Consider the following 56,004-nt stretch of genomic DNA (forward strand, 5'->3'; position numbering starts at 1 on the left):
GATCGAGACGCGGGGGCGGGCGGGCTCGTTCGTGTCGGCCGCCGGCGAGGAGGGCCTGGAGCGGGCACGCAGGGCCGCCGCCGACTACGCGGCGGTGATCGCCAGTCTGGGCATCGACGCGGACGAGGCGATCCGCATCGTGCGAGCGGCTCTGACGCGCGGCATGACAGCCCCGGCCCCCTCCTGACCACGACCCGGGCGCGGCGAACCCGGGACCAGCCGGGGTTGTGAGGAATTTCCGCTCCGAGGGACAGCGGTGGCTGTTTCTTCGTGATCGCGAGACCGCGTCGGGTCGAGCCACCTGCTGTTCTTCCAGATCCAGTCAAAGGGGCATCAGTGCGATTAAATCTGCGATCAGTTCTGGCATTGCCCATCGCGGCGGCGACAATGGCCACCGTCGCGACAGGCGTGCCCACCCCGGCCCAGGTCCGGCCCGGCACACCGCCGTCGGCGGTGGCCGAAGCCGTCGGCACCGCTCCGGCCTGGGGCGAGTGTCCGCCGGGCGAATCCGACCTCCCGCGCGACCCGCGCCAGCAGTGCGCGACCCTGCGGGTGCCGCTGGACCACCGCGCCCCGCGCGGCCGGAGCATCGAGATCGTGATCTCCCGGATCGGCACGGCGCGACCCGGGTCGCGCCGCGGAATCCTGCTGTCCAACCCGGGCGGCCCCGGCGGTCGCGGCCTGGACCTGCCCAGCCGGCTGGTGAAGGCACTCCCGCCCGAGGTCCTGGACCGGTACGACCTGATCGGCTTCGATCCGCGCGGGGTCGGCCACAGCACCCCGGTCACCTGCGGCCTCGATCCCATGAAGCAGCTCACGCTGCAGCTCCCCTACCCGGCGCCGGACGGTGACATCGAGCGCAACATCGCGTTCGCACGGGACACCGCCGCCGCGTGCGCCGAGCATTCCGGCGATCTGCTCCCGTTCATCACCACGGCCAACACGGCCAGGGACATGGACCACATCCGGGCCGTACTCGGAGAGCCGAAACTGTCCTACTTCGGTGTCTCCTACGGCACTTACCTGGGAGCCGTCTACATCTCGATGTTCCCGAAGCGCGCCGACCGGATCGTGCTGGACAGCGCGGTCGATCCGAATCTGGTGTGGCGGGACATGCTGCGCAACTGGAACAAGGCGGTCGCGGAACGTCTGCCCGACCTCCTCGCCTTCGCAGCCGAGCGGGACGCCGTCTACCGCCTCGGTGCGACCCCGGACGAGGTCAGAAGCACGTTCGACCGGCTGATCGCGGCCCTCGACCGGCAGCCCGTGCCGGTCCCGGACGGCCCTGTGCTCGACGGCAACTACCTGCGCGAGGTCACCCGGGCGGGGCTCTACTACGACGGCTTCTTCCCCGTCATCGCCCGGATATGGCAGGAGTTCGCGGAGACCACCCCGGGTGCCGCCGTGGACACCGCCGTCCTGGCGCGACTCGACCGGCTGGGCCTCGGCGGGAGCTCCGGGACGGCGGCGGTACCGAAGGACAACGAGATCGCCGCCCGCTACGCCGTGATCTGCGACGATGTCGCCTGGCCGCGCAGCGTGGCGTTGCACGCCCGGCAGGTCGCGGCCGACCGGCGGGCGTGGCCGGTGACGGCCGGCATGCCCGCCAACCTCTGGCCGTGCGCGGCGTGGCCCACCCGGCCGGTGGAGCCGCTGGTGCAGGTCACCGGCCATGGGCCGCGCAACGTACTGATCGTGCAGAACACCCGCGATCCCTCGACGCCCCTGGCGGGCTCGCGCGGCCTGCGCGCCACGCTCGGACGGCGGGCCGCCATGATCACGGTCGACCAGGGCGGCCACGGCGTCGTCGGACTGGGGAGCTGCGCCGACGAGGCGATGAACTCCTTCCTCGCCACCGGCGAACTGCCCGGCCAGGACCGCTTCTGCCCGCCCCCGTCACCGGCGGACGCGGCCCGCTCCACCGCCTCGCCGTACATACCTCCCGCCGGACCTCTGTAGGGCCGCCTGGCGGATGTGGTCAAGGCTCCGGTCGCGGACCGGTCCGCGACCGGAGCCCCCTATGTGCGGGAATCGGCGGCCGACGCGGCCGGCCGGCCGAGCTCCGGTACGGCGTGGGCCAGTACGGCGGGCGCCGGACCCGGGTGCAGAATGCCGAGCCGCTGCGTGGCCCGGGTCATCGCCACGTACAGGTCGCCCCGGCCCCGGGGCGAGGCGGCCAGGATCCCTGCGGGGTCGGCCACCAGCACCGAGTCGAATTCGAGGCCCTTGGCCTGGGTGACCCCGAGGACCACGACCGGGGCCGTCAGGTCGGGGTGCGGACCGGCGGCGGCGCCGGGGACCGCGGCGGCCAGCTCGGCGGCCCTGCCGTCGGACGTGATCACCGCGAGGCGGCCGCCCTCCAGGAGGGCCGCCTCGGCGGCTGCGTACCGAGCCAGCAGCGCGGGCAGCTCGCGGGCGGGGACGGACAGCCGCCACGGCCGCACCCCCGCCTCCCGCACCGGCCTCGGCGGCGCCTGCTCGGGCCGCAGCTCGGCCAGCAGACCGGCCGTGGCGTCCATGATCTCGGCCGGGGTTCGGTAGTTGACGGAGAGCCTGGCCAGGCGCCACCGGTCGCCGAGGCGTGGACGCAGGACGCGGTCCCAGGAGGCGGTGCCCGCCGGGTCCGATGTCTGGGCCACGTCGCCGACGAGAGTCATGGACCTGCCGGGACAGCGCCGCATCAGCAACCGCCAGGCCATCTCCGACAGCTCCTGCGCCTCGTCCACGATCACGTGCCCGAAGGCCCAGGTCCGGTCGGCGGCCGCCCGCTCGGCCACCGTCGCGCCGCCGGCCTCCTCATGGCGGTCGGCGAGGCTCCCGGCGTCCAGCAGGTCGGCCGCCGTCAGTACCTCGGCCGTCTCGTCGCCGCCGGTCCTGGCCCCGGCGTCGATGTCCAGGACCTCCTGGGCGTACGCGACGCGCCGGGCACGCTCGCGCGCCGCCCGTACCCCGGCCGCCCGGTCGTCCGCGCCGAGCAGTTCCGCGGCCTCGTCCAGCAGCGGCACGTCGGCCGCCGTCCAGCCGCCGGGTCGGCGGACGAGGGCCGCGCGCTCGGCCGCGCTCAGCCCGGGAGCCAGGCCGGCGAGCCGGTCCGGGTCGGCGAACAACTCGTCCAGCAGCCGCTGCGGTGTGAGCACGGGCCACAGCGCGTCGAGCGCCGCCCGCACACCGGGGTCTGCGGCCAGCGACCGCCGCAGCTCGCGGACGTCCTCCGCACCGACGATCTCTTCCGGCTCCCGCTGCCCCGCGCCGCCCAGTTCGGCCAGGTCCTCGCGTACCGCGCGGTCGATGTCGGCCTCGGCCAGGATGTCGGCCACCTCGGCTTCGAGACGGTCGGCGAGCCGATTCGTCTCCTCGGCGAGGCGGTGCGCGAGGTGGCCGATGATCGCGTCGGCGAAGAGCGCCCGCGCCCGGTTGTGCGGCAGGCTGGAGGCGCGTGCCAGGGCCGCGGCCCGCTCGCGGGCGTCGTCGTCAAGGCGCAGCACCTCGGTGCCGAACGCGATGGAGACGCCCTGCCCGGGCGGCGCCTGCCGCGCCCGTACGGCGGCGGCCAGCACCTCGGCCATCACCGCCCGGCCCTTGATCTCGGCCGCCGCGGCCGGCTCCACCCGGTCGGCGACGACACCGGGGAACAGGTCCGCGACGGTCGCCGACACCACGCCCGTCTCGCCCAGGCCGGGCAGCACCTGCCCGATGTAGGTGAGGAACGTGCTGTTCGGGCCGACGACCAGCACGCCCCGCGCCGCGAGCCGGGGGCGGGTGTAGAGCAGGTACGCGGCCCGGTGCAGCGCGACGACGGTCTTTCCGGTACCGGGCCCGCCCTGGACGACCAGCACCCCCTGGTGGTCCGACCTGATGATCGCGTCCTGCTCGGCTCGCAGAGTCGCCACGATGTCACGCATCCGTCCGGTCCGCCCGGCGGTCAGCGCGGCCAGCAGGACGGCCTCCCCGGCCAGGCCGTCCCCGGACGGGGCGGCCGCCGAGTCGAGGATCTCGTCGTCCACGCGGACCACACGCCGTCCACGGGTCACGATGTGCCGCCGCCTGCGCACACCCTGCGGGGCGGCGGCCGTGGCCACATAGAACGGCCGGGCCGCGGGTGCCCGCCAGTCCACCAGCAGCGGGTCGCCCTCGCCGTCCGGGGCCGGCAGGCCGATCCTGCCGACGTACAGCCGGGAGCCGCCGGCGAGGTCCATGCGGCCGAAGCAGAGCCCGTTCTCGGCCGCCTCCAGCCGCGCGAGCCGCGCCGAGTACCGGGCGAACGCCGCATCCCTTTCTGCCCGGGCCTGCGCGGTACCGCCGCGATCCCGTGCCGCCTCGGCCCGCCTGTCCGCCGCCTCCGCGCGGAGCACGTCGAGCCGCTGGTAGAGCACCGCCACGTACGCCTGCTCCTGCTCGGCTGGGCTCCCGGCCCGTGGTTCCCGCACTGTCACCCGCCACCCTCTCTTCCACCGACTGCGAGGCCAGTCAAGAGTGCGGCGAACATCATGGGAACAACAGTCTTGTTCTTGCGGCACGCGTCAGCCGCCCGGTATCCGCGCAGGTCGAACGGGTGCGGAAAACCCGCCACGAAGCCCGCCTGTCCCGGGACGAGCGCTCACGGTGGGGCTACCGGGGTGTGCCGGACATTCCGTGGAGGAGCAGGGTGGTGAGGGTGTCGATGGCCTGGTCGTCGGTCAGGCGGGTGCCGGGCGGGTCGCCGCCGGCCGCCTGCCAGATGTAGCAGAAGAACTCCACCGCGGACAGCGCCGCCGAGGCCATGACGCCCGGGTCGACATCGCCGGCGGAGTGGCGTTCGAGGATGGTGGTGAACTCGCGCAGCTCGTCGAACTCGACGTCGCGCAACTTCCGCCAGCGCGCGAAGAACGCCTGGTCGGCCATCGACGCCTGGAAGATCGCCACCATCTCGGGCAGGTGCTCGCGATAGGAGTGCCAGTACTGGGCCACGTGCGCGCGCAGATGGTCATAGGACAGCTCGGCGGCGCGCCCGGCGTTGCATTGCTGCCGGGCCTCCAGGTCTTCCAGGAAGTCTGCGGCCAGCGCCTCCAGCAGGGCTTCCTTGTTCGGGAAGTACGTGTAGAACGAGCCCGCTGAGCGGCCCGCCTCGGTCGTGATGTCGGTGATCTTCGTGTTGAAGTAGCCCTTGGCGGCGAAGACGCGGCGGGCGGCGGACTTGAGCGCGGCCTCGGTGGCGAGGGAGCGGGACCGCCGGTGAGGTCGATTGATCATCTCCATAGTAGGTGTTGACGAACACCAGGAACGGCAGGCACAGCAGGCAGACCAGCGCGAGCAGCGGATCCAGCCGCACGATGGCGGCGACCATCAGCACGAATCCGGCGACCCCGGTGACCAGGGACGGGAAACCCATCAGCCAGGTGCGCACCAGGTCCACGTCCCGGGTGCCGCGCATGCTGAGGTCGCCCTCCCCGAACCCGACGTCCTCAACGACTGCACGGTGGTGCGCTACGTCGGCCAGTTCGAGGGCACGGCCACGCCGCCCACCCAAGAACTGCTGAAGAACGAACTGTGGAAGGACGTACCCGCGGTGAAGGCGGGTCGCGCCTTCCCGGTGAAGCACTACATCATCGCCTCCTACACCTTCGCGCTCGGCGCGGTGGACGAGATCGAGGCCGCACTCAAGAAACTGTGAACGGCCCCCGCCATCCCCTCGGCGGCGAACCGCAGGCAGGCGTGGTCATGACGGCGACGATCAGCGTTCAGGTGCTGACGGCCGGCGAACTCCTGACCGCGGTGGCCGGGGGCTCCGGGCCCCTTGGTTAGGCTTGCGGGCATGCCGGACACGCAGTACGAAGATCTGCTCCGCCACGTGCTCGACACGGGCGCCCGTAAGGAGGACCGCACCGGTACGGGGACGCGGTCGATCTTCGGCCACCAGTTGCGCTACCGGCTGTCCGACGGCTTTCCGCTGATCACGACGAAGAGGGTCCACTTCCGCTCGATCGCCTATGAGCTGTTGTGGTTCCTACGCGGCGACGCGAACGTCACGTGGCTCCGGGACAATGGCGTCACGATCTGGGACGAGTGGGCGGCGCCGGACGGTGATCTCGGTCCGATCTATGGCGTGCAGTGGCGGTCGTGGCCGACCCCGGACGGCGGGCATGTCGACCAGATCAGCGAGGTGCTGCGCACGCTGCGCGAGAATCCCGACTCTCGGCGGATCATCGTGTCCGCGTGGAACGTCGCCGACATCCCGCGGATGGCGCTGCCGCCCTGCCACGCGTTCTTCCAGTTCTACGTCGCCGAGGGCAAGCTGTCCTGCCAGCTCTACCAGCGAAGCGCGGACCTGTTCCTCGGCGTGCCGTTCAATATCGCGAGCTACGCCCTGCTGACGCACATGATCGCCGAGCAGGTAGGTCTTGACGTCGGTGACTTCGTCTGGACCGGGGGCGACTGTCACATCTACGACAACCACGAGGAGCAGGTCCGCACGCAGCTCGCGCGCGAGGCGCGGCCGTTCCCCAGGCTGGGCCTGAAGCCGGCGGACAGCCTGTTCGACTACACCTACGAGCACATCGCCCTCGACGGCTATCACCCGCACCCTGCCATCAGGGCACAGGTGGCGGTGTGATCGGGCTGGTCTGGGCGCAGTCGGCGAACGGCGTCATCGGCCGCGACGGCATGCTGCCGTGGCACCTGCCGGAGGACATGAAGCACTTCCGCTCGCTGACCACGGGCACGACCGTGCTCATGGGCCGCCGCACGTGGGAGTCGCTGCCGCCGCGGTTCCGGCCGCTGCCGGGCAGGCGAAATCTTGTGCTGTCGCGCACGCCGCAGGAGGGCGTGGAGACGTTTTCCGACCTGAAGCAGGCGCTCGCCGCGGCGTCCGAGGACGTGTGGGTGATCGGTGGCGCGGCCGTGTATCGGGCGACACTGCCCATCGCGGACCGAATCGTCGTCACCGAGATCCGGGAGTCCTTCGAAGGTGACACGCACGCACCCGAGGTGAGACGCTCACCGGACTCCGTCGGGGCGTGGCAGGAATCTTCGACCGGGCTGCACTACCGGTTCCTGACCTGGGACTGAGGCCGGCCCGCCGCAGCGGTCGCGGCCGGCCCCGCCGAGCCGGGCCTGGCGGTGGACCTCGCGCCCTACGGGATCCAGGTGAACGCGGTGTCGCCGGGGTCGATCAACGTGGCGCCCCCGGCGCGGTCAGCGCGGAGGAGCTCGCCGAGCGCGGCAAGACGGTGCCGCTGGGCCGCGTGGGGATACCGGACGACCTCGCCTCCACCTACGCCTTCCTCGCCTCCGACGAGGCCGCCTACATCACCGGCGTGGTCGTGCCCGTCGATGGAGAAATGATCATCCAGCAGAGGTCGCCACAGGTGGACATCTGCGGCCTGGACCGGTACCCGGCTGTCCGGATCGCGCTGAAAGCCGCTCGTTCGAGGACGGGCCGGCCGGCTCATTCCGGCCGACCCGCCTGCACCCGGCCGAGGTCGCGCCCGTCTGCGGGGCGAGACCGGCCTGATCACATCGCCCGCCACACCCTGGACTGCTTTGAGGTGCTGCTGGCCGAAAGCGCGCACCGGCCGCGCATGATGTCCATCGGCCTGCATCCGCGCATCATCGGCAGGCCCGCCCGGATCGCCGGTCGCGACCGTATCGCGGGCTTCTGGCTGCGCACGTTCCCCGCCTGAGCGCGCCCTGTCAGTTTCCGCGCAGGTCGCGCCGCTGGAAGGCGAGGAGCCCGGCCAAGGCGAGCGCCGTGGTGACCGCACCGAGCCCCAGCAGCGGGGCCGGATCCACCGGTCCTGTCAGGGCCGGTGGCACATGGGCGAAGGGCGACAGGCCCTGAATCCAGTCCTCCAACCGCAGTAGTTCGCCGAGCTGGCCGAGCAGGGCGAAGGTGATCAGCGCCGCCCAGGCGAGCCCGGTCAGCCGGGGGAGCAGCCCGAACAGCAGCATGGCGATCCCGGCCAAGGCCCAGGTGGCGGGCACCTGGACGAGTGCGGCGCCCAGCAGTCGCAGAACCTGCCCCGCCGGGTCGCCGATCACGATGCCGTGGCCGAGCCCGGCGGCCAGGCCGGCGACGGCCAGCACGGCGGCGCTGCCGGCCAGCGCGATGCCCAGGTGACCGGCGGCCCAGCGCCGGCGGGGGACGGCGGTGGCCAGCACCGGGTCGGCGCGGATCGCGGACTCCTCGCCGTGCAGCCGCAGCGTGGCCTGGACGGCGTAGCCGCCTGCGACCAGGCCGAGTACGCCCAGCTCGGCGGCCAGGAACGTATCGGTCATCGCATCCGCCCCGCCGCCCATCCGGGACAGCAGGTCGGCCAGTTGCGGGTTGTCGCGTACGACGTCGCCGACACTGTGGGCCAGCACGCCGAACAGCGTGCCCACGACGGCGAATGCCACCGTCCAGCCCAGCAGGGTCCCGCGTTGCAGCCGCCAGGCCAGCGCGACCGGGCTCCTCAGCCAGGCGGCGGCCTCGCGCGGGCCCGGACGGGGAGCGACGAACCCCGCCCCGAGGTCGCGCCGCCTGGCCAGCAGGGCCGCCACCGCGACCAGGACCAGGCCGCTCGCCGCGAACAGGGCCACCACCCACCAGCGCTCGCCGGCGAAGGCGCGTACCCGCTGGGCCCAGCCGAGCGGGGACAGCCAGGACAGCGTTTCGATCCGCGCCGCGTCGCCGAGGGCGCGCAGCAGGAAGGCCGCGCCCAGGGTCGCGACCGCGATGGCGTTGGCCGTACGGGCGTGCGCCGTCAGTTGGCCCGCGACGATGGCGACCCCGGTGAAGGTCCACCCGGCCCCGCTCACCGCCGCGCCGAAGGCGAGCGCGCCCGCGCCGGGCAGCCCCTGCCCGGCGAGTCCGAGCGCGATGAGCACGCCGGTCAGCAGGTTGGCGCCCGCGGCCATGAGCACCGCCGCGGCGGGCATCGCGTGCCGGCCGACCGGGCAGGCTCCGACCAGTTCGGCCCTGCCCGCCTCCTCCTCGGCCCGGGTGTGCCGGGTCACGATGAGGATGCTCATCAGCGCGGCCAGCACCGAGGCCATCGTGGTCACCCGCCAGGCGGTCAACCCGCCCACCGAGGTGGGATCGAAGACGGGCCCGGTCAGCGCCTGTAACGCGGGCGTGGAACCGACGGTGACCCCGAGTGCGAGGCGCTGGGCCGCCTGCGGGTACAGCTCGGCGATCGCCGAGGCGCCGGCCACGACCAGCACGCTGATGACGGCGATCCAGGCGAGCACGGGTACGCGGTCCCGGCGCAGCGCCAGCCGCGTCAGCGTCATCGTGCCGGTCATCGCCCGGCCTCGTAGTGCCGCAGGAACAGCTCCTCCAGCGTGGGCGGCCGGCACGTCAGCCCGCGCACACCGGACTCCGTCAGCAGCTTCAGCGCCTTGTCCAGGTGCTCGGTGTCGATGTGGAACCGGACCCGCGAGCCGTCGGCCGTGAGGTCGTGCACGCCCTCCAGCCGTGCCAGATCGCCGGGGACCCGGTCGAGTTCGGCGCTGATCGAGGTGCGGGTGAGGTGGCGCAGCTCGGCGAGCGTGCCGGCCTCGACCGCACGGCCGTCGCGGATGATGGTGACCCGGTCGCAGAGGGCCTCCACCTCCGACAGGATGTGGCTGGACAGCAGGACCGTACGGCCGGCCGCGCGCTCTTCGCGGACGGTCTCGCGGAAGACCGCTTCCATGAGCGGATCGAGCCCGGAGGTGGGCTCGTCGAGCATGAGCAGTTCGACGTCGGAGGCCAGGGCGGCGATCAGGGCCACCTTCTGGCGGTTGCCCGTGGAGTAGGTGCGGCCCTTGCGGGTGGGGTCCAGGGCGAAGCGTTCCAGCAGGGCGGCCTTGCGACGCTGGTCGAGGCCGCCGCGCAGCCGTCCGAGCAGGTCGATGGCCTCGCCGCCGGACAGGGTGGGCCACAGCACGACATCGCCGGGCACGTACGCCAGCCGCCGGTGCAATTCCACCGCGTTCCGGTAGGGGTCACCGTCGAGCAGCACGGCTCGTCCCGCGTCGGCGCGCAGCAGGCCGAGCAGAACGCGTAAGGTGGTGGTCTTGCCCGAGCCGTTCGGGCCGAGGAATCCGTGTACCTCGCCGGTGCGCACGGTGAGGTCGAGCCCGTCCAGCGCGCGGACCTTGCCGTAGCGCTTGACCAGGCCACTGATGAGCACGGCAGGCATGGGCGCCCCCTGAAGTCAAGATCGGTATGACGTTGCCGACCAGACTTCCCGGCGCTCCTGGATCGACGGTAACAGCGGCGGAGCCGCCATGCCATACGTTTCCCTGCGCCTTCTTGCCGAGCCGTTGACCAGATGGCCGGCCTGAGGCGAGCTGTGCTGATGCGCCCGCGCTCCTTGGGCGGCGACGAGCGGCGGTGGCGATGAAGGCGCTGCCCCTCACCCACGATGCTGCCGGTGCCGCTGCCCAAGGCGCTCAACCGGGCCTCCTACCTGCCGATCAAGCTGATGCTGCGCTCCTTCGGCGGGTCATGCGAGGTAGCGGAGCCACAGATAGGGCACAACTGACATGCCCGCCCGTGTGGCTAAGCCCGGTTGGCGTGCAGAAGGCGGAGGCTGCCGATCTCGGCCGCGTTCTTGGTGAGTTCGACGTTCACCCACGCGAGTACGTGCCCGAGCGACAGGCCGCCGTCGCCGAACCAGGCGCTGCGCTCGGTCGAATCGAGGTCATCGCCGGTCAGCGACCGCAACGCGGCACTCCAGCGGTCATGGCAGCCGGTCAGCCAGGTCACCGCCGCCCCGGCGGTACCGGGCCAAGGCGTCGCCGCAGCCGCCGCCGACCAGTCGGACCCGCCGTCGCCGAAGCAGGCGGAGTGGGTCTCGGTCCACCAGAATCCGATGTGCCACATCACCCAGCCGATCGTCGGCACGGGGATCGGATCGGATTCTTCCAGGGCGAAGTCGGCGGCCCAGATCCCGTCAGGCCGGGGGCGTACGGTCCAGCAGTTGGCGGCCGGTTCCCACAGGGCTTCCTCATCGGTGACCTTGTCCAGGTGCAGGGTCAGCAACGACCAGGACACGTCGAACTGCCAGCGAATGCGATCGAGCTCGGTCATGGGAGAAACCCTAGGCAAACCCGGGCGCGGGTCGGCTGCCCGGGAAACCGTTGCCGCAAGGGGTGCCGCGCCACCGACTCGGTGAGCTCCGCCACCACGCCCGCGGGCTGGCCGAGCTCCGGCTCTCAGTCCAGGCACCGTTCCAGCACGGTGAGCCGCAGGGCGCAGGCTCGCTACAGATCACGGTTCTGATCCGGGACGCAGATAGCCCCTGGTAGAAGGGTTGTCGACCAAGATCAACCGATACGACCAGGGGCCTGAGTGCTGTTCTACCGTGCCGTGGTGGCGTTGTCATCCCACAAGGGAACGCCCGGGTGCCCTCAGATGCGTACGAAAGCGATGCTGAACGGGAGTTGCGGGATGCCGTCGCCCACCGGGCCGCCTTTGTCGAACTGGGAACGCACCACGTAAAGACCGCCGTCCTTGCGGACCAGGGTGGTCGGGAGTTGCAGAGCCTGATCGGTGATCCGCTGGGTCATCCGGGCCGTCCGGCCGTCCTTGCCGACGCTCCACCGGCTGATCGCGTTGGCGTCGAGGATGGGGTGGGCCACCCACAACGTGCCGTGACGTAGTTCCATGCCGTCGGACTGGGTGAGGTCTCCGCCGCTCAGCGCGACCCTGCTGACCCTGCCGGAGGGCAGCTCGACGCGGTAGAGGTCGCCGCCGGACATGTCCACGGTCAGCAGGTAGCGTCCCGTCGGCGCGGCGACGATCCCGTTGAGGGTGATGGCGTTGGGCTGATGCGGGTCCACGAACCCGCCCAGGTCGAACGCGGGCGTGAGCGGCGCCGGACCGTCGTGGTCGCGGGCCTTCTCCAACTGCTGGGGTGTGACGCGGTAGACCACGGCCCGGCGGCTCTCGGTGATGTACGCGGTGCCGTCCGGGGCGATGGCCACGTCATTGACCAGACGATCAGCATCGCCGGAGACCACGAAACGGGCGATCAGCCGGTGGCGTGGAATGTCGTACACCGCGATCCCGGTGCCGCGGTCCACCACCCACAGCCGCCTGGCCCGGTCGACCTCCAGCCCGAGCGCATGCGTACGCCCGTCCGCGCCCGCGGGCAGGAACTCCTTCGCGACGCGCTGCCCGCGAGTGACTTTGAAGATCGCACCGCCCTCGAAGGCTCCGACGTAGACATCACCGGTGTGCGGGTCGGCGGCGATGCCTTCGGGGTAGACCCGGTCACCGGGAATCTCGAACGCCGTGGAGACACGGCCATGCGTGGGGACTTCCGCCGCCTGGGCGGCGGAACTGATGAACAGCGATGCGGCGATGGCCGCGACAACCGCGGAACGTCGCCAGGGTGCTCGGTACATGCACACCTTCTCTCTGACTTCTGGGCGCTGGTCTCATCCAGCAGGGCGGTGTGTGAGATCTCTTGTCAGGGCCTCGGATTCGGTCCGAGGCCGACGGAGCGGCCCTTGACCTCGTCCGAGCGTCCGTTGAAAAGGGGTTCAGTCGTCCAGTAGCTCCATGCGGTCCGGTGCGTAGCGTGCGCCGTGGATGGCGTCGGCCGGGGCGGTGCCGGCGGCCGCTGTGATGTCCGCGGGGGTGAGGGTGATCGTGGCCGCCGTGAGGTTCTCTTCGAGGTGGGGGCGGGTGGTCGCGCCCTGGATCGGTACCACGTCCTCGCCCTGGGCGAGTAGCCAGGCCAGGGCGAGCTGGGCCGGGGTGATGCCGAGGCGTGTCGCCTGCTCGGTGAGGGCATCGACGATCGCGAGATTGCGCCGCAGGTTTTCTTCGGCGAAGCGGGGCTGGGCCACCCGGCGGAAGTCGTCGCCGTCGAAATCGCCGGCCGACCGGTATTTGCCGGTGAGGAAACCGCGGCCCAGGGGCGAGTAGGGCGTTATGCCGATGCCCAGCTCGCGGCACACCCCGAGTTGGTCGTCTTCGATGTCGCGCGACCACAGGGACCATTCGTTCTGCAGCGTGGTGATCGGGTGGACCGAGTGGGCGCGGCGGATCGTCTCCGCGGAGGCCTCCGACAGGCCGATGTGGCGCACCTTGCCCTCGGCCACGAGGTCGGCGAGGGCGCCGACGGTGTCCTCGATCGGTACGGCCGGATCCACCCGATGCTGCTGGTACAGGTCGATGTGCTCGACGCCGAGGCGTCTGAGCGATGCCTCGCAGGCCGAGCGGACGTAGTCGGGCCGGCCGCAGACGCCGGTCGTCCGGCCGCCCTGCCGTACCACGCCGAACTTGGTGGCGAGCACGACCTGGTCGCGGCGGCCTTTGATCGCCCGGCCGACCAGTTCCTCGTTCGCGCCCGACCCGTACGCGTCGGCGGTGTCGAGCAGGGTCACACCGAGGTCCAGCGCGCGGTGGACGGTGGCCAGGGATTCGGATTCGTCGTGGGCGCCGTAGTAGTCGCTCATCGCCATGCAGCCCAGTCCGAGGGCGCTGACTTCGAGCGGGCCGGCGCGTCGCAGCGGCATGGTCATGTCAGGTCGTCCCGGTCAGGGGCGTGGCCGGGTCCGACAGCGGCGCGGTGATCGGTGCGTACAGCTCCGGCCGGCGGTCGCGGAACAGGGTCAGGTACCGGCGCTGTGCCGAGAGCCGCTCGGCCACCAGGGTGGCGCGGATGCTCTCCTCGCGATCGCTGCCCGAAGCGGCGAGGGTGCCGCCGTCCGGGCCGGCGATGGCGCTGTGCCCGAAGAACACCTGGCCGTTGTCGGTGCCGGTCCGGTTGCAGCCGGCGAAGAACAGCGCGTTCTCCATCGCCCGGGTCTCGCACCGGGCGATGATGCTGCCCTCGGGTACCCGGCCCGGCTGTACGGCGGCCGCCCACAGCGACAGGATGATCTCGGCGCCGTCGAGCGCCTGTACGCGGGTCAGTTCGGGAAACCGCACGTCGTAGCAGAGTTGCAGCCCGATCCGGCCGAGCGAGGTGGGGTAGGTGGCGACGCGGTCGCCGGGCACGTAGTACTCCTTCTCGTCGCGGCAGGCGTGCACCTTGTGCTGCACCCCGACGATCTCGCCGTCCGGATCGATGAGCACGGCCGCGTTGTACAACAGATCGGGGATCCGCGGGTGCCGCTGCGAGATCCCGGCCACCACGTGCGCTCCGGACCGCCGGGCCGCGGCGGCCAGCCGTTCCGTGGTCGGGCCGGGCACCGTCTCGGAGGCGGCGTAGAGGCGGCGGGCATAGTCGTCGTCGCGTGCCGACCGCACGTATCCGGTGTTGCTCAGTTCGGGGAAGACCACCAGTTCGGCGCGGTGCCCGCTCGCTTCGGCGAGCACCAGCTCCGCCATCCGCTCGGCGTTGCGCTCCGGGGCGAGCATTTCGCTGCTGAACTGCACGAGCGAGACCTGAACGTTCTCCTTCACTGCACCCCCTTCTTCAAAAAACCATATCGCGATACCTTCATTTCATCTAGTGGTCTACTGGGAGGAGGTGCCGATGCAGCCCGAAGAGGTGGTGCGTGCCTCGGCCGGTACCTTGGCCGCGGCCTATCGCGGCGGCCGGGTGAGCCCCATCGACGTGACGCGGGCCGCGCTCGAACGCATCAGGCGGGACAACCCGGCGCTGCGCGCCTACTGCCTGGTGGACGAGGACGGCGCACTCGCCCAGGCCGAAGCGTCCCACCGGCGATGGCGGCACGGCGCGGCACTCGGCCCATTGGACGGAGTGCCGTCATCGATCAAGGACCTGTTCCTCACCGCCGGCTGGCCGACCCGGCGCGGCTCCCGGCGCGTCGACCCCGACCAGCCGTGGACGGTGGACAGCCCGGTCGCGGCGCGGTTGCGCGAGGCGGGCGCCGTGCTGCTGGGGAAGACCACCACTCCGGAGTTCGGGTGGAAGGCGGTCACCGACAACCCCATCGACGGGGTGACCAGGAATCCGATCGATCCCGGCCTGACCGCGGGGGGATCCAGCGGCGGCAGCGGCGCCGCCCTCGCCGCCGGGATGGGAACGCTCTCGGTGGCGACCGACGCCGCGGGCTCGACCCGCATCCCGGCCGCGTTCTGCGGGGTCGTCGGCCTCAAGCCGACCTACGGACGCATCCCCCTCTACCCGGTCAGCGACCTCGACCGGCTCGGGTGCGCCGGGCCGATGGCGCGGACCGTCGGCGACGTCGCCGCCCTGCTCGACGTTCTGGCCGCCCCCGACGACCGCGACCCGAACGCGATGCCGCCGCCCACCGGCTCCTACCGTGCCGGGATGCGGCGCCCGGTGCGCGGGCTGCGCGCCGCCTACTCCGCCACGCTGGGGTACGCCCAGGTCGAACCCGAGGTCGCGAAGGTGGTCGAGGCCGCGGTGACCGCGCTGGGCGAGGCGGGCGTCGAGATCCGGGCGGTCGATCCGCCGTTCTCCGACCCGCTGGAAGTCTTCACCGTGCTGTGGTCCACCGGCATGACGCCGCTGCTGCATTCGCAACTGGGCGGTTCGCCGCACGGCATCGATCGAGGTCTGGCGGAGCTGATCGAACAGGGCTCCCGCTACTCGGTCGCCGACTATCTCGCCGCGCGCCGGGCCGCACTCGACATCGGTACCGCGATGGGCGCGTTCCACCGCGAGTACGACGTGCTGCTCACCCCGACGGTGCCGATCGAGCCGTTCGTGGCGGGCCATGACGTGCCGCCGGGCGGCTCCGCGCGTGGCTGGCCGGAGTGGACGCCCTTCACCTTGCCGTTCAGCCTGTCACAGCAACCGGCGCTCAGCGTCCCCGCCGGGCTGACCTCTCGTGGCCTGCCGGTGGGGTTGCAGATCGTCGGGGCCCGGCACGCGGAGGACCTGGTACTGGCCGTCGGCGCCGCGGTCGAGGAGGCGCTCGGCTCTACCGCGGGCGCGATCGGCGATTGTGCCTGAGCGGACTCGCCAGTATCGTTATGCGAAATGGCCAGACTGCACAATGAAACGAGGGGGCCGTCCTGGACATCGCGTATCTACTGCGCAGAGCCGCCCGGATGTACCCGGACGCGCTTGCGGTCGACGACGGCCGGACCGTCCGCACCCACGCGCAGCTCATCCGGCGAGGCGAATGCCTGGCGAACGGGCTGGACCGCTTGGGCGTCCCGCCTGGCGCAGCGGTCGGCATCCTGTCCGGGAACCGTACGGAATACGTAGAGGCGGACGTCGCCCTGGCACTCGGGCGGCGGGTGCGCGTCGCGCTCAACGCGCGGCTGCATCTGGAGGACTTCCGGTACATGGCCGCGGACGCCGGCCTGGCCGCGCTGTTCTACTCGGCCGAGTTCGCGGAGCACGCCGCGGCGCTGGCCGAGGAGTCGGGCGTGCTGCCCATCGCCTTCGATGCCGTCGCCGACGGGCCGGGCGGCGGGCATGGCATCGATTCACTCGTCGCGGACGCGCCCCCGGACGCCCGGGTCCGCGACACCGATCCTGAGGGCATCGCCTGGATCTCCTACACCTCCGGCACCACCGGCCGCCCCAAGGGGGTCATGCTCTCGCACCGGGCGATCCGGGAGGTCGCCCTCAACCTGCTCCTTGAGGTCGGCCCGGTCGCCCCCGAGGAGCAGATCCTGCTCACCCAGCCCATCTCCCACGGCGCAGGGTACTTCGTGCTGCCGTACCTGATGGCCGGCGCGGGCGTGTACGTCATGCGGCAATTCGATCCCGAACAGGTGTGGCACCTCTCGCAGAACCCGGCCATGCGCACCCTGAAAGCCGTGCCCACCATGCTTGAGGCCATTCTGGCCGCCGAGCCGGCCGCCGGGCTTGCCGCGGGCTGGGGGTTTCAGTCCATCGTGTACGGCGCGTCCGGCATCGCCCCCGCGCTGCTGAACCTCGCGATGGAGCGCTTCGGCCCCACGCTGGTGCAGGACTACGGCCAGTCCGAGGCGCCGGTCACCATCACCTGCCTGCAAAAACGCGATCACCTCGATCCCTCGGCGCGACTGTCGGCCGGCCGGCCCTGGCTCAGCGTCGCGGTGGAGATCCGCGACGGCGACGGAGCCCCCGTCGCCCCCGGTGACCTGGGCGAGGTCTACGTGCGGGGCAAGCACCTGATGAGCGGCTACCACGGCAAGCCGGCCGAGACCGGCGAGGTGCTGCGCGACGGCTGGCTGCGCACCAAGGACCTCGCGATCGCCGACGAACGCGGCTTCGTGTACCTGCGCGGGCGCCGCGACGAAATGATCAACACGGGAGGGTTCAACGTGGCGCCTCGTGAGGTCGAGGACGTACTGGCGGCCTTCCGGGACGTGGAGGAGGTCGTGGTGCTGGGCATGCCGGACGAGCGCTGGGGGGACGCGGTGACCGCGGTGGTACGCCCGTCCGCCGGCGCCCTGCTCGACGTCGATGAGCTGCTGGCCTTCGCCCGGCCGCGGCTGGGGATCCGCGTGCCGCGACGGGTGGCGGTCTGGCCGCGCATTCCGCGCAACGCCTATGGCAAGGTGGACCGCAACGCCATCCGCGCGGCCCTGGACGGGCCCGGCCAGCCGACGGAGTCGGCCCATGGCTGAGGACGTGGTGGTCGCCGGTGTGGGCATGCACCCGTTCGGCCGGCATTCCGGCAGGTCCCTCAAGGACCTGGCCCGGGTGGCCGGGCTGCGCGCGCTGCTCGACGCCGGCATCGGGCCGCAGGGTGTGCAGATGGTGTACTCGTCCAACGCGATGGCCGGCATGTTGCAGGGCCAGGAGATGGTCCGCGGGCAGACCGTGCTGCGCGAGATCGGCATCGAGGGCGTGCCGGTCGTCAACGTCGAGAACGCCTGCGCGGGCGGCTCGACCGCGTTCGCCCAGGCGGTCATGGCGATCCGGTCCGGCGCGGCCGACGTCGTGCTGGCCATCGGGTTCGAGAAGATGTTCGTCGCCGACCGTTCCCGCACGCTGGACGCGCTGGAGTCGGCCGCCGACCTCGACGTCGTCGCCGGTCTGGGCATCCAGTTCACGGCGGTGTACGGGATGCGGCTGCGGGCACGGCTCGCCGACGGGTCGATCGCCCGGCAGGACCTGGCCGACGTCGCGGTGAAGAGTCACGCGAACGGCGTCCGCAACCCGTACGCCCAGCATCGGGTCCAGGTCACCGCGGCCCAGGTCCTGGAGTCGCGCGCCATCGCCGACCCGCTCACCCTGCTGATGTGCAGTTCGATCTGCGACGGCGCGGCGGCCGTGGTGCTGGCCCGCGGCGGGGCGCTGCCGCAGCCCGGACGTCCGACGGTACGCGTCCTGGCCTCGGCATCCACGTCCGGTTTCACGCTGGACCCGGCCGGCGGCCCGTCGGGTGCGACCCTGTGCGCGCAGCGCGCCTACGAACAGGCGGGAGCCGGCCCCGGCGACGTCGATGTCGCCGAGGTACACGATGCCATGGCGCCGGCCGAACTCCTCTACGCCGAGCAACTGGGCTTCTGCCCGCCCGGCGACGGGGCCCGCTTCTTCCGCAGCGGCGCGACCGCCCTGGACGGCCGCCTGCCGATCAATCCCAGCGGCGGGCTGGCCTCGCGCGGGCATCCGGTCGGGGCCACCGGGCTCGCCCAGTTGGCCGAACTGACCTGGCAGTTGCGCGGCGAGGCCGGCGAGCGGCAGGTTCACCGGCCGCGCATCGCGCTGGCGCAGAACAGCGGTGGCTGGCTGGAGGGCGAATCGGCCGCGGTCAACGTACACCTCCTGGAACGGACGCAACGATGGACCTAGCAGATGCACTCGACCGCGCCCCGACCGGCGAGCGCCCGCGCTTCGATCTCGCGGCCGGCGCACTGGTCGGGGGGCGCTGCGCGGACTGCGGCGCCACGGCGTGGCCGGCCCGCGCGGTGTGTCATCGCTGCGGTGGCGCCGACGTGCGGCTCGGTACCTTCGCCCGCGCGGGCACCCTGGTGAGCTGCACCCTCGTGATGGTGCCCCGCCCTGGGCTGGAGGCCCCTTACATGCTGGGCCAGGTACGGCTTGACGACGGTCCGGTGGTGTTCGGCCAGATCATCGGCCTGGACGACGCGGAGGCGGTGCCCTGTCCGGTGACCGTGCAGGTGAGCGCGGACCGGTACTGGTTCACACCCGCGGGCTTGCAGGAGCCGACCGGCGAAAGGCAAGATGAAACGAGGGTATCGTCGGACGAAACGGGCGGCTGACATGGACGACGGCAAGGCACGCCTCGACGAGGTGCTGACCCGGGCCAACGACGGCGAGGTGCCGATCCGGCGCAGGTACGGCAGCGGCGGATCGGCCGCATTGGATCAGTGGGCCGACCGGCTCGCCGCCGACCCCGGACCGTACCGTCCCCGGTTCATGGTCTACTCCGGGCTGGGCACCCCGGACATGACTGCCCGGCGGCTGGCGATCCTGCAGGAGCTGGGAGCCGAATCGTTCCTGCTGGCCGCGGACCTGCCCGCCCAGCTGGGCTTCGATCCCGACCATGAGCTGGCGCACGCCCAGGTCGGCCGCGCCGGGGTCTCCTGCGCGACATTGGCGGACTTCGCCGAGATCTGCTCCCGGCTGGACTTCGGCCGGGTGGACAGCGTCGGGCTGCTGGCCAACTCGATCGGGCACATCGGGCTCGGCATGGTGCACAGTGTGCTGACCGACGCCGGAGCGGGCCATGTGCGCCTGGTCATGCAGAACGACCCGCTCAAGGAGTTCACCGCGCGCGGTACGGAGATCTTCACGCCGGAACAGGCGGTGCGCATCGCCTGCGACTGCGTCGCCTTCGCCATCGACAACCGGTTGCCCGGCGCCGCGCTGACCGTGTGCTCCAACCACCTCGACGTCGCCGGCGCCGGGCCTGTCGTCGCGACCGCGATGGCCTTCGCCAACGCGCAGGTCTACCTGGACGAGCTGGTCGGGCGCGGGTACTCGGTACGTGACGCGCTCACGCACATGATGTTCTTCCTCAACGAGCGAAGCGACCTCTACGTCTCCGCGGCGTTGTTCCGCACCGCCCGGACGGTCTGGGCCGAGCTGGTCGAACGGCGCTACGGCCTGCCGGTCCGCGAGCAGCCGGCGATGACCTTGATGGGGTACGCGCACGGGCTGGAGTCGGCGGACGAACCGCTGGTCAACGTCCCCCGGATCACCCTGAGCGTGCTCGGTTCGATGCTCGGCGGGGTCGACTACCTGTGCGCCAGCGGCTACGACGAGGCGCTGCGCATCCCGTCCGTCGACGCGGCGGCGCTGGCGCTGCGCACCATGCAGGTCGTGGCCTACGAGCACGGCGCGATGGCCAGCGTGGACCCGCTCGCGGGCGGCCACAAGCTCGCCCACCTGGACGAGTACGTCGCGGCGGGCATAACGGCCGAAATGCAGCGCATCGACGATCATGGCGGTGGCCTGGGGGCGTTGCACGACGGCTACATCAGCGCCCGCATCGACGAGCTGCGCGGCACCCGGCAACGTCAACTGGCCCGGGGCGAACGGGCGATGGTGGGGGCCAACATGCTGCGCAGCGCGCACGGTCCGAAGCTGTTCGGCGGTAACAGCACCGGTGAGATCGACTTCGCGCAGGTCGAGAAGACCGCCCGAGACCGGCTGGTCGCGCACCGCCGCGATCGTGATCTACGATTCGTGCGCTCGGCGCTGGACCAGGTGCAGGCCACGGCCGCCACCACTGACAACCTGGTTCCGCCGACCGTCGCGGCGTTGCGAGCGGGGGCCACCGGGCAGGAGATCACCGAGGCCACCGGCCGGGGGTTCGCCCGGTGACCGCCGTCCAGCCGCTCCGGGTGGTACTGGCCAAGGTGGGCCTGGACGGGCACGACGTGGGCGTCAACCTGATCGCCAGGGCGCTGCGGGACGGCGGCTTCGAGGTGGTGTACCTGGGCAAGCGGGTGCCCAACGATGTCATCGTCGCGACCGCCATCGCGGAGGACGCCGACGTCATCGGTGTGAGCTGCCTCAGCGGCGGTCTCGGATACTTCACCACGGGGCTGGTCGGCAAGCTGCGCGCGAGCGACGCCGGGGACATTCCGGTGATCGCGGGCGGGATCGACGAACCGGACGAGATCAGTAGGATGCTCGACGCGGGTGTGTACCGCTACTTTGGTCCCGGCTCTGCCACCGAGGATGTGGTAGCCGCCTTCGTCGCGGCAGGACAGGATGGCAGGGGAGCGTGAACGGGGTGAACGTGGACGAAATCGACGAAGAGTCGTCCTCGACGGGGGCCGAGGGGCAGAGTGTCGCCCCTGTCCGATCGGTCGCGCGGGCCGTGGACATCCTGATGGCGCTCGGTGACGGGCCCGGGCAGTTGAGCGAGATCAGCTCGGCGGCCCTGCTGTCCAAGGCCACCACCTACCGCATCCTGACGACCCTGAAGAACAAGGGCATGGTGCTGCAGGCGTCCAACGGCGAGTACCGGCTCGGTCCTGGCTGCTTCCACATGATGTCCGGCCTCATCGATCTTCGGGCCGGATTCCCGTTCGACGCGGACACCGACCTGAAGGCGCTGCGCGCCGCCACCGGCGAGACGATCACGGTGCACGTGCGCGCGGGCCTGTCCCGGATGTGCATCGAGGAACTGCCGAGCCCGCAACCGATCCGCTACACCGCCGGGCTGGGCGTGGCCACGGGCATCCACATCGGATCGGCCGGCAAGGTGCTGCTGGCGTTCCTGCCCCCCGACGAGCTGGAAGACGTGCTGCGCACCGTCGATCTGCGGCCGATGACGCCGAGCACGATCACCGACCTTGAGGTGCTGCGCCAGGAGCTCGATTCCGTACGCCGGCGCGGGACGGCGTACAGCGCGGGGGAGCGGGTCGTCGGCGCGGTGGGCGTCAGCGCGCCGGTGTTCGACGATCGCGGCCATGTGGTCGCGGCCCTGAGCGTGCTCTGCCCCGCGTCGCGCGTCAACGACGACCGCCGCCGTGAGTTCGAGCGGCTGGTGGCCCGCACCGGCGAGGACATCTCCAAGCGCATTCGCACCCGCTGATCGCCTGTAGGAAGGGCTCCACCCCCCAGCGGTCGAGACTGCCGGTTCACGGTATGGAACCGGGTGCGGCCGGTTCGCCGCCGCGCGTGGGTGAGCCTGCGCCCTTTTGCCGGAAACGGCGTTACCTTAGTGCGCGAGGGTCGGCCCCGCCTGCGTGAATACGCCTGTGAGCGGCGATCTGGCCGCGCTATAACGATCATGAAATATGGGCTAACGGCATGGGCTCTCCAAGCGGCTGAAACGTTGACAATGAAACGGCGGGGCCATATCGTGAAACGATCGGTTGCCGAGTCGGGCTCCCGTTTTCTTGAAGGATCGCCTTTGAGCCGCTGACTCACCAGGAAGGCCCCCCATATGAAGAAACGCGCGATCGGCTACGGTCTGGTCCTCAGCCTCCTCGGTTCGCTCACCGCCTGCGGCGGTAGTGGGAGCGCCGGGAACGACGAACCGATCAAGATCGGGATCATCACTCCGCTGACCGGCAACGCGGCGGCTTACGGAAGCGGTTTCTGGCTCGGCGTGCAGGCCGCCGAGAACGAGATCAACAAGAGCGGCGGAATCCTCGTCAACGGAAAACGCCACAAGTTGCAGGCGACCGTCTGCGATGACCAGTTCGTGCCGTCCAAGTCCGTTTCCTGCGGGCAGAAGCTCAGCGAATCACTGATGATCTACACGCCGGCCACCCAGTCGTCGTTCCCGCTGATGGGCTTCAACCAGAAGGACGACTTCATCCTTATGTCCACCTCCCAGACGCCGGCGTTCACATCGCAGGGCAACAAGCTGGTGGTGCGTTCCACTTACAATCTCGAACGGCAGATCCCGGACCTGGCCCGGCTGGTCGGCGAATACGCCAAGAAGGAAAAGCTCACGCTGAAGTCGGTCGCGATCATGGAGGTCGGCAGCGACTTCGGGCCGGCCTTCACCGAAGCGTTCTCCAAGGCGTGGAAGGCGGGCGGCGGCACAATTACCGGCACCGCCTCATATGACACCGTGACGACGGACCTCACCAGCCAGCTCACCAGCCTGCTGCGCGGCAATCCGGACGCGATAGCCATCACCACGGTCTGCCAGTCGGCGGCCTTGGTGATGGATCAGGCCCGCCACCTGGGCTTCAAGGGGACGTTCATCAACGCGGTGTGCGCCGGTGGCACCGGAATGACCAAGTACATGGGCAACAGCGAAATCATCGGCAGCAATATCGCCACGGTGAAGACCAACGCCTTCGACAGCATCCCGGTGGTCGGGGCCTTCCACAAGAAGTACAGCGACGAGAAGTACAAGTCGGCGATCGAGCAGCAGATTTTCGAGTTCGGCTACTTCGGGGTCGAGTGGTTCGCCAAGGCGGTGAGCACGGCAGGCACCACAAGCGATTCCGCCAAGGTGCACGCGGCGCTGGAACCCGCCCTGCAGACTCTGCAACCCAACATCTTGGGAATCACCGAGTACTTCCCGGACACCGGCGACATAGAAATGACGACCTATCTGGCCCAGACCAAACCGGATGGTCAGTCGTTCGACCCGCTGGGCGGCCAGAAATAGTGCCCCTCCCGCCGGCCTTCGCCCCGCGTACCGGCAGTGCCGCGACGATGTGGGGCACCCCGGCACGGCGCCCCTCACCGAGCACGCGTCTCACATCGCCGAGTGGATCGGGTAACACGTATGCAAGTCCTAGCGAATGGGCTGGCGCTCGGAGCGATCTACGCTCTCGTCGCATCCTGCCTGTTGCTCATCTTCGGGATTCTTGAGATTCCCGACTTCGCCTTGGGCGGCCGGATCATGGTCGGCGGATACGCGGGCTATTTCGTCGCCGAAAACCTGGGCCTGCACTATTGGATCGCGGTCGTCGCCGCCGCGCTGGCCGCCGGGTTGCTGGGCGTGGTGAGCGAACTCGCCGTTTATCGATGGCTGCGCAACACCCCCCGCCCCCTGCTGAGCGGATTCATCGGCGCACTGGTGCTTCTCACCGCGACCGAGATAACGGTGCAGCTCCTCTTCACCGCCGATTTCCGCAAGCTGCCGAGCCCGTACGAGTCGCAGATCTTGGACTTCGCCGGTATCCGGATGACCGAGCAACGGCTGCTGGCCGGGGTCGTGGCGCTCGTCCTGATCGCCGCATTGCACGCCTACCTCCGGGGAACGAGGGGCGGCCGGGCCATGCGGGCCACGCTGGAGGACCGGCGTGGGGCCGAGATCGTGGGCATCTCGCCCGCGAAGACGGCTCTGATCGCCATGCTGCTCGGCAGCTGCATGGCCGGTGTGGCCGGTGCCCTCCTGGGGCCGATGTACCTGGTTTACCCGACCATGGGCGACGCCATCCTGATCAAGGGCTTGATCGTCATCGTGCTGGCCGGCATGCGCAGCAGCCTCGGCGCGATCAGTGCCGCGCTTTTGCTGGGCATCGCCGAGAGCTTCGGGGCGAGCTACCTGAGCGTGGGCTTCTCGGACGCGTACGCCTTCATCTTCTTGATCATTGCCCTGATGGTGCGGCCCAACGGGCTGTTTACGAAGAGCGTATTGGTGCGGTGATGTCCGTAATGAGTAAAGCCGTCCTGACCCGCGCCGCCAGCGGCTTGAGCGCCGGATTGAGATCGCGCGAGCCCGGGCGCCGGGAATGGCTGATCATCGTCCCGATCGTGGCCGTCTGCGCGCTGCTGCCGCTGGTCATCCAGGGGCGGTACGAGGTCGGCGTCATGACCCTGATCCTCATCTATGCGATCGCGGCCTACGGCCTGGACCTCGTCCTCGGCCACCTCGGCCTGGTGTCCGTCGCGCACGCCGCGCTGCTCACCGTCGGCGCCTACACCCTGGTCATCCTCACCACCAAGTACGGTGTGGGCTACTGGTGGGCGGCGCTCGCCGGCGTCGGGGTCACCACCCTCGCCGGGCTGCTGCTGGCCGGGATCACCATGCGCAGCAGGGGACACTACTTCTCCGTCAGCAGTCTGGCGTTCGCCGCGGTCACGGTAGTGGTGATCACCCAGTGGACGAGCCTGACCAACGGGGCGAGCGGAATTTACGCCATTCCCACGCCACCCGGGTTCGACTCGACGATCTCGCTGTTCTACCTGAGCCTGATCGTGCTGACCGCGGTGCTGGTCGCGATGTTCCTGCTCACCCGCTCGACGCTCGGACGCAACCTCCGTGCCATCCAGGCCGACGAGGTACTCGCGGCGTCACTCGGCATCAACGTCGTCGCCACGAAACTGAAGGCGTTCACGGTGAGCGCGGCGATCGTCGGGCTGGCCGGGCCGTTGTTCGCGAGCTGGATCTCCTACATCACCCCCAGCAGTGCCAGCATCATGGAGGGCTTCAACCTCCTGGTCTACGTGATCATCGGAGGGTCGGCGACACTGGCCGGACCGCTGGTCGGGGTGGCCCTGGTCGTCGGGGTGACGGAGGCGTTCCGGTTCACCGAGCTCTACCAGACCCTGATCTTCAGCGGCATCGTCTTCCTGGTGCTGCTGTTCTTCCGGGGCGGCGTCGTCGGCAGTGTCGCCCGCGCCTGGTCCCGGGTGGCGGTCCGCCGGCGTGGACCCGAGCCCGCCGAGGTACCCGAGGTCGCGGTCGGTCCCGGTCCCGTGGCGTTGCCTCATCTGAGCCCGGCGGATCGCGGCGGGCCGGCCGAGCCCGGCAAGGTGTTGTTCGAGGCCCGCTCCCTCACCAAGAAGTACGGCGGAGTGACCGCGGTGAGCGATGTCTCGCTGGCCGCCCGCGAAGGCGAGATCATCGGCGTGATCGGCCCCAACGGCGCGGGCAAGAGCACCCTGTTCGGCCTGATCTCCGGCGTGGTCGGCGGGTGGTCGGGAAGCGCGAGTTTCGCCGGGCGGGATCTGCGCCGGCTGGCGGTACACGAGCGGGCGCGGCTGGGCATCGGCCGTACGTTCCAGACCAACCGGCTGCTCAACGACGAGACGGTGCTGCAGAACCTGGTCACGGCCGCCTACCTGCATCGCCCTGCACGGGGGTCTCGGTCCGCAGATCCGGACGACGGCTTCCTGAACACGATCCTCGACCTCACCGGCCTGCGCGCGAAGGCCAACGAGGTGGTGAGCGGCCTGTCCATCGAGGAGCAGAAACTGGTCGGCGTCGGCATGGCGCTGGCCGTACGCCCGCGGATGCTGCTCCTGGACGAACCGTTCGCCGGGCTTCGCGAGTCGGAGACGCCCCGGCTGATGCGGCTGCTCGAATGGCTTCGGGACCAGGGCATGGTGATCCTGCTGGTCGAACACAAGATGCGCGTCCTGATGTCGCTGTGCAGCCACGTGTACGTACTGGATTCAGGGCAGTTGATCGCCGAGGGCTCACCGGACCAGATCGTCAACGATCCACGGGTGATCTCGGCCTACCTGGGGACCAAGAATGCTTGAGGTCAGCGATATCACCGCAGGTTACGGCAACAGCACCGTGCTCACGGGCGTGTCCTTGTCCATCGAGCGGGGCGAGGCGGTGACGGTCCTGGGCGCCAACGGGGCCGGCAAGTCCACACTGATCCAGGCCATCGCGGGCCTCACCCCGATACGAGGCGGGGAGATCCGGTTCGAGGGCGAGCGGATCCACGGGTTGTCGGCCGCCCGGATCGTACGCCGCGGCCTGGTGCTCTGCCCGGAGGGCCGGCACCTGTTCCCGCAGATGAGCGTGCGGGAGAACCTCATGCTCGGCGCGTACTCACACAAGATCCGCCGCTCGGCCATCGCCGCCCAGATCGACGAAGTCCTCGAAATCTTCCCGGCGCTCAAGGAGAAGCGGACGGTGTACGCCGGGTCGCTCAGCGGCGGTGAACAGCAGATGGTGGCGATCGGGCGGGCCCTGATGGCCAAGCCCCGGCTGCTGTTGCTCGACGAGCCTTCGCTGGGCCTGGCTCCGCTGCTGGTGCAGACGGTGATGCGGGTGGTCGGGGAGATCAACCAGCGGGGCATCGCCATCGGGCTGGTCGAGCAGAACGCGGCGGCAGCGCTCGAACTGGTCTCCCGGGGCTATGTGCTGGAGGCGGGCTCAGTGGTCATCCAGGGGTCGGCGCAGGAGTTGTCCAGCGACGATCGGGTCCGGGCGGCCTACCTCGGCGTCGTCGAGCAGGCCGCGGACTGATCGACGGCGGGCAGGCCCCAGGCAGGCGCGGCGCAATGGAGAGATCGTCAATCGACCGCGCGGTCCGCGGCGTCCAGCAGCGGGACCCCGAGCAGGCACGATTCGACGCCCAGCAGGCTGACCAGCCGGAGCACCTGTACGACCTCACCGAAGGTCGCTCCGTGGGCGCGCGCGTTGCGCACGTGAATCCGGACACCGGGCGCGTACATGTGCGTGCTGGACGCGTCGATCGCGACCAGGACCAGCTCGCGGGTCTTGGCGTCCAGCACACCGTGCCGCGCGGATGCCGCGCTGAAGTCGGCGTACCGGTCGAGAAAGCCCGGCACATGCGCGAGCACGGGTTGCCACCCGGCGTCCCAGTAGCCGCGCAGCCGCTCGAATCGCTCCCGCACCCGGGACTGGAGGGCGGGCGGCGACTCGGGACGCTCCCCGTCGGCGTATTCCTCCAGCGCGATCGGCAGGCCGACGTTCAGGGCGTGCACGCCCAGCACGCTGACCAGTTCCAGTACTTCGAGCACGCCCTCCGGCGGGACGCCGGCGTCGAGCGCGCCCTGGATCCGGGCGGGCAGCGAATCGCGGTTGCGGTAGGTCATCGCGGCGTCGCAGGCCAGCAGCACCAGCGTTTTCGCCTGAGCGCCGAGCGGGCCGGTCGCCGCTTCCTCGGCCAGCGCGACGAAGGCGCCGGCGTAACCGGGGTCTCGCTCGATGACCGCGTCCAGGCGCGCGTCCCATGAGCCGAGCGCCGCACGGCAACGTGATCGAAGGGCGGCCGCCGCCTCGCCGGGGTCGTCGTCGTCGATCGCAGTCGTCCCGCTCACACCAAGATCCACCAGTCTATTTCATTGTACAGTATGCATATTTCGTAGCATGATATCTGTGCCGCCATAGTGCGACAAGACCAGGGAAGGGGCGTGCGATGAGGTTCCTGGACCGGACCGCGATCGTGACCGGTGGCGGAGGCCACGGCCTCGGCGGCGCCATAGCGCGCAGCCTGGCCAAGGAAGGCGCTCGGGTCGCGGTGGCCGATCGAGATCGTGACATGGCGGAGTCCGTCGCCGCCGCGATCACCGCCACCGGCGGCGAAGCGCTGCCGATCACCGTTGACGTACGGCGGCCGGATCAGGTCCAGGCCATGGCCGAGACGGCCTCCAAGGCTTTCGGCGAGCCGGACATCCTCATCAACAACGCGTTCACATCGTGCCCGGACTCGATCCTGGAAGCCGACCTGGACGACTGGACGCGTGACGTGGACGTCATTCTCAAGGGCGCCTTTCTCTGCGCCCGCGCCGTGCTGCCGGCGATGCTGGAACGAGGGCGCGGCGTGATCGTCAGCCTTTCCACGGTCAACGCCCACACATATGTGGGCGCATCGGCGTACAGCGCGGCCAAGGCCGGCCTGGAGTCGCTGAGCCGCAGCATCGCCGTCGAGTACGCCAGGCACGGCATCCGATCGAATGTGGTGATCCCGGGGACGTTCGCCACCGAGGCGTGGGAGCTACGGCGGCAACGCCACCCGGACATCCTGGAACGGCTCGCGCACTGGTACCCGACCGGCCGGATCGGCGAGGTCGAGGAAATAGCGGCCGCGGTCCTGTTCCTGGCCTCGGACGAGGCGAGCTGGATCACCGGCGCCACGCTGCCGGTCGACGGTGGTCTGCTGGCGGGCAATCCGTGGTTCGGGCGGGACGCCCATCCCGACGAGCAGCCCCCGCACGGCGGGGGAGCACAATGAGATTCGGCATCGACACCTTCATCACCGATCGGACCATGCACCCCGCGGCTCTGGCCCGGGCCGTCGAGGAGCGTGGCCTCGACACACTGCTCGTCACCGAGCATTCGCACATCCCGGTCCGCCGCGAGACGCCATGGGCGGGAGGGCCGGAGCTTCCGCCGCACTACTACCGGACCTACGACCCGTTCGTCGGCCTGGCCGCCGCGGCGACGGCGACATCGCGGCTGCTCCTGGGCACCGCGATCGCGCTCGCCGCCCAGCGAGACGTCATCCATCTCGCCAAGGAGGTGGCCACCCTCGACCGGGTCAGCGACGGCCGGGTGGTACTCGGCGTCGGCGTCGGGTGGAACAAGGAAGAGACGCGCAACCACGGGATCGCACCGGCGCGGCGCGGCGCGGCGCTCGACGAGAAGCTCGCGGCACTGAAGGAGATCTGGACCCACGACCAGGCGGAGTTTCATGGCGACTTCGTGGACTTCGATCCGATCTTCTCGTGGCCGAAGCCGGTGCAGCGCCCGCACCCACCGATCCTCATCGGCGGCGAGAGCCGCCCGGCCGTACGGCGACTGCTCCGGTTCGGCGACGGGTGGCTGCCGCGGGTCAGGACCGCGCCTGAGGAGATCAGCCGCACCCGGGCCCGGCTGGCCGATCAGGGCCGGGCGATCACCGTCACCGTCTGCGGCCTTCGCCCCGACGCGGCCGAGATCGAGCGCTTCGCCGCGATCGACGTCGAAGGTGTCACGTTCACGCTGGCCCCGTCCTCCGACGCCTCGTCAGACACCCTGCGTTTTCTGGACCAGGTCACGGACGCCATCGCGCGGTTCGGCTGACGGCTGGCTGTACATTTCACGCCCGAAACCCTGGCCGAGATCGAGCAGCTCAAGGCCGTGTACGGCTTGACGCTGACATCCGCCGACGCGCACCGGCTCACCGAGCGATGAGCGGCGCACAGTACACGCTCACCGGGCGATTGGCGGTCGCACTGCCGCCCGAGGCGGCGTTCACGCTGTTCACGCCGCGCGGCGAGGAGCTTTGGGTGGCCGGCTGGCGGCCCCGTTTCGCGGCGGAGACCGGCGACGACTCCGCACCCGGCACGGTCTTCGAGACCGGCGCGCACGACGAGCCGACCATCTGGACGGTGATCGCCACTTCCTGCGGTCGTGGAGATGGACATCGCCCGCCACCTCGGGCCCGAGCCACTGCATTAATGCCCCGGCGGGCCTCTCACTCGCCGTGGTGCCTGCGAGGCCGCCCGGCGCCGGATTCGGAGAGCGGACTTCAGCTCAGGAGGTCAGCCGGCCACGGGCAAGGCCACCGGCCAGGCCCTGGACCAGCTCACCATCGAGTTCCCGTCCATGAACGACGCCCGCACCGGCGCGGCCGACCGCTACAGCTACGCCATCGCCTTCCCCGGCGCCGGGCTCACCGGGTACCACACGTTCAAGTTCGACGATCAGAGCGGCGACCGGACGTTGCCGGCCCACGGTGAGGGGCGGATGCCCTCGGGCATCCACGGCCACTGGATCGAGGATCAGAAGTGATCAACTTCTATCGACCAGGCGGCCCTCACGAAGCGCAGCCCGTGGCGGCGTAGGCCAGGAACAGGCTCCGCTGCTCCTTGCGAAGTCGTTGTCCGCGCCGACGATCAGGGTGCACTCGCCGCTGTTCAGCTTGGGGCCGAAGGCGAGGGCTTCGAGGTTCTCGTTCAGGCCGAAGTCGTGCACCAGGCGTTTGGTGACCGGCTTGTAGGGGGCGGTGCTCAGGCTGTCGCGCTTCAGGATGTCTTCCGCGCCGGTGATGTCGAACTCGTACAGCCGGTTTCTGAAGTTGGTCGCGATGACCCGGGCGCCGAGGAGCTTCGCGATCCGGATCGCGCCGAGACCCGTGCCGCCGGACGCCGCGGTGATCAGCACCCAGCCGCCTTCCGCGACCGGGAAGATCTCCTTCATCGGGTAGTACGCCGTCAGGTACTGCATCCAAAAGCCCGCCGCCTCGGCCGCCGACCAGCCCTCCGGTCACGGCGTCGTGAACTCCTCGCGGGCCAGCGCGTACTCGTTCGCGCACGAGTACGGGCCGTCGATGTTCGGGACCGTGCTCACCCGGTCGCCGACCTAAGGCGGCGCCGACGGCGTTCGCGACGCCCGCGTGCTCCGGGATGATGACGTCCGCGAAACCGGGGAGGGCGGCGAGGAGCGGCCCGCCGCCTCCGACGACGATCACTGGGGTGTCCCCGGCCGTCAGCTTGGCCTTGTCGATGGCCCCTGTCAGCCGATCGGTCACGATGTCCAGTGCGCGGCGGACGGTGGCGGCGGGGAGGCCGCGGACCGCGGTGGCATCTCCGATCGGGGCCGCGCCGCTCGCGACCGCGACATCCGTGAACGTGAGCGTGTCGCCGCCGAACACCCGCGCCTCGGACATGATGCGGAAGCCGACGCTCTCCGGTCCGACCACCGCCCCGTCGTCGGTGACCTTCGTGCCGCCGCCGAGGGGCATGGACAGGACGTCGGGCATCCGGAAGTTGCTCCGCACGCCTGCCAGGCTCATCGCCACGGTCGACTCCCGGGGGAAACCGTGCTGGAGCATTCCGATGTCCGAGGTGGTCCCGCCGACGTCGATGACCACCCCGTGGTCCAGGCCCGTCAGCAGCGCCGCTCCCCGCATCGAGTTGGTCGGCCCGGACGCGATCGTGAAGATGGGGAACCGGCGTGCCCGATCGAGGGTCATGACGGTGCCGTCGTTCTGCGACAGCAGGATCGGGGCCGTGATGCCGACGCCGGCGACGACCTCCTCCAGGCCGTCGATCACCCGGCCCGCCAGGTCGAGGAGCGCGGCGTTCAGGATCGTCGCGTTCTCGCGTTCGAGGAGACCGACCCTGCCGACGAGCGTGGAGCGGGTGATCGACGCGTCCGGCAGCTCCCCGCGCAGGATCTCCTTCGCGCGGGTCTCCGGGTCCGGGTTGACCGTGGAGAAGACCGAGCTCAGGGCGATGTGCCGGACGCCGGAGGCGGCGATCCGCCGTGCGATCTCGCGCAGGCCCGCCTCGTCGAGTTCGTTGAGCGGCGTGCCGTCGAACTGCGCTCCACCGGCGCACACGAAGGTGCCCCCGTCGACGACCTCGCGCAGCCGGTAGGGCCAGTCGATCATCGGCATCAGGGACTGGGGCGGCGTGGCGAGCCGTACCGCCGCGACGCGTTCCAGGTCACGACCCTGTGCGATCACGTTGATGAAGTGCCGTGGTGCCGATGAAGACCGAGGCGATGTCGTCAACGGCCACCGCCTTCCGCACCTCGCCGAGCGCGGTGAGGATGCCCGACGTCACATCCTCCGACGTCGGGGCCTTCGTGGCGGCGACGACCCGGCTCCCATCGAGGACGACTGCGTCGGTGTTGGTCCCACCGACATCGATCTTCTGAATCGTCACGGTACGGCGGTTCGGATCGCACAGGATGTACGCGTCGGGCTGCCCGTCATCGAGTTCGAGCGTCACCAGGTCGAGGCTCGGCACCCCACGGCCGGCGAAATCACCGTCGACGCATGGCACTTCCAGCAGCGCCGCGGCGGCAAGCGGATACAGGGCGTTCATGCCCGCCATCTCGTAGGGCATCACCGCCGCCGGCGGTCGGCTTCTGAGCGCGTTGCCGGAGAAGAGGATCGGCAGCTCGGCGGTGCCGAGCAGCTTCTCGGAGAGGGCGTGCGGGGAGCCCATGAGGGCGAGGGGAGCGACATCGGCGTCGTCGTCGAGTTCGTCCGGGCCGATGACATCGATCGGCCCCTTGTCGCGGAGCACCTCGCCGAGCATCACCTCGGCGATGAACGGGTCACCGGCTCCGCCTCCGCCGAGGACGGCGGCGCCGCGCGCCATAGGGGCGATGTCATCAGCCGTGCATCTCATGGTCGGCTCTCCTTAGCTTGTGTGGAAGCATCGCTTACCAGATGAACGCCGTCATTGTGCAAGGTGCCTATAGTTTTCCGGGACACTGGGCACTATGCCGGGGGTAGCACCATGGTGAACGTGCGCGCGATCGTCGAGACGTTCGCCTCGCCGGACGTCCGCGACACCTTGAGCGGCGGTGATGCCGCGTTGCGGCGGCCCGTCGGCGCCGTCGCCATCGTCTTCCGGATCGAGGAGATCGAGACACAGCGACCGGGTTCGCTCGTCATCGTGCCCAGGGAGGTCGCGGCGAGCGGTGATGTCGCACTTGACCTGCTGCTGCGCCGGGCGGCGGCCGCCCGCGTGAGCTGCGTGGTCGTGGACGCGGGCAGCGATGACCTACCCTCGCCCACGCGGCGGCTGGCGGACCGGTTCCAGATCGCGCTCTGGCGCGAGCCCGGGCTCGATCCCAGGCGGTTGCGTTCGGACATCGAGCAGCTCGTCCAGAATCCGGAGCTCGTGGGCGCCGGGGTGGTCCGCCGGGTGAGCGAGGTGATGCTGCGCCCGGCCCGCGATGTCGGCGAACTGGTGGACCGTCTCGCCCGGGTGATCGCGTTCCCCGTCGCCCAGATCGGCCTCGACGGCCACCCGATCGCCGGTCCCGTGCTGGCGCCCGCCGACGACCTGGCCCGCGCGCTGCACTCGTTCGGCGGGCAGGCCGGCTTCCGGGGCGCGGTCGTGGAGGGCGGGACGCGGGAGAGCATCGTGGCCGTCGCGGCGTTCCCGCTGGCGGCGGGCCCGCCTCGCCTGTGGCTCGGCGCGCGGGTGCCACACGGCCTGGACGTGCCGTCCGGGCACATCCTCACGTCGCTGCGGATCGCGTCCCTGGCGTTCTCGGCGCATCTCGCGCAGACCTCGCTGGCCTATGAGCGGGAGAACCGGGAGGCCGGCGTCCTGCTGGACGAACTGCTCCCGAACGGCAGGCCGTACCGGGTGCTCATCGCCGCCGACCAGCACCTGCTGCGCGTCGGCTTCCGCATGCTCATCGACAGCGCCCCCGACATGGAGACGGTCGGGGAGGCGGGCACCGGGCGCGAGACCGTCGAGCTGGCCAGGCGGCTTCGGCCCGACATCGTGCTGATGGACATCCGCATGTCCGATGTCGACGGCCTTGAGGCCACCAGGCCGATCCGCGCCACCGCCGCCACCGCCGCCGTGAAGGTCCTCATCCTCACGACCTTCGACCTGGACGAGTACGTGTACGCCGCGCTCCGGGCCGGGGCCGGCGGCTTCCTGCTCAAGGACACCCGCCCCGACGCCCTGCTCGACGCGCTGCGCGTGGTGGCCGCGGGCGAGGCGCTGCTGGCCCCCACGGTGACCCGGCGGCTGATCGCCCACTTCGCCCGGCACGCGCCGCACGACCCCGGCGTGCCGAAGACCGACCTGACCGGCGTCACCGGGCGGGAGCACGACGTCCTAGTGCTCATCGCGCGCGGACTGGCCAACCCCGAGATCGCGATCCGGCTCGGGATCAACCTGGCCACCGTGAAGACCCACATCCGGCATCTGATGGCCAAGCTGGGCGTGCGCGACCGGGCCCAGCTCGTGATCGCCGCGTACGAGAACGGCGTCGTACGCGCCGGGGAGGTACGCCCCAGGGCGTAGGGCGCGGCGTCGGCGATGGCATGGCAGGATGATCCGCGACCGCCTCTCGCCGGGACGGTGGCCGCCCCGACCTCGATGTCCGGGCATTCTCGCCGCTTTCCCGGAGGGCCCGCCTTCCGCGGACCGCATCGCATCCTGGGCTGAGGCCGGAAAATCGGATGGCCCTGGGAGAGGAGCGGGTGCCTCTCGCCTTCGCGGACTACGGTTCGGCTGGAGCCGCGTTGCGCTTTTCGCCGAGAGGCGACACGCACACCGGTACGCACACGTGGAAGGCCCCGGCGTCGCAAGACGCCGGGGCCTTCGGCATTGCCCGGCAGCCGCCCCATCGGCGCGGCCCTGGGAGGTGATCAAGCCAGGGCCGGTTTATCTGGTCGTCGGAGTGGAACGGGATCGCATGAGCCGGGGGCCGGGTACGACTCGGCAAGAGTCCCTCATGATCGGGACCTTCGACTCTGACGCGTGCGTTCCCCCTCGCAGCAGCATGGTGGCGAGGTGATGACGATGACGAAACCGCACGGAGTGGTCGTCGGCTACGACGGGTCGGATTTCGCGATGCAGGCCCTGGACTGGGCGATGGACGAGGCGGAACCGAGGCGGCTGCCGCTGACCGTCGCGCACGCCTGGGAGTGGCCGTACGGCACGGCCGCGCCCGGCGCGAAGGAGCACCTGCGCAAGGCCGCCGAGCATGTGCTGGAGCACGGCGCACACCGTGCCCGCGCGTCCAGCTCGATCGGCGACGTGCGCGCCGAACTGCGCGAGGGCCCGGCGGCCGATCTGCTGATCGAGCTGTCCGGGCGCGCCGACCTGGTGGTCGTGGGATCGCGTGGGCTGGGCCGGGTGGCCACCACGCTGCTGGGCTCGGTGGCCGTCCAGGTGGCCCGGCACGCCGCGTGCCCGGTCGTCGTGGTACGCGGTCCCGGGCCGCTGCCGGTCAGCGGGCGGCGCGGGCCGGTGGTGCTGGCGCTGGGGGAGGAGCCGCACGATGCGGAACTGGCGTTCGCGTTCGGTGAGGCGGAGCTGCGCCAGGTGCCGCTGCTGGCCGTACATGCCAAGACACCACCGCTGATGGCGTGGGGTCCGGCGATGGCTCCGGTGCCGGATGTGGAGGCGACCGTCCAGGCCGGTGAGCAGGCCATGACCGAACGGCTCGCGCCATGGCGCTCGGCCCATCCCGGGGTTCGGGTCGAGACCCGCTTCGCGGCGTGCTCGCCGGTGGAGGCGGTGCAGGCCGCGGCCGGTACGGCGAGCCTGCTCGTCGTGGGGCACGGCGCCGCCCGGCTGGGCGGCGTGCCGAAGGCGGCGCTGCGGCACGCCCCCTGTCCGGTCGCGGTGGTCGGTGCGGCTTCGATCACGGCCGCGGGTGAGCGGCTGAACGCCAGAGCCTGAGGAGGTCGTCATGTGGATGAAGGTCGGCGAGGTGATGAGCGGGTGCGCGGTGGCGGTCTGCCCGGACACGTCGTTCGGCGAGCTGATCGCCACCATCCGGCGGTTCGACGCTGGGGCGCTCACCGTCGTGGACGAGGCGCGCAGGCCCGTCGGCGTGGTGTCGGAACACGATCTGCTGTCCCACGAGACCGATCCGTATCGCGAGCGGGACGATCTTTTCGAGGGGCACGCGTCGTGTCGGGACCATCTGAAGGCCCGGGGGTGTACGGCGCGGGAGCTGATGACCACCCCGCCGATCATGGTGACACGGAACACCACCGTCCGCGAGGCCGCCCGGCTGATGGCCGACCACCGCGTCAAGCAGCTCCCGGTGGTCGACACGGCGACCGGGGTGTTGGTCGGCGCGGTGAGTCAGCGGGACCTTCTGACGGTCTTCGTCCGCTCGGCCGAGGCGATCCGGCTGGACGCGGACGAGCTGCTGCGGCGGCTGTCGGTTCCCGAGGGTGATGTGGTCGTGGAGGTACTGGAGGGGGTCGCGACGGTCAAGGGGCGGCTCGCCCGCCGTTCGCAGATCGCCGCGGTCGTGGAGTCGATCCGCGGCGTGGAGGGCCTGATCGAGGTCATCGCCGACCTGGATTGCGCCACTGACGATCTCGACCCTCAGACCTGACCCGCCGCTCATGCGCCATGTGGTCGCCGCCGTCACTCCGGGCAGTCGCGGGGGCTGACGCTCCGCCCGGTACCGACGACGGAAACCTCGGCAGGGCTTTCCGGTCCTGCGCCGGCGGCCGTGCACGCGATCTGCTCGACGGCACGTTCGGACAGGTCTTTCGCCGGAACGGACACGTTCACCACCACCTGGTCGACCGGCCTGACGATCGCCGAGAACGGACCGGCGTCGGGCGGGACGTCGGTGGTGAAGCCCTGCGCCGTTTCCGTCGTGTTGGGTCCGGCCGCCAGCAGCGCGAGAGTGTCCCCTGGGAACAGGGGACGGCCATCGGGCCAGGGCCGCATCACGGCGCTTAGCCGGCCGTTCTTCAGAAAGTACAGCTTGATCGTCGTGGCGCGTGCGACAGGTCCGCTCGGCGGTTCGCCCGCCGGGATGGGGTCGCTGGGTTGCACGCCGCAGCCGGCCACGGCGGTGAGCGCCAGCAGGCTCGCGGCGAGGACGCGGCGGGCGAGCCCGGTCCTCATTCGGAGTCTCCGTCCGCGTCGGGCGTCTGGCGCGGCAGGCGCAGGGTGAAGACGGCGCCGCCGTCCGGGGCGTTGGTGACGGTGAGGTCGCCCTGGTGCAGGCGTGCGTTCTCCCGGGCGATGGCCAGGCCGAGGCCGCTGCCCTCGGATCTGGCCCTGGCCGCGCTGGCCTTGTAGAACCGGTCGAACACGTGCGGCAGTACCGCTTCGTCCAGCCCTGGCCCGTGGTCGCGGACCTCCACGGCGATCCAGTGCTCATCGGCGCGCAGCCGTACCGACACCGGTGGCTCGCCGTGCCGCAGGGCGTTGCCGACCAGGTTCGCGAGGATGACGTCCACTCGGCGCGGGTCCAGCCGTGCCGTGACCCCGGATGGAACCTCGGCGTTCACCTGCTCCGACCAGCCCCGGGCGCGCAGGGTCGCGCGCACCAGCTCGGCCATGTCCACGTCGTTCGGTGCGAGGGCCGCAACGCCGGAGTCGAACCTGCTGATCTCGATGAGGTCGTTCACCAGAGCGGTGAGGTTGAGCGTCTCCTGGCTGACCAGCCTGGCGGCCCTGCCCGCGGGCTCGGGCAGCCGGGCCGCCTGCTCGTCCAGGACGTCGGCGACCGCGGCCAGCGCGGCCAGCGGGGTACGCAGCTCGTGCGACACGTCGGCCACGAAGCGGCGGGCGTCGGCCTCCATCTCACGCAACTGCCCGACCAGCCGTTCCAGCTCCGCGGCGGTGTCGTTGAACGTGCGTGCCACCTCGGCCAGCTCGTCGGAGCCGCGTACCGTGATCCTGGTCCGTAGCTCGCCCTTGCCCAGCAGGCGCGCCGCCCGGCCCAGCTCGCGCACCGGGCCCAGCACGCCACGGATGGCCAGCAACGCCAGGACGACCGCGAACGCCAGGGCCGCCCCGGCGCAGAACCAGGCCCATGCGGTGAGCTCGTCAAGGCTGCGCTGTTCAGGGAGCAGGCTGCGCGCGACATAGACCTCGATGCCCGACAGCCGCGTCGTGTTGTCGGGCTCGACGATCACCAAGGGCGTGCCGATGATCAGCCAGGGCGCGCCCTGCCACGCCACACGCTGCCACCCGACCCGGCCGCTGGCCACCAGGTGCCGTAGCCCCTTCGGAATCACCTGGGGCTCCAGCACCGGAGGGCCCGGCTCCGGCCGGCCGCGTCCCGGAAGTCCCGGCGTTCCCGGCACCGGCCTGGCCGGCGAGTGCACCCCGTTATAGACGGCGATCGCGGAGCTGTTCCGGTCGGTCACCGCGTGGGCGATCATGTCGAGGTCGTGCGTGTCCGGCGTCGCGGTCCGCAACGGGAACAGCGCCTCCAGACGGCCGGTCATCTCCCGCACCGCGGCGTCCTGGGCCCGCCCCAGGATGGCATTGCGGGCCGGGACGTACATCGCGCCGGCCACCGCCATCGCGGTGACCGCGCACAGCAGTGCGAAGGCGAGCAGCAGCCGGGCGTGCAGTCCCAGGCTCGGCCGAGGTGCCACCGGCGGCTCACACCGGCCCGAACCGGTACCCGAACCCACGTACCGTCTGCACGTAGACCGGCGCCGCCGAGTCGTCCTCGATCTTCGCGCGCAACCGCTGCACGCACGCGTCCACCAGACGCGAGTCGCCGAAATACCCGTGCTCCCACACCGATTCCAGCAGTTGCTGGCGGCTGTGCACCCGGCCCGGCGTGCCGGAGAGTTCGAGCAGCAGGCGCAGCTCGGTCGGGGCGAGACTGACCGGCTCACCGCGGTTGGCGACCACCAGCCCGGCCCGGTCGATGGTCAGGTCCCCATAACGTTCCAGCTCCGCCTGGTCCCGGCCGATCCGCCGCAGTACCGCGCGAATGCGCGCCTCCAGCACCCGCGGCTGCACCGGCTTGACCACGTAGTCGTCGGCGCCCGCCTCCAGCCCGGCCACCACGTCCATGTCGTCGCCGCGCGCGGTCAGCATGATGATCGGTACCTCCCCGGCGGCCCGGATGCGGCGGCAGACCTCGAACCCGTCGATGCCGGGCAACATCAGATCGAGCACGACGACGTCGGGAACGTCCGCCCGCAGCCGCTCCAGCCCCTCCTCGCCGGACTCCACCGCCCGCACCCGGTGCCCATGCTGGGACAGGGCCAGCTCAAGGCCCTCCCGCACGGCCGGGTCATCCTCGATCAACAACACTCGCGACACGCCGCCGAGTTTCACCGCACGCTCCGTAACTCGCCCTCCCCGGTCAACCCTGTCCACCGTGGGCCGGCCGTGTCCCCGACTCGTCCGCGCGATGTCATGGTCGTGTCACGATCGCGCCGACGGCGGCCGCCGTCGACAAACGGTGACATACGGCTGACGACGCACGCACATTAAGCGCCAATCGTAGTTCGTCATGAGCGAGCCACACACCATCCCACCTCGGCTTCGAGACCGGCGGTACGCCATGCTCCCGCCGCCCGCGGCGTTCGCCCGCCATCCCGGCAGCGGCACCAGCGATGTCAGGCCGATGAGCCGGCCGTGACACCACGAGCCCTTGCACCCCCCTGCACATGATCCGTGCGGGCGCGAGAAGCGCGCCCCGATCTTCCAAGAGGTGAAGAGCTCTTGTTGTCGCGTCTTTCTCCCACCACATGCGCGCTCGGTGTCGCCATGTCCGCCGTACTCGCCGTGGCCGGTTGCCTGGCCTACGGCGACGGGCAGGCCGAGCCACTGACGCTGTCGAACTCCAAGCCGGTGCCGATCCCCCTGCCGTGGCCGTCGAAGGGGCAGGCGGCGGTCGAGGTCACCGGGCCGGTGCACAGCCTGAGTGTGTACGGTGAGCAGCGGCCCGTACCGATCGCGAGCGTCACCAAGGTGATGACCGCCCTGGTGATTCTTCGCGATCACCCGCTCGGCAGGAAGGCCGCGGGGCCGTCCATCCGGGTCGACCGGCAGGCGGCGATCGAGTCGGGAAACCGGGACGAGTCCACGGTGCCGATCAGGGCGGGCCAGGGCTTCACCGAGCGGGAGCTTCTCGAACTGATGCTGATCCCTTCGGGGAACAACGCCGCACGCCTGCTGGCCCGCTGGGACGCGGGCTCGGAGCGGGCCTTCGTCCGCAAGATGAACGCGACCGCCGCCAAACTGGGCATGAAGAACACCACGTACACCGGGGCGAGCGGATACGAATCCACCACGGTCAGCACGGCGGTGGATCAGCTCAAGCTGGCCAGGAAGGCCATGAAGAACCCGGTGCTGCGAGACATCGTCGCCACCGCGAGGATCAACATTCCGGGCATCGAGAGCGAGATCGTCAACGGCAACAAGCTGCTCGAAATGCCCGGGGTCGTCGGTCTCAAGACCGGCACCAGCTCGGCGGCGGGCGGAGCGCTGCTGTGGGCCGCCCGCCCCACTTCCGGCAACCGCGACCGGCTGATCCTCGGGGTGGTGCTGCGCCAGGGCGACTCCGGCGACTCGTTCCAAGAGAAGAAGGAGGCGGCGTTCGCCGCGAGCAGGAAGTTGATCCTGGCGGCCCAGCGATACCTGAACCTCGAATGAACGCCGCCTTCGTGAACGCCCCCGCCATCCTTCCTCGCCGCGTCCGTGAGGCCTAGCACACGGCGACGCTGCTCGCCTGGTACGAGAACAGTCCCGGCGACCCCTGCTTCTCCTTGTGCCAGAAGCGGTACTTCTGGTAGATCCCGAGGGCGTTCGGGCTGACGCGTTCCCCGACCAGCCGGTAGGCCATGATGCTGCTGCCTTCGGCCACGATGTAGTCACCCGAGCGTGATGGGCCCGCCGCCGCTCCCGTTGGTCCGTTCACCGATGCCCCAGTTGGTCAGTGCCGGCCCGATGGGCGGATTGGTGCTGTGACTGCCCATCGTGCAGCGCCAGTCCAACGCCATGGCAGACGCCGGCCCACCGCAGACCAGCGTCGTAGCGGCCGTTCCCAGCACCAGCGCGGCCGAGGCCGCCCGGGTGATCGCCTTGTTCACTGTCGGCCTCCGAACGATTCGGGGTACGCCCCCAGGTCTCCGGACGCCCCTCATGGCCCGATCAACGCCGGATCAGTGCGACAGCACGACGATCGGCACTTTCCCCCCGGCGGGTTTATCGCGAGCGACCGCGCCCCGCTGCCCGGCGGATTCGTGTTCGGCATCGGCCACTGACGGAGTGAGAGCAGCATCGGGCGATCACGCCCGGGCCGGATACCCGCCGTACCTCGGCTGCGGTATCGTGCATGGCATGTCCGGCGCTTCTGCTGCGGCTGCCGCCGCTGTGACCAGGACGCTCCGCTAGCGGCGGGGCGTTCTTCTTCCACTTTCCACTGAACGTTCCGTCGCTTCGTGGTCAATCCGGAGCGGCCGTTTCGTGCTGCCCGGGATATCCCCGAGCAACGGAGCATTTCTGTGGGGTCACCCCTTCTCTTCTCTCGCCAGGGCGGTTCGTCGCCGGTGCGGGCATGGCTGGTTCTGAGCTGCCTGGCCATGTTGCAGTTCCTCATCGCGGTCGACGTGACCGTGGTCAACGTCGCGCTGCCGTCCATCGGCCACGATCTGGGCGCGGACGCCCGCCGCCTGACATGGGTGGTCGTCGGGTACACGGTCACAGGCGGCGGCCTGCTGATGCTCGGCGGACGGCTCGGCGACCTGCTCGGCAGGCGGCGGGTACTGCTGGCGGGCACCGTCCTGTTCGGGGCGGCGTCGCTGCTGGCCGGCATCGCCCCGTCATTCACCCTCCTCGTGGCGGCGCGGCTGATGCAGGGCGCCGGTGAGGCGCTGGCGCTGCCCGCCGCCATGGCGGTGATCGTGCTCATGTTCCCCGAGGGGCCGCGCCGGTCGCGAGCGCTGGGTGTGTGGGCCGCGGTCGCGAGCAGCGGTCTGGTACTCGGCTTCGTGCTCTCCGGGGTGGTCACGCAGCTTCTGGGCTGGCGATGGATCTTCCTGGTGGCCGTTCCGTTCATCGTGTTCGTGCTGGCGGCCACGATCCTGCTGGTCCCCGCCGACCCGCTGGGCCGGCGCGTCCGGCTCGACCTGCGCGGGTCGGTGCTGCTGACCGCGGCGCCGCTGCTGTTCGCGCTGGGCGTCGTCGAGGCCGGGCAGGACGGCGGACTTGGCCGACTGTCGCCGGTGGCGCTGGCCGGGGCGGCGATCGCCGGGGTGCTGTTCGTCGTGACCGAACGCCGTGCGGCCGACCCGCTCATCCCTCCCGGATTCTTCCGCAACCGGGCCCGCGTCCTGGCCAACCTCGCGACCGCGCTGCTCAGCGCCGCCCTGTCCACCTCGTTTCTGCTGTTCACCTATCACCTGCAGAACCGGCTGGGGCTCAGCCCGCTGGCGGCCGGGCTCACCCTGCTGCCGTTGGCCGTCTCCCTCATCGCCGCCGCGACGTTCGTGCCACGGCTGCTCGGGCGGTGGGGGGCGCGCGTCTGCGCCGTCACCGGGATCGGGCTGACCGCACTGGGCATGGCCGCCATCGCCGCCGCCCCTGCGGGGGCGCACGTTCTCGCGACGGTTTCGGCGATGGTGCTGATCGCGGCCGGGATGGGCTTCGGGCTCGTCGGCCTGCAGTACGCCGCCGTGACCGGCGTGACCGGAGACGACGCGGGGGCCGCCGCAGGCGTCCAGCGCGCGGCCGACCAACTCGGCGGTTCCACCGGGATCACGGTCTACATCGGCGTCGGTTTCGCTCCGGCCCTTGCCGGCATCGACCCGTTCCTCACGAGCAGCGCCCTTGCCATCGTGGGGCTCGCCGCCGCCGGGTTCATCGCCTGGCGCATCGCCCTGCCCGCGCACTGAGAGATCCGGCCCCGGCCTGGTGACCGGCGGGCATCGTGCCTTTGTTCAACGCGCTGACCTCCGGTCACTGTGGCTTCCGGTGCAGGCCGGCCAGGCGGACGACGGCCGTGAACCCGTCGTCGGTGCCGGGCCAATGGGCGCGGACGGCGTCCAGGCCGGCCCGGCGTACGACGCCGCGGAGCACGGCGGTGACGATGATGGCGTCGTCGGCGTAGCCCAGCTCGGGGATGAAGTCCGGGATCAGGTCGATCGGGAATGCCAGATAGGCCAGCAGCAGACCGAGCCGCACCCGCACCCCGCGCGGCAGGGTGCGGTCCGCGGCGAGCCGGCGGAGCAGACGCAGCACGTCCGGCAGCACGCGCAGCGCTTCGCGCAGCGGCCCGCCGCGCGGGCGGGCGATGAGCAGCGTGATGAGGAGCGCGAGCCAGGTGAACGCCAGGGCGGCGGCGATGCCGATGAGCAAGGTCCCACCACAGCGAACCGGTCATGGCCGGTGCACCACGCGCGGCGGCGGTGTCTCGGTGATCGGGAGCAGTGCGGCCTCCTGGATCGCGGCGATCTTGGCAAGCCAGGTGCGGAAGCGTTCGAGGTCGGCCTCGGCGTAGGTGAGGCGGCTTGGTGCCCGTTCGCCGGCCGGTTCCTGCCGAAGCCCGGGCAGGCATTGTGGCACCTCGGCGTCGCGGGCGGCGTTGAACTCGGCGATCACCGCCCGCTCCTCGGCCCGGGCGGCGAGCCGCCGGACCTGCTTGTGGACCTCCGGCCGGGCAGGGCAGGCAGATCGACTGCTGCAGGTACAACGCACCAAGTGAGCGCAGCTTGCGTCACACCTGGACCCGTAGCGTGCCCGCAACAGTCGCGGGTGCACGTCGTCTGTCACACGACCACGTTACGGGCGTTACAACGACTTGGGCCGGCCGAGTTCTCGTCAGCAGCGATGAGTTCTTCCCGTTTCGGGAGTCTTCACCTCAACGACCATGACGAGAGGACTCCTGTGACCTACGACGAGACGAAAAGAGGGACCGGACGCGCGGCCGGCCTCTGGCCGTTGGTGCACGCCGAGCGGGCGGCCCTGGCGGCGGATCTGGCGGATCTGACCGATGAGCAGTGGGCGACGCGGTCGCTGTCCACCGCGTTGACTGTGCGCGAGGTACTGGCGCACCTCACCGCGGCGGCGAGCCTCAACGCCGTGCGGTGGATGGTGGGCGTGATCCGCTGCCGGTTCGATTTCGACAAGCAGGTCGCGATGCGGCTGGCCGAACAACTGGGCGCGAGCCCGGCCGAGACGCTTGAGCGGTTCCGCCGCGTCGTCACGAGCACCACCAAGCCGCCCCTCCCGATCATGGCGATGCTGGGTGAGACGATCGTGCACGGCGAGGACATCCGGCGACCGCTGGGTATCCGGCACGAGTACCCGATCGGGACCGTCACCCGGCTGGCCGAGTACTACCAGGGCTCGGACCAGGTCGTCGCCGCCAGAAAACGGATCACCGGGCTGCGGCTCACCGCGACCGACGGTCCTTTCGCCACCGGTTCCGGCCCGTTGGTGTCCGGTACCACCCTGGTACTAGTGATGGCGATGACCGGGCGCTCGGTGTACTGCGACGAGCTTGACGGCGACGGCGTCGAGATCCTTCGCGGGCGGCGCGACCTGACGTGACCCGGTGCTCCAAGCCCTTCCGCACGCCGGCCGGCCTTCCCCCGCCGCTCAAAAAGTGATATCACTTTGCTAGCAAAGTGAAGTCACGTAGAAGGGACCGACGATGGTGAACACATCGGGCGAGGCCGCACTTGAGGCCGCCGTCGTGGAAATGCCCGCGCCGCGCACGAGCGAGCACCCCGTGCGGGCGGCCAACGGGTTCGTGATGCTGGGGGTGGCGACGGCGCTGACCCTTGCCGGGATCGCGCTGCTCGTCATGGGGATCGTCATGCTCGCCTCGGGGGCCGGGCAGGGCGGTATGTGGGTGGTCATCGCGAGCGTCCTGGTGATCCTGCTCGGCTTCTCCACGTACTTCGGCCTCACCGCGGTGGCACCGGGCGAGGCCAGGGTGGTGCAGTTGCTCGGCCGGTACGTCGGCACCATGCGCACCCCCGGCTTCCAGTGGGTCAACCCGATCACTGTGCGGCGGCGGGTGTCCACGAGGATCCGCAACCACGAGACGGGCGTGACGAAGGTCAACGACGCGGACGGCAACCCGATCCAGATCGCGACCGTGGTGGTCTGGCAGGTGCAGGACACCGCGCAGGCGGTCTTCGAGGTGGACGACTTCGTGGAGTTCGTGGCCATCCAGGCGGAGACGGCCGTGCGGCACATCGCGGGCAGCTACCCCTACGACGCGCACGGCGAGCCGAGGCTGTCACTGCGGGACAACGCCGACGAGATCAACGAGCGGCTGTCCACGGAGATCGCGGCCCGGGTCGCCTCCGCCGGGGTGAAGGTCATCGAGTCGCGGATCATCCATCTGGCGTACGCGCCCGAGATCGCCCACGCGATGCTGCGCCGCCAGCAGGCCGGGGCGGTGGTGGCGGCCCGGCAGCGGATCGTCGAGGGCGCGGTCGGCATGGTGGAGATGGCGCTGGACCGGCTCGCCGAGCACGACGTGGTCGAGCTGGACGAGGAGCGCAAGGCGGCCATGGTGAGCAACCTGCTCGTGGTGCTGGTCGGTGACCGCGACACCCAGCCCGTGGTCAACACGGGCACCCTCTACCAGTAATCACCGTGGAGCGGAAGAAGATCCTGCTGCGCCTCGACCCGGTGGTCCACGACGCGCTGGCCAGGTGGGCGTCCGACGAGCTGCGCAGCACGAACTCCCAGATCGAGTTCCTGCTGCGCAGGGCCCTTTCCGAGGCCGGGCGCCTGCCCGACGGGGTGGGGCGGATGCGGCCACGCGGACGGCCGAAGAAGGCGCCGGGGGACGCCACAGAGGACGACGACACAGATCAGAAGGCAGAAGGGGAGCAGGCGGATGGAGACGGCGCGAGTGGAGCATAGTGAGTCACTGACCCGATCGGCCTTCCTGCTGGCCTTCGACCTGCGGAAGGAGAAGCTGACCCAGCGGAGCGCGCTGGGCTACCTGCTGCGCGCGGCCACCCTCGCCGAACTACTGCTGGCGGGCAACCTGGCCGACGAGTCGGGCAAGGCGCGAGTGCTCACCGCCCCGGCCGCCGAGCCGGGCTCGCTGCGAGCCATCGTCTGGGAGCAGATCTCGAACGCGCCGCCCCGCTCGTGGCGGCGGTGGGTGCAGAAGGACAACGGCAAGGCGGTCCGCGTGGTACGCGACGAGCTGGCGGCGGCCAGGCTGATCAGCGTGGAGCGGCGCCGGATCCTGGTGTTCCCGGTCGAGCGGATCACGCTGCGCAAGGCGTACCTGTCGCGCAGGCTGGCCGAACGCGTCGGCCGGGCCATCCGCGGCGGCCGCCCGGTCGGGCACCTGGACGAGGACGTCCGCGTTCTGGCGGCGCTGGCCACGGCTGCCCGGCTCAAGACGGTGGCCCCCTCCTGGCGGGAGGCGCGCCCGCGCCGGGACCGGATCCGGCGGCTGTCCGCGCCCATCGAGCCGATCACGACCGCATTGCGCAAGAGCGTCGAAGCGGCCGATTCGGCGAGCGCGGCCGGCTGACCGGCGTACCACGCGGCACCGAACGGCGACGCCGGTCGGCGGGCGGACCGGGCGTGCCCGATTGACCTTCGACGTCGTTTGTACTTTCGTTGTCATCAGGAGTGAACGCAGGCCCCGCGCACCGCACCTGACAACGGGAGCCACCGAACGCGATGTACGGCCTGTGCCGGACGATCCTGCGTTCGCCCTGATCGATGCAGAACCTGCGCAAGAGGCGGGCACCATCCCCGCCACCGGCACGACACCGTTCGGCCACGGCGATCGGCATGAATCGCCGGCATGCTCCAGGAATACGCACAGGCGTAACGTCGCCCGCTGGGAGGAGCGTGACCCGACCCCGGCCGCCCGCCGCGCGACCTCGCCGAACACGCCCGCGACCCCCATCGCGGCGTCCACCTCGTAGGAGGCATCACGTGATCCGGACGATCAAGATCCTCGGCGCGGCACTCGCCGTGCTGCTGCCGGTCCTCGCCATCGGCGGCCCCGCGAAGGCCGCATCCGACCAAGGGGCCACACAGGTGGCGGCGTCCCCGACGCCCCCGAAGTACCCCACGACGATCTCCTTACCGAACGGGTTCCGGCCCGAGGGCATCGCCACCGGCCCCGGCCCGTACGCCTACTTCGGCTCCCTGGGCGACGGTTCCATCTACCGCGCCGACCTGCGCGACGGAAGCGGCGCGATCATCAGCCCCGGGCCCGGGACGTCGTCGGTCGGGATGAAGACCGACCGGCGCGGGCGGCTGTTCGTGGCGGGTGGCGGGAGCGGTGGCGCGCGCGTCATCGACACCCGTACCGGCCGGATACTGGCCTCCTACCGACTGTCCAGCGTCCCGGCGCTGATCAACGACGTGGTCGTCACCCGGGACGCCGCCTACTTCACCGACTCCACCAACCCGGTCCTCTACAAGGTGCCGCTGAACGGCCGGCGGCTGCCCGACGCCGCGACACCGATCCCGATCACCGGGGACCTGGTGTACCGGCCGGGCTTCAACGCCAACGGCATCACGCCGACCCCGGACGGCCGGGGCCTGATCGTCGTGCAGTCGAACACCGGCGGCCTGTTCCGTGTGGACCCGTCCGGTGCGACCCGTCAGATCGACCTGCACGGTGAGACGCTGCCCGCGGGCGACGGGCTGCTGCTGCTCGGCCGTACGCTGTACGCGGTGCAGAACCAGCTCAACTCCGTGGCCGTCATCCGGCTGAACGCGGAGGGCACCGAGGGCCACCTCGAGCGGCGGGTGACCGACCCCCGCTTCGACGTACCGACCACGGTGGCCGCCTTCGGAAACCGCCTGTACCTCCCCAACGCCCGCTTCTCCACCCCGCCGACCCCGGAGACGCCGTACACCGCCGTCGCGATCCCGCGCCCCTGAGCCAGACCCTGCCCGGGGCCGTTCGTGATCGACGCTGACCAAGAGGTCGCGCTCGTGGCATCGGCTGGCGAGCGCGACCCGGTCAGGTGCGGGAACCTCATGGCCTGATCAGCGAGGCATAGGCCGCGCGCACGTCCGCCGTGGACGACTTCACATACTTCTCCGAGGGCGGGCCGGGGTCGATGCCGTAGTAGGTGTAGTGGATGCGGGCGGGGCAACTGGAGCCGCCGATCTGGAGGCCGGTCCTGGACACGAGCTTCCCGGTCGGTACCTCATAGACGCGCACGGAGACCTTTCTCTTCCGGAACGCCACCTTCTCCAGCGGGCCCACGGTGTGGATCGGCTCGTTGCGCACCGGCCCGCGCGGTGGGCCGTGGCGGCGTCCTGCTCGATGCGTGCGGCATCGATCCGCGGCGCACCGACGGCGACCAGGACCGGGACCACGACGCCGAGCGCGATCAGCCGCTGCCTTCCAGCCCCGTCGTGTGCTACGACCAGGTGCCCGGTGCGCCACGATCGCCCGCCCGCCAGGTACCAGCCGTGCACGGTGACGGCCGCCCACCACAGGAGCACCACCCCCTGGAACCACACGGCCCGCGCGACCAGGGCGTGGGTGATGACCAGCGCGATCGTGACCGATGCGATCCCGGCGGCGAGTCCGCGCCGCCCGAGCATCAGGTATCCGGCGCTGAGCAGGGAGGCGTTGGCGAGCGCCACGGCGTACGGGTCGCGGGCCGTGCGTCGCGTCCGTTTTGGCGCGATCCATCAGGATGGCCGCCGGAACCCCCCGGTATCGGATCCATGGTGGCACCCACCTCCCACGATCGTCGCGGACCGCATCCCGGCCAGGTCCCAAAAGTAGGCGCCGGCGCGGGGGAGGGGTCCCCGCGTTCGGGCGGGGGCTCAGAAGCGGCCGCTGACCAGGTCGGCGTCGTAGGCGAGCAGGGCCGCCTGGGTGCGGTTGGCGCAGCCGAGCTTGCCGAGCGGCCGGGACACGTACCCCTTGACCGTCGTCTCGCTGAGGAACAGCCGGGCGCCCGTCTGGGCGTTCGACAGGCCCTCGGCCAGGCAGGTCAGCACGTCGATCTCACGCTCGGTCAGCTCGGCCACCAGGGCCTTGGCGGCCTGCTTGGCGGGCGCTTCCGGCGCGAACGTGGCGACCAGCCGCCGGGTAAGGGCCGGGGAGATGACGGCGTGCCCGTCGGCGGCCACCCGGACGACGTCGGTGAGGTCTTCAGGGTCGGTGTCCTTCACAGGAAGCCGACCGCGCCCGCGCGGAGCGCGCGGGCGACGTACTCGTCCAGGTCGAACGTGGTCAATATGATGATCTTGGGTGGTTCGGGGAGCGCGCAGGCGCGTTCGGTGGCGGTGAGGCCGTCCACGCCGGGCATGCGGATGTCCATCAGCACGACGTCCGGCCGCAGGCGCACCACCGCTTCGAGGGCCTCCGCGCCGTCGTACGCCTCGCCCACCACCTTCAGGTCGTCCGTGCGGGACAGGATCGCCCGCAGGTGGGCGCAGACCATGCGCTCGTCGTCCACGAGCAGGACCTCGATCATGCCCGGCCCCCGCCGGCCGGTACCGCGAGGCGCGGGCCGCCGCGGTCGGACGGCGGCGCGGTGTCCTTGCCCGGTAGTACGGCCAGCAGCTCGAAGCCGCCGTCGCCGGTGGGCTGCGCGCTGAACACGCCGCCGACCAGGTCCACCCGCTGCCGCAACCCCAGCAGGCCCGTGCCGGACGGCGGCAGGTCGCCGGGAACGCGCCCGGCGGCCGGCCAGTCGGGCGCCCGGTTGCGCACCGCACCCCGCCCTCGTGGCGGCCCAGCCGTACCTCGATCGGCGCGCCGGGCGCGTGCTTGCGCGCGTTGGTCAGCGCCTCCTGCACCACCCGGTACGCGGTACGGCTGAGCGGCGCCGACACCTCGATGGCCGCGTCCTGGTGCAGCGTTACCGGCAGCCCCGACTCGGCGACCAGGCGCGAGACGTCGAGCAGCGTCGGTGTGGGACTGAGCTCGGCCGATCCGCGGTCGTGCAGAACGCCGACCACCTCCCGCAGCTCGGCCAGGGCCCGCCTGCCGGTCGCCCGCAGGTCTTCGGCGGCCTCGCGCACCTCCTGTGTGGGCGCGGCCATGCGCAGCGAACCGGCCTGCAGCACCATCAGGCTGACGTGGTGGGTGACCACGTCGTGCATCTCGCGCGCCAGGCGGGTGCGTTCCTCGGACCGGGCCTGCTCGACCCGGAGCCGCTGCTCGCGTTCGGCGCGTTCGGCCCGTTCGGCGAGCGCGGTGTTGAGGCGGCGCTGGGTGTCGGCGTACAGGCCGAGCACGGTGGCGGGCACCACGATGAGGCCGCAGATCGACAGCAGCGTCAGCACCTCGGCCGGCGTGCCGGCCTCCCAGGCGTGGCTGAGCACCAGCAGGGTCAGCGCGGCCGCCGCCACCAGCAGCCGCCGGTGGCCGCGGTGGGCACCGAGCGCGTAGAGCGCGAAGGGCGTGGCCAGCGGCACCTCGACGTAGCACAGCGGAATCAGCGCCAGCGCGACCGCGCGGCACCCCATCGGGGGCTCGTGCGGGCCCGGCGCGGCGCGTGAACATCGGTGCTCATGAACGAATTTTCGGCGGAGCACGACCCGCTGAGCAGGCAGGAAGCCCGCGCCGTGCTCGGGGTGACGGGGGAGCGGGGCAACGCGCCGCCGCTGTTGCGCACGCTCAGGGAGCACGGGGCGGGGCTGTCCTTCATGGCCGCGCTGACGCTCCTGGCCGTCGTGGACACGTTCCAGACCCAGGCGTTCAGCGTGCTGGCGCCCGAGGTCGCCGACTCCCTGGCGATGAGCCCCGGCCACCTGTCGGCGATCATCGCAGTCCAGGCGGCGGCGGTGGGCGTGGCGCCGTTCGCGGTGGCGGCGTTGCCGCGCCGCTACCCGCACCGGGTACGGCTGGCGGTCGGCACCGCGTTCGCGTGGAGCCTGACGACGCTGTGCACGGGGGCGGTCTCGGGGCCGGTCTCGCTGGCCGCGCTCATGGTGGTGAACGGCGCCACGACCGGCGCGGTCGCGTTGCTGCATCCGCCGCTGCTGATGGACGCCTACCCGCCGGGGGCCCGGATGCGGGTCATGTCGCTGTACTCGGCGTCCACGCCGCTGGCGGGCATCCTGTCGCCGCTGGTCATCGCGGCGCCGGTGTCGTGGGCGGGGATGGACTGGCGGGCGGTGTTCGCCACGCTCGGCGTACTGTCGCTGGCGGCCTGCCTGTACGCGCTGCGGCTGCGCGAGCCGGAGCTGGGCCGCTGGGACGTCGGCGCGCTGCGCGCCCGCGCCGGAGCATCCACCCTCCAGAGCACGGACGACCAGGCGGGCGAGCCGGTGGGGCCCGAGTCCGGGTTCTGGAGCACCGTGCGCCGCGTCCTGCGCATCCACTCCATGCGGCGGATGTGCGTGGGCTTCGCGGCGATCGGCGCGCTGGCCGTCCCGTACGGCGTGGCCGTCTCCATGTTCCTGGAGCAGGAGTACGGCCTGACCCCCGCCCAGCGGGGCGTCTTCTCCAGCGCCGCCGCGGCGGCGTCCATCGTGGCGCTGGCGGTCTTCGGCCGCCGCGCCGAGGCCGCCTACCGCGCCGGACCGGCTCGGTTCATGGCGCTGTCCGGCGGCGCGCTGGGGGCCGCGGCGCCGGCGTTCGGGCTGTCTGCGGTGATCAGGAACCTGTGGGTCCTGCTCGTCCTGCTGGCCGTGGGCCAGGCGCTGCCGGCGGTGATCGGGCCGAGCCTGTTCATCGGCGTGCTGTCCGTGGTGCGCCCGGCCGACCGGGCCCACGCGATGGCCGCCGTGGGCCTGGTCAGCGCGTCCGGGGGCTGATCGGCGCGGGGCTGCTGGCGCTGGCCCGGTCGAAGCTCTCGTTCCAGAACCGCTCGAACCCGCCGGTCCACTCGTGGACCGGTCGCAGCCCGCGGGCGTCCAGGCCGTACAGGCGCTGTTTTCCTGCCTTGCGGTCCCGCACCAGTCCCACTTCCCGGAGCACCCGCAGGTGTTTGGACGTCCGCGGCTGGGTCATCCCCAGTTCCTGGGCCAACTCGGTGACCGGCCGCTCACCCGCCCGCAGCAGCGCCAGGATCTCCCGGCGCTGCGGCTCGGCGATCGCGTTGAAGACGTCCGACGTCGTCGCTGCTCGTGCCATGGCCGCCATCATATGCCGATATCGGCATGCGTCAATCCAGGGAACGAGGCGGGTCTTGTCAGATGACGATCGTGACCCTTGCCGGCGGCTGACGGTCGCGGCGGCCAAGGCGATCAGCGGCGTCCACACCGCGATCGGCTCTTCCCGGATGGGGGCATGGCTGGTGGCGCCAGGTCAAAATTCTTGGGGATTGGATAGGGTATCCACTGAAGCCGGATTCTCTCCATTACTCAAGATCGATGTCACCGTCAATGGCGGTTATAGAATCACCACGGCTCGCCCTCCCCTGACGGGTGGGTGTTTTCGGTGAACACGAGTCTTCGGCTGGTGGAATTCACTCCGCATTGCCGTGGACCACGCGTCTCCCGTGCGGTCGGCAGGGATGTTATGGCTGGCTTGGGGGTATGGCGGGAAGAATGTCCGCCGGTGGCTCTAACATCGCCTGCATGACTGACATCGCCCCGCCCCCGGGGTATCGCGTTATCACCGCCGAAGAGGCGGAGGAGATTTTCTCCATCTCGGACCACGTGGCTTATCCGTACGAAGAATTCGCCGATGAGCAGGAGATCCGCCTTTACGAGGGCGGCCTGCGGGTGGCGCGGGATCTGGAGCCGGTGTCCGACGATGACCGGGTGCCGTACAACGTGATCGTGGACGGCGACCTGACCGTGGACGGCGACCTCACGTGGTGGGACGGGTCCTCCGGCAACTTCCTCCTGGTCACCGGCGACCTGCGGGCGCGCAACGTGGGCCTGGCCGGATGTCCCGACGTCGTCGTGCGGGGCGACCTGGTGGTGAGCGGCGGAGTTCACGGCAGTTCCGGTGACAACGGCGGGGCCCTCACGGTGAACGGCCGGACCCAGGGGCAGATCGTCATCAACACGAGCTACTTCAACATGTCCTTCGGTGAGCAACCGGACGCGCTGCTCGTCGGGGATCCCTCCAGCACGAGCCGCCCGGTCGACTTCACGGACGAGGAGTTCGAGGCCATGCTGCTGCCCGAGCTGCTCAAGGACGGCTTCATGGACACATGGAAGGTCGTGGCGGCGCTGTCCGCCGGGCGGCCGATCTCGGTCGCGGACATGCTGCCGAGTCACAAGGCCGCGGTCAAGGAACTGGAGGCGTTGTCGGAGCGTGCCGCCGAGGTCACCACGCTCGACCTTTCCAACCGCAAGCTGCGCCGGCTGCCCGAGCAATTGTTCGCGTTCAGCGACCTACGCGTGCTGTCCCTCGCCGGCAACGGCGACATCGACGAACTGGACGAGCGTATCGGGGACCTAGTGTCGCTGGAGAGGCTCGACCTGTCGGGTATCGGCCTGCGCAGCCTGCCGGCGACGATCGGGAGGCTGCGCAACCTGCGTGACCTCGACATATCAGGCAATCAGCTTGACGCTCTCCCCGACGCGATCGGCCGCCTGACCCGGCTGGAGACTCTGCGCGCGGAGTGCCTGACGTGCGCGGTTCCCGATGTGCTGGACCGGTTGCAGCACCTGCGCGAAGTGAACCTGTCCGGTCTGCAGCCGGGGGAGTACCACGAACAGGTGGACTTCCCGCTGCCCGTCACCCGGCTGCACGGCCTGAAGTCGCTCGATCTGACGAACGTGTGGCTGTCGTCCATCCCCGAGGACCTGCTCCAACTGACGGATCTGGAGGAACTGGCGCTGAGCGGCTCACTGTCCAGCGGGATCGAGGGGCTGCCGGACTTGGCGAGACTGCCCCGGCTGCGGGTGTTGCGGCTCAGCGGAAACACCCCGTGGGTCTTCCAGCCGGAGCCGAGCCGGGACCTGCTCGCCGGGGTGTGGGCCATCGCCACGCTGGAGCACCTGGAGATCGACCGGTGGGGCGAGAAGGCCGATGAGGGCCGTGTGGGACGCACCGCGTTCACCTCGTTGCCGGATGACGCCTTCGCGCGCATGCCCGGGCTGCGGCGGCTGGGCCTGTCCTTCAACGAACTCACCAAGCTGCCGGAGTCGTTCTTCGCCCTGACCCGACTGGAGAACGTCGATCTGCAGCACACCAAACTGAGCAAGGCGACGCTCGGCCGCCTGCGCGCCGCGTTTCCGCAGGTGAAGATCGATCTGCGCGATGTGAAGACGGCGAAATCCGGTGGCGACGACCCCACATGGCGGACCGTGCACGCCCTGGTCAAGGCCGGTTCGGCGGCACTCGAACGCGATGACCACCCGGGCGCGGTGAGCTCCTTCGAGGAGGCGCTGACCCGCTGCGTTCCCGGCACCGGTTTCTCCGACCACGACCGTTTCTACGCCCTCTACGGGCTCATCGACGCGCTGGGGCACTTGGCCGGCTCCACAGGTGACGACCGACCCGCCATCGTCGGCAAGCTCATCGGCTACTCCGAGCAGGCGCTTTCCCTGGTGCCCGACGTGATCTGGCACTACACCGACGAGGGGGCATTCCAGGAGGAGGTGGTGCGCCGGGCGGGGAACGCGCTCGCCTGGCATCTGTTGCAGGCGGGAGAGCTGGAGCCCGCGCTCGCCGCCGTCCAGCGGGCCCTGTCGGTGGCCGCGAAGCCCGAGTACGACCACGTCCGTGACACGCAGGTACGCATCCTGCTCAAGATGGGCCGCACCGACGAGGCGTACGCCGTCGTCGATCAGGTGCTGACTCGCGACCCGGCCTTCCGGGACTTCGCGGACCTCGCCGGGTCCTCGGGCTTCCAGCAGTGGCGCCGAGGCCGGCGTCCATAGCGCCGGTGTGACGTCGCAGACTTTCGCTTTACTGCCGACTCAATTGAATGTAGTCATGACTCTATGGAAAGTGGGACCAGGCGTTCGTACCGCATGAGCGCCCGTTCGGCGGCCATGGAGGTCACGCGTACGCGTGTGATCGAGGCGGCGGCCGCGCTGTGGATGCGCCAGTGGTTCGACGACGTCACGTTGCAGCACATCGCCGATGAGGCGGGGGTGTCGGTACAGACGATCGTCAACCACTTCGGAGGCAAGGAGGGGCTGGCCGACGCCGTCGCCGAGTGGGTGGCCTCGCAGACGGCGGTCGCCCGCCAGGCGCCCACCGGCGACGTGGCGGCGATCGTGACCGTGCTCTTCGCCGACTACGAGCGGCACGGCGCCGCCAACGTCCTGTGGACCGCGCAGATGGACCGTGTCCCGGTGGCGGGCCGGGCGGCCGCCCACGCCCGCGCCCAGCATCGGGCCTGGCTGGAACAGGTCTTCGCCGACCGCCTCCCCGCCCCGGGCCCCGACCGCGAGCACGCGCTGAACCTGCACCACGCCGCCACCGACATCTACCTGTGGAAACTGTGGCGGCACGACCTCGGCCTGTCTCGCGCGGACGCCGAACGCGCCATGTGCGACCTGCTGACTTCGATCGACCCCCGAAAGAGAAACAATGCGTAAGAACTTCCTTTTCGCCACCTGGGCCGGCGGCGGAGCCGTGCCGCCCACCCTCTCGGTCGCCCGCGCGCTGCGCGAGCGCGGCCACGGCGTCCGGGTGCTGGGCGACAGGTCGCTGCACGACGAGGTGGCCGCCACCGGCGCGGAGCCGATCACCTGGACGACGGCGCCCCAGGGCGACACCACCGACCCGGCCGGTGACCTCCTCAAGGACTTCGAGGCCCGCACGCCGATGGGCGCCTTCGCGCGGCTTCGTGACCGTTTGGTCTGCGGCCCCGCGGCGGACTTCGCCCGCGACACCCTGGCCGAGCTGCGCGCGCGTCCGGCTGACGTGCTGGTCACCGACTTCTCGCTGCTCGGTGCGATCACGGCGGGCGAGGCGGCCGGAATCCCGGTGGCGGCGCTGGGGACGACCCTTTATCCGTTCCCCGCCCCGGGCGCGCCGCCGTTCGGTCCCGGGGTCAGGCCCGCCACCGGTGTCCTGGGGCGGCTGCGCGATCGGCTCCTGGAGGAGATGATCATCAAGCCGTGGGCCAAGGGACTGCCCGCGCTCAACGCCGCCCGCACCGCCAACGGTCTGCCGCCCGTGGATTCGGTCATCGACGCGTTCGGCCGCGTCGATCGGTTCCTCGTGCTGTCCCCGCGGGCGCTGGACCACCCCGGCCGGCGGTTCCCGTCCTACGTCCGCCACGTCGGGGCGCGGCTCGACGATCCCGCGTGGGTCGGGGAACTGCGGCTGCCCGAGGGGGAGGCCCCACTGGTGCTGGTCAGCCTGAGTTCGACGTTCATGAACCAGCGCGAACTGCTCCGGCGCATCGCCGATGCCCTCGGCCGGCTGCCGGTACGCGGGCTGCTGACCACCGGCCCGGCCGTGGACCCGGCCACGGTCCACGCGCCCGGCAACGTCCTGGTCACCTCGGTCGCCCCGCACAGCGCCGTGCTC

The 56,004-nt window shown here is 70.8% G+C and carries 57 protein-coding genes and 3 pseudogenes (1 of these 60 only partly in view); 34 read left to right on the forward strand and 26 right to left on the reverse strand.

Annotated features, from left to right (window positions below):
* Positions 1-187, forward strand: a pseudogene (locus C1I98_RS00305) (GntR family transcriptional regulator); the annotation flags it as partial.
* A gap of 200 nt (positions 188-387) precedes the next feature.
* Positions 388-1,959 (forward strand): alpha/beta hydrolase, encoded by a 1,572-nt coding sequence (locus C1I98_RS00310; protein WP_111165016.1) that lies wholly within the window; start codon positions 388-390, stop codon positions 1,957-1,959.
* Between the two features lie 59 nt (positions 1,960-2,018).
* Here C1I98_RS00310 and C1I98_RS00315 read toward each other — a convergent pair whose 3' ends face one another.
* Together C1I98_RS00315 and C1I98_RS00320 are read right to left on the reverse strand one after the other, a co-directional pair.
* Complete coding sequence (locus C1I98_RS00315) at positions 2,019-4,427, reverse strand: HelD family protein (RefSeq protein WP_199536625.1); 2,409 nt, start codon at positions 4,425-4,427, stop codon at positions 2,019-2,021.
* Between the two features lie 181 nt (positions 4,428-4,608).
* The gene (locus C1I98_RS00320; RefSeq protein ID WP_158557802.1) at positions 4,609-5,229 is read right to left on the reverse strand and encodes a TetR/AcrR family transcriptional regulator; all 621 of its coding nucleotides are present in this window, start codon (positions 5,227-5,229) and stop codon (positions 4,609-4,611) included.
* On the opposite strand from C1I98_RS00320, the gene C1I98_RS41055 reads away from it, so the two are divergent.
* The 4 genes from C1I98_RS41055 to C1I98_RS42525 all read left to right on the forward strand — a co-directional run bounded on the left by C1I98_RS41055 (position 5,222) and on the right by C1I98_RS42525 (position 7,658).
* The gene (locus tag C1I98_RS41055) at positions 5,222-5,650 is read left to right on the forward strand and encodes a substrate-binding domain-containing protein (RefSeq protein WP_158557804.1); all 429 of its coding nucleotides are present in this window, start codon (positions 5,222-5,224) and stop codon (positions 5,648-5,650) included. The genes C1I98_RS00320 and C1I98_RS41055 overlap by 8 nt on opposite strands.
* A gap of 141 nt (positions 5,651-5,791) precedes the next feature.
* Positions 5,792-6,589, forward strand: a complete 798-nt coding sequence (locus C1I98_RS00335; protein WP_111165020.1) for a thymidylate synthase — start codon at positions 5,792-5,794, stop codon at positions 6,587-6,589.
* Positions 6,586-7,044, forward strand: coding sequence for a dihydrofolate reductase (locus tag C1I98_RS00340; RefSeq protein WP_111165021.1), 459 nt, complete (start codon positions 6,586-6,588; stop codon positions 7,042-7,044). The genes C1I98_RS00335 and C1I98_RS00340 overlap by 4 nt, the downstream gene beginning before the upstream one ends.
* Positions 6,993-7,658, forward strand: coding sequence for an SDR family oxidoreductase (locus C1I98_RS42525; protein WP_199536626.1), 666 nt, complete (start codon positions 6,993-6,995; stop codon positions 7,656-7,658). Before C1I98_RS00340 ends, C1I98_RS42525 begins: the two co-directional genes overlap by 52 nt.
* A gap of 10 nt (positions 7,659-7,668) precedes the next feature.
* Here the strand turns inward: C1I98_RS42525 and C1I98_RS00350 are convergent, their stop codons facing one another.
* The 6 genes from C1I98_RS00350 to C1I98_RS00375 all read right to left on the reverse strand — a co-directional run bounded on the left by C1I98_RS00350 (position 7,669) and on the right by C1I98_RS00375 (position 14,365).
* The gene (locus tag C1I98_RS00350) at positions 7,669-9,261 is read right to left on the reverse strand and encodes an ABC transporter permease (protein WP_111165022.1); all 1,593 of its coding nucleotides are present in this window, start codon (positions 9,259-9,261) and stop codon (positions 7,669-7,671) included.
* Complete coding sequence (locus C1I98_RS00355) at positions 9,258-10,142, reverse strand: ABC transporter ATP-binding protein (RefSeq protein ID WP_111165023.1); 885 nt, start codon at positions 10,140-10,142, stop codon at positions 9,258-9,260. The genes C1I98_RS00350 and C1I98_RS00355 overlap by 4 nt, the downstream gene beginning before the upstream one ends.
* A 362-nt stretch (positions 10,143-10,504) precedes the next feature.
* A complete protein-coding gene (locus tag C1I98_RS00360) occupies positions 10,505-11,035 on the reverse strand; it encodes a DinB family protein (protein WP_111165024.1) in 531 nt (176 codons plus the stop codon).
* A 320-nt stretch (positions 11,036-11,355) separates the two neighbouring features.
* Entirely contained in the window at positions 11,356-12,354 is a 999-nt protein-coding gene (locus C1I98_RS00365) for an SMP-30/gluconolactonase/LRE family protein (protein ID WP_111165025.1), read from the reverse strand.
* 138 nt (positions 12,355-12,492) lie between these two features.
* A complete protein-coding gene (locus C1I98_RS00370; protein ID WP_111165026.1) occupies positions 12,493-13,479 on the reverse strand; it encodes an aldo/keto reductase in 987 nt (328 codons plus the stop codon).
* A 1-nt stretch (position 13,480) separates the two neighbouring features.
* On the reverse strand, positions 13,481-14,365 hold the full coding sequence (locus C1I98_RS00375; protein ID WP_111165027.1) for a carbon-nitrogen hydrolase family protein: 885 nt from the start codon (positions 14,363-14,365) through the stop codon (positions 13,481-13,483).
* A 73-nt stretch (positions 14,366-14,438) separates the two neighbouring features.
* Here C1I98_RS00375 and C1I98_RS00380 point away from each other — a divergent pair, with 73 nt between their 5' ends.
* The 11 genes from C1I98_RS00380 (at position 14,439) to C1I98_RS00430 (ending at position 26,937) form a co-directional block, all read left to right on the forward strand.
* Positions 14,439-15,848: an amidase gene (locus C1I98_RS00380; RefSeq protein ID WP_111165068.1), complete on the forward strand. Its 1,410-nt coding sequence runs from the start codon at positions 14,439-14,441 to the stop codon at positions 15,846-15,848.
* A gap of 80 nt (positions 15,849-15,928) precedes the next feature.
* A complete protein-coding gene (locus tag C1I98_RS00385) occupies positions 15,929-17,461 on the forward strand; it encodes an AMP-binding protein (protein WP_267898002.1) in 1,533 nt (510 codons plus the stop codon).
* Positions 17,454-18,632: a thiolase family protein gene (locus C1I98_RS00390; RefSeq protein ID WP_111165029.1), complete on the forward strand. Its 1,179-nt coding sequence runs from the start codon at positions 17,454-17,456 to the stop codon at positions 18,630-18,632. Before C1I98_RS00385 ends, C1I98_RS00390 begins: the two co-directional genes overlap by 8 nt.
* Complete coding sequence (locus C1I98_RS00395; protein WP_111165030.1) at positions 18,623-19,063, forward strand: Zn-ribbon domain-containing OB-fold protein; 441 nt, start codon at positions 18,623-18,625, stop codon at positions 19,061-19,063. Before C1I98_RS00390 ends, C1I98_RS00395 begins: the two co-directional genes overlap by 10 nt.
* 1 nt (position 19,064) lies before the next feature.
* The gene (locus tag C1I98_RS00400; protein WP_158557806.1) at positions 19,065-20,630 is read left to right on the forward strand and encodes a methylmalonyl-CoA mutase family protein; all 1,566 of its coding nucleotides are present in this window, start codon (positions 19,065-19,067) and stop codon (positions 20,628-20,630) included.
* Positions 20,627-21,040 (forward strand): cobalamin B12-binding domain-containing protein, encoded by a 414-nt coding sequence (locus C1I98_RS00405; RefSeq protein ID WP_111165032.1) that lies wholly within the window; start codon positions 20,627-20,629, stop codon positions 21,038-21,040. Before C1I98_RS00400 ends, C1I98_RS00405 begins: the two co-directional genes overlap by 4 nt.
* A 5-nt stretch (positions 21,041-21,045) precedes the next feature.
* On the forward strand, positions 21,046-21,852 hold the full coding sequence (locus tag C1I98_RS00410) for an IclR family transcriptional regulator (protein WP_146607212.1): 807 nt from the start codon (positions 21,046-21,048) through the stop codon (positions 21,850-21,852).
* 354 nt (positions 21,853-22,206) lie between these two features.
* The gene (locus C1I98_RS00415) at positions 22,207-23,391 is read left to right on the forward strand and encodes an ABC transporter substrate-binding protein (RefSeq protein ID WP_111165034.1); all 1,185 of its coding nucleotides are present in this window, start codon (positions 22,207-22,209) and stop codon (positions 23,389-23,391) included.
* 120 nt (positions 23,392-23,511) lie between these two features.
* The gene (locus C1I98_RS00420; RefSeq protein WP_111165035.1) at positions 23,512-24,378 is read left to right on the forward strand and encodes a branched-chain amino acid ABC transporter permease; all 867 of its coding nucleotides are present in this window, start codon (positions 23,512-23,514) and stop codon (positions 24,376-24,378) included.
* A gap of 8 nt (positions 24,379-24,386) precedes the next feature.
* Entirely contained in the window at positions 24,387-26,219 is a 1,833-nt protein-coding gene (locus C1I98_RS00425; RefSeq protein ID WP_158557808.1) for a branched-chain amino acid ABC transporter ATP-binding protein/permease, read from the forward strand.
* A complete protein-coding gene (locus C1I98_RS00430) occupies positions 26,212-26,937 on the forward strand; it encodes an ABC transporter ATP-binding protein (protein WP_111165037.1) in 726 nt (241 codons plus the stop codon). The genes C1I98_RS00425 and C1I98_RS00430 overlap by 8 nt, the downstream gene beginning before the upstream one ends.
* A gap of 47 nt (positions 26,938-26,984) precedes the next feature.
* Here C1I98_RS00430 and C1I98_RS00435 read toward each other — a convergent pair whose 3' ends face one another.
* Positions 26,985-27,755 carry a carboxymuconolactone decarboxylase family protein gene (locus C1I98_RS00435; RefSeq protein WP_111165038.1) on the reverse strand — a complete coding sequence of 257 codons (771 nt, stop codon included), beginning with the start codon at positions 27,753-27,755 and terminating at the stop codon, positions 26,985-26,987.
* A gap of 98 nt (positions 27,756-27,853) precedes the next feature.
* Here C1I98_RS00435 and C1I98_RS00440 point away from each other — a divergent pair, with 98 nt between their 5' ends.
* Together C1I98_RS00440 and C1I98_RS00445 are read left to right on the forward strand one after the other, a co-directional pair.
* A complete protein-coding gene (locus tag C1I98_RS00440) occupies positions 27,854-28,669 on the forward strand; it encodes an SDR family NAD(P)-dependent oxidoreductase (RefSeq protein WP_111165039.1) in 816 nt (271 codons plus the stop codon).
* Positions 28,666-29,499 carry an LLM class F420-dependent oxidoreductase gene (locus C1I98_RS00445; protein ID WP_111165040.1) on the forward strand — a complete coding sequence of 278 codons (834 nt, stop codon included), beginning with the start codon at positions 28,666-28,668 and terminating at the stop codon, positions 29,497-29,499. The genes C1I98_RS00440 and C1I98_RS00445 overlap by 4 nt, the downstream gene beginning before the upstream one ends.
* Positions 29,500-29,596: 97 nt before the next feature.
* On the opposite strand, the gene C1I98_RS00450 is transcribed toward C1I98_RS00445, so the two are convergent.
* Positions 29,597-29,818 (reverse strand): hypothetical protein, encoded by a 222-nt coding sequence (locus C1I98_RS00450; RefSeq protein ID WP_111165041.1) that lies wholly within the window; start codon positions 29,816-29,818, stop codon positions 29,597-29,599.
* A 206-nt stretch (positions 29,819-30,024) separates the two neighbouring features.
* Between C1I98_RS00450 and C1I98_RS00455 the strand changes: the two genes are divergently transcribed.
* Positions 30,025-30,210, forward strand: coding sequence for a hypothetical protein (locus C1I98_RS00455; RefSeq protein ID WP_111165042.1), 186 nt, complete (start codon positions 30,025-30,027; stop codon positions 30,208-30,210).
* Here the strand turns inward: C1I98_RS00455 and C1I98_RS45450 are convergent, their stop codons facing one another.
* From C1I98_RS45450 to C1I98_RS00470, 3 genes and pseudogenes are all read right to left on the reverse strand, one after another.
* The gene (locus C1I98_RS45450) at positions 30,211-30,645 is read right to left on the reverse strand and encodes an esterase-like activity of phytase family protein (protein WP_111165043.1); all 435 of its coding nucleotides are present in this window, start codon (positions 30,643-30,645) and stop codon (positions 30,211-30,213) included.
* Positions 30,646-31,033: 388 nt separating this feature from the next.
* Positions 31,034-31,888: pseudogene (locus C1I98_RS45455) on the reverse strand (hydantoinase/oxoprolinase family protein); the annotation flags it as partial.
* A complete protein-coding gene (locus C1I98_RS00470; protein WP_111165044.1) occupies positions 31,869-32,561 on the reverse strand; it encodes an S-methyl thiohydantoin desulfurase domain-containing protein in 693 nt (230 codons plus the stop codon). The gene C1I98_RS00470 and the pseudogene C1I98_RS45455, both read right to left, overlap by 20 nt.
* Positions 32,562-33,506: 945 nt before the next feature.
* Here C1I98_RS00470 and C1I98_RS43430 point away from each other — a divergent pair.
* From C1I98_RS43430 to C1I98_RS00485, 3 genes are all read left to right on the forward strand, one after another.
* Complete coding sequence (locus C1I98_RS43430) at positions 33,507-34,205, forward strand: response regulator (RefSeq protein ID WP_267898003.1); 699 nt, start codon at positions 33,507-33,509, stop codon at positions 34,203-34,205.
* A gap of 501 nt (positions 34,206-34,706) precedes the next feature.
* The gene (locus C1I98_RS00480; RefSeq protein ID WP_111165070.1) at positions 34,707-35,591 is read left to right on the forward strand and encodes a universal stress protein; all 885 of its coding nucleotides are present in this window, start codon (positions 34,707-34,709) and stop codon (positions 35,589-35,591) included.
* Between the two features lie 10 nt (positions 35,592-35,601).
* Positions 35,602-36,261 carry a CBS domain-containing protein gene (locus C1I98_RS00485; RefSeq protein ID WP_111165045.1) on the forward strand — a complete coding sequence of 220 codons (660 nt, stop codon included), beginning with the start codon at positions 35,602-35,604 and terminating at the stop codon, positions 36,259-36,261.
* Between the two features lie 32 nt (positions 36,262-36,293).
* Here C1I98_RS00485 and C1I98_RS00490 read toward each other — a convergent pair whose 3' ends face one another.
* Genes C1I98_RS00490 through C1I98_RS00500 form a run of 3 tightly spaced genes read right to left on the reverse strand, consistent with a single transcriptional unit; the run spans position 36,294 to position 38,954 of the window.
* Positions 36,294-36,785: a hypothetical protein gene (locus C1I98_RS00490; protein WP_111165046.1), complete on the reverse strand. Its 492-nt coding sequence runs from the start codon at positions 36,783-36,785 to the stop codon at positions 36,294-36,296.
* On the reverse strand, positions 36,782-38,272 hold the full coding sequence (locus tag C1I98_RS00495; RefSeq protein WP_199536627.1) for an ATP-binding protein: 1,491 nt from the start codon (positions 38,270-38,272) through the stop codon (positions 36,782-36,784). Before C1I98_RS00495 ends, C1I98_RS00490 begins: the two co-directional genes overlap by 4 nt.
* A gap of 7 nt (positions 38,273-38,279) precedes the next feature.
* Positions 38,280-38,954, reverse strand: coding sequence for a response regulator (locus tag C1I98_RS00500; protein WP_158557811.1), 675 nt, complete (start codon positions 38,952-38,954; stop codon positions 38,280-38,282).
* 450 nt (positions 38,955-39,404) lie between these two features.
* Between C1I98_RS00500 and C1I98_RS00505 the strand changes: the two genes are divergently transcribed.
* Positions 39,405-40,292: a D-alanyl-D-alanine carboxypeptidase family protein gene (locus tag C1I98_RS00505; RefSeq protein WP_111165048.1), complete on the forward strand. Its 888-nt coding sequence runs from the start codon at positions 39,405-39,407 to the stop codon at positions 40,290-40,292.
* A gap of 52 nt (positions 40,293-40,344) precedes the next feature.
* Here the strand turns inward: C1I98_RS00505 and C1I98_RS41060 are convergent, their stop codons facing one another.
* Together C1I98_RS41060 and C1I98_RS00510 are read right to left on the reverse strand one after the other, a co-directional pair.
* Entirely contained in the window at positions 40,345-40,503 is a 159-nt protein-coding gene (locus C1I98_RS41060; protein WP_158557813.1) for a hypothetical protein, read from the reverse strand.
* A 7-nt stretch (positions 40,504-40,510) separates the two neighbouring features.
* Positions 40,511-40,729, reverse strand: coding sequence for a hypothetical protein (locus C1I98_RS00510; protein WP_111165049.1), 219 nt, complete (start codon positions 40,727-40,729; stop codon positions 40,511-40,513).
* A 459-nt stretch (positions 40,730-41,188) separates the two neighbouring features.
* On the opposite strand from C1I98_RS00510, the gene C1I98_RS00515 reads away from it, so the two are divergent.
* On the forward strand, positions 41,189-42,532 hold the full coding sequence (locus C1I98_RS00515) for an MFS transporter (RefSeq protein WP_233506911.1): 1,344 nt from the start codon (positions 41,189-41,191) through the stop codon (positions 42,530-42,532).
* Positions 42,533-42,596: 64 nt separating this feature from the next.
* On the opposite strand, the gene C1I98_RS00520 is transcribed toward C1I98_RS00515, so the two are convergent.
* Positions 42,597-42,995: a YkvA family protein gene (locus C1I98_RS00520; RefSeq protein WP_111165050.1), complete on the reverse strand. Its 399-nt coding sequence runs from the start codon at positions 42,993-42,995 to the stop codon at positions 42,597-42,599.
* 21 nt (positions 42,996-43,016) lie between these two features.
* On the reverse strand, positions 43,017-43,337 hold the full coding sequence (locus tag C1I98_RS00525) for a hypothetical protein (protein ID WP_233506913.1): 321 nt from the start codon (positions 43,335-43,337) through the stop codon (positions 43,017-43,019).
* A gap of 186 nt (positions 43,338-43,523) precedes the next feature.
* Between C1I98_RS00525 and C1I98_RS00530 the strand changes: the two genes are divergently transcribed.
* The 5 genes from C1I98_RS00530 to C1I98_RS00550 all read left to right on the forward strand — a co-directional run bounded on the left by C1I98_RS00530 (position 43,524) and on the right by C1I98_RS00550 (position 47,522).
* Positions 43,524-44,189, forward strand: coding sequence for a maleylpyruvate isomerase family mycothiol-dependent enzyme (locus C1I98_RS00530; protein ID WP_233506914.1), 666 nt, complete (start codon positions 43,524-43,526; stop codon positions 44,187-44,189).
* 103 nt (positions 44,190-44,292) lie between these two features.
* Positions 44,293-45,243 (forward strand): SPFH domain-containing protein, encoded by a 951-nt coding sequence (locus tag C1I98_RS00535; protein ID WP_111165052.1) that lies wholly within the window; start codon positions 44,293-44,295, stop codon positions 45,241-45,243.
* Positions 45,243-45,521: a type II toxin-antitoxin system antitoxin gene (locus tag C1I98_RS00540; RefSeq protein ID WP_111165053.1), complete on the forward strand. Its 279-nt coding sequence runs from the start codon at positions 45,243-45,245 to the stop codon at positions 45,519-45,521. The genes C1I98_RS00535 and C1I98_RS00540 overlap by 1 nt, the downstream gene beginning before the upstream one ends.
* Entirely contained in the window at positions 45,511-46,149 is a 639-nt protein-coding gene (locus C1I98_RS00545) for a GPP34 family phosphoprotein (protein ID WP_158557815.1), read from the forward strand. The genes C1I98_RS00540 and C1I98_RS00545 overlap by 11 nt, the downstream gene beginning before the upstream one ends.
* Positions 46,150-46,562: 413 nt before the next feature.
* Positions 46,563-47,522 carry an SMP-30/gluconolactonase/LRE family protein gene (locus tag C1I98_RS00550; RefSeq protein ID WP_233506916.1) on the forward strand — a complete coding sequence of 320 codons (960 nt, stop codon included), beginning with the start codon at positions 46,563-46,565 and terminating at the stop codon, positions 47,520-47,522.
* A gap of 97 nt (positions 47,523-47,619) precedes the next feature.
* On the opposite strand, the gene C1I98_RS00555 is transcribed toward C1I98_RS00550, so the two are convergent.
* From C1I98_RS00555 to C1I98_RS45460, 5 genes and pseudogenes are all read right to left on the reverse strand, one after another.
* The gene (locus C1I98_RS00555; RefSeq protein ID WP_111165056.1) at positions 47,620-47,877 is read right to left on the reverse strand and encodes a hypothetical protein; all 258 of its coding nucleotides are present in this window, start codon (positions 47,875-47,877) and stop codon (positions 47,620-47,622) included.
* A gap of 548 nt (positions 47,878-48,425) precedes the next feature.
* Positions 48,426-48,776, reverse strand: a complete 351-nt coding sequence (locus tag C1I98_RS45245; protein ID WP_306461828.1) for a response regulator transcription factor — start codon at positions 48,774-48,776, stop codon at positions 48,426-48,428.
* Complete coding sequence (locus C1I98_RS45250) at positions 48,773-49,081, reverse strand: response regulator (RefSeq protein ID WP_306461829.1); 309 nt, start codon at positions 49,079-49,081, stop codon at positions 48,773-48,775. Before C1I98_RS45250 ends, C1I98_RS45245 begins: the two co-directional genes overlap by 4 nt.
* Entirely contained in the window at positions 49,078-49,320 is a 243-nt protein-coding gene (locus C1I98_RS42535) for a hypothetical protein (protein ID WP_111165057.1), read from the reverse strand. Before C1I98_RS42535 ends, C1I98_RS45250 begins: the two co-directional genes overlap by 4 nt.
* Positions 49,321-49,607: 287 nt before the next feature.
* Positions 49,608-50,078, reverse strand: a pseudogene (locus tag C1I98_RS45460) (histidine kinase); the annotation flags it as partial.
* A gap of 45 nt (positions 50,079-50,123) precedes the next feature.
* On the opposite strand from C1I98_RS45460, the gene C1I98_RS00575 reads away from it, so the two are divergent.
* Complete coding sequence (locus tag C1I98_RS00575; RefSeq protein WP_111165058.1) at positions 50,124-51,371, forward strand: MFS transporter; 1,248 nt, start codon at positions 50,124-50,126, stop codon at positions 51,369-51,371.
* Here the strand turns inward: C1I98_RS00575 and C1I98_RS00580 are convergent.
* On the reverse strand, positions 51,352-51,690 hold the full coding sequence (locus C1I98_RS00580) for an ArsR/SmtB family transcription factor (protein ID WP_111165059.1): 339 nt from the start codon (positions 51,688-51,690) through the stop codon (positions 51,352-51,354). The two genes, C1I98_RS00575 and C1I98_RS00580, sit on opposite strands and share 20 nt — an antisense overlap.
* Before the next feature lie 446 nt (positions 51,691-52,136).
* Here C1I98_RS00580 and C1I98_RS00585 point away from each other — a divergent pair, with 446 nt between their 5' ends.
* From C1I98_RS00585 to C1I98_RS00595, 3 genes are all read left to right on the forward strand, one after another.
* Complete coding sequence (locus tag C1I98_RS00585; RefSeq protein WP_158557817.1) at positions 52,137-54,398, forward strand: leucine-rich repeat domain-containing protein; 2,262 nt, start codon at positions 52,137-52,139, stop codon at positions 54,396-54,398.
* Positions 54,399-54,491: 93 nt separating this feature from the next.
* Complete coding sequence (locus tag C1I98_RS00590; RefSeq protein WP_158557819.1) at positions 54,492-55,064, forward strand: TetR/AcrR family transcriptional regulator; 573 nt, start codon at positions 54,492-54,494, stop codon at positions 55,062-55,064.
* Positions 55,057-56,004 carry the 5' portion of a glycosyltransferase gene (locus C1I98_RS00595; RefSeq protein ID WP_111165062.1) on the forward strand. The gene runs 339 nt beyond the window's last position, so only the first 948 of its 1,287 coding nucleotides appear in the window; it begins with the start codon at positions 55,057-55,059; its stop codon lies off the right edge, out of view. Before C1I98_RS00590 ends, C1I98_RS00595 begins: the two co-directional genes overlap by 8 nt.

This window comes from Spongiactinospora gelatinilytica, assembly GCF_003236385.1.
GTDB lineage: Bacteria > Actinomycetota > Actinomycetes > Streptosporangiales > Streptosporangiaceae > Spongiactinospora > Spongiactinospora gelatinilytica.

Excerpts from the sequence above, each read along its gene's own strand:
- C1I98_RS00310 (WP_111165016.1), top strand. The coding sequence starts at position 388 with ATGGCCACCGTCGCGACAGGCGTGCCCACCCCGGCCCAGGTCCGGCCC.
- C1I98_RS00320 (WP_158557802.1), bottom strand. The coding sequence starts at position 5,229 with ATGATCAATCGACCTCACCGGCGGTCCCGCTCCCTCGCCACCGAGGCC.
- C1I98_RS00335 (WP_111165020.1), top strand. The coding sequence starts at position 5,792 with ATGCCGGACACGCAGTACGAAGATCTGCTCCGCCACGTGCTCGACACG.
- C1I98_RS00350 (WP_111165022.1), bottom strand. The coding sequence starts at position 9,261 with ATGACCGGCACGATGACGCTGACGCGGCTGGCGCTGCGCCGGGACCGC.
- C1I98_RS00355 (WP_111165023.1), bottom strand. The coding sequence starts at position 10,142 with ATGCCTGCCGTGCTCATCAGTGGCCTGGTCAAGCGCTACGGCAAGGTC.
- C1I98_RS00360 (WP_111165024.1), bottom strand. The coding sequence starts at position 11,035 with ATGACCGAGCTCGATCGCATTCGCTGGCAGTTCGACGTGTCCTGGTCG.
- C1I98_RS00365 (WP_111165025.1), bottom strand. The coding sequence starts at position 12,354 with ATGTACCGAGCACCCTGGCGACGTTCCGCGGTTGTCGCGGCCATCGCC.
- C1I98_RS00370 (WP_111165026.1), bottom strand. The coding sequence starts at position 13,479 with ATGACCATGCCGCTGCGACGCGCCGGCCCGCTCGAAGTCAGCGCCCTC.
- C1I98_RS00380 (WP_111165068.1), top strand. The coding sequence starts at position 14,439 with ATGCAGCCCGAAGAGGTGGTGCGTGCCTCGGCCGGTACCTTGGCCGCG.
- C1I98_RS00390 (WP_111165029.1), top strand. The coding sequence starts at position 17,454 with ATGGCTGAGGACGTGGTGGTCGCCGGTGTGGGCATGCACCCGTTCGGC.
- C1I98_RS00395 (WP_111165030.1), top strand. The coding sequence starts at position 18,623 with ATGGACCTAGCAGATGCACTCGACCGCGCCCCGACCGGCGAGCGCCCG.
- C1I98_RS00400 (WP_158557806.1), top strand. The coding sequence starts at position 19,065 with ATGGACGACGGCAAGGCACGCCTCGACGAGGTGCTGACCCGGGCCAAC.
- C1I98_RS00415 (WP_111165034.1), top strand. The coding sequence starts at position 22,207 with ATGAAGAAACGCGCGATCGGCTACGGTCTGGTCCTCAGCCTCCTCGGT.
- C1I98_RS00420 (WP_111165035.1), top strand. The coding sequence starts at position 23,512 with ATGCAAGTCCTAGCGAATGGGCTGGCGCTCGGAGCGATCTACGCTCTC.
- C1I98_RS00425 (WP_158557808.1), top strand. The coding sequence starts at position 24,387 with ATGAGTAAAGCCGTCCTGACCCGCGCCGCCAGCGGCTTGAGCGCCGGA.
- C1I98_RS00430 (WP_111165037.1), top strand. The coding sequence starts at position 26,212 with ATGCTTGAGGTCAGCGATATCACCGCAGGTTACGGCAACAGCACCGTG.
- C1I98_RS00440 (WP_111165039.1), top strand. The coding sequence starts at position 27,854 with ATGAGGTTCCTGGACCGGACCGCGATCGTGACCGGTGGCGGAGGCCAC.
- C1I98_RS00445 (WP_111165040.1), top strand. The coding sequence starts at position 28,666 with ATGAGATTCGGCATCGACACCTTCATCACCGATCGGACCATGCACCCC.
- C1I98_RS00455 (WP_111165042.1), top strand. The coding sequence starts at position 30,025 with ATGAACGACGCCCGCACCGGCGCGGCCGACCGCTACAGCTACGCCATC.
- C1I98_RS45450 (WP_111165043.1), bottom strand. The coding sequence starts at position 30,645 with ATGCAGTACCTGACGGCGTACTACCCGATGAAGGAGATCTTCCCGGTC.
- C1I98_RS00470 (WP_111165044.1), bottom strand. The coding sequence starts at position 32,561 with ATGAGATGCACGGCTGATGACATCGCCCCTATGGCGCGCGGCGCCGCC.
- C1I98_RS00480 (WP_111165070.1), top strand. The coding sequence starts at position 34,707 with ATGACGAAACCGCACGGAGTGGTCGTCGGCTACGACGGGTCGGATTTC.
- C1I98_RS00485 (WP_111165045.1), top strand. The coding sequence starts at position 35,602 with ATGTGGATGAAGGTCGGCGAGGTGATGAGCGGGTGCGCGGTGGCGGTC.
- C1I98_RS00490 (WP_111165046.1), bottom strand. The coding sequence starts at position 36,785 with ATGAGGACCGGGCTCGCCCGCCGCGTCCTCGCCGCGAGCCTGCTGGCG.
- C1I98_RS00505 (WP_111165048.1), top strand. The coding sequence starts at position 39,405 with ATGTCCGCCGTACTCGCCGTGGCCGGTTGCCTGGCCTACGGCGACGGG.
- C1I98_RS00535 (WP_111165052.1), top strand. The coding sequence starts at position 44,293 with ATGGTGAACACATCGGGCGAGGCCGCACTTGAGGCCGCCGTCGTGGAA.
- C1I98_RS45250 (WP_306461829.1), bottom strand. The coding sequence starts at position 49,081 with ATGATCGAGGTCCTGCTCGTGGACGACGAGCGCATGGTCTGCGCCCAC.
- C1I98_RS00575 (WP_111165058.1), top strand. The coding sequence starts at position 50,124 with ATGAACGAATTTTCGGCGGAGCACGACCCGCTGAGCAGGCAGGAAGCC.
- C1I98_RS00580 (WP_111165059.1), bottom strand. The coding sequence starts at position 51,690 with ATGGCACGAGCAGCGACGACGTCGGACGTCTTCAACGCGATCGCCGAG.
- C1I98_RS00585 (WP_158557817.1), top strand. The coding sequence starts at position 52,137 with ATGACTGACATCGCCCCGCCCCCGGGGTATCGCGTTATCACCGCCGAA.
- C1I98_RS00590 (WP_158557819.1), top strand. The coding sequence starts at position 54,492 with ATGAGCGCCCGTTCGGCGGCCATGGAGGTCACGCGTACGCGTGTGATC.